The following is a 54,872-nucleotide window of genomic DNA, read 5'->3' as shown; positions in this document are numbered from 1 at the left end:
CGCCTGGTAGGCCAGAGCCTGATGGACATCGGCAAGTCGTTGACCGAAAGCGCCTGCGCCTGGATCTGGCCGGCCCAGCGTTCCATCGACCTGGTGCGTGAAGTCGAAGGCCTGGAAGTGCTGCACGAAGCCCTGGCCTCGGGCAAAGGCGTGGTAGGCATCACCAGTCACCTGGGCAACTGGGAAGTGTTGAACCACTTCTATTGCAGCCAGTGCAAACCGATCATTTTCTACCGTCCGCCCAAGCTCAAGGCGGTGGATGACTTGCTGCGCAAACAGCGGGTGCAGTTGGGTAACCGAGTCGCCGCATCCACCAAGGAAGGCATCCTCAGTGTGATCAAGGAAGTGCGCAAAGGTGGCCAGGTGGGCATTCCCGCTGACCCGGAGCCGGCGGAATCGGCCGGGATCTTCGTGCCGTTCTTTGCGACCCAGGCGCTGACCAGCAAGTTCGTGCCGAACATGTTGGCAGGCGGCAAGGCCGTGGGCGTGTTCCTGCATGCACTGCGGCTGCCGGACGGTTCGGGCTACAAGGTGATTCTGGAAGCGGCACCGGAAGACATGTACAGCACTGACACCGCCACTTCATGCGCGGCGATGAGCAAGGTGGTGGAGCGGTATGTGGGGGCGTACCCGAGCCAGTACATGTGGAGCATGAAGCGCTTCAAGAAGCGCCCGCCGGGTGAGGCGCGGTGGTACTGATCTACGCCGATCCAGTGTGAGAGCTGGCTTGCCTGCGATTGCATCACCTCGGTGTGGCTGAAAGACCGAGTTGCCTGCATCGCAGGCAAGCCAGCTCCCACAGGGGATCACTTCAGGCTTGGCGATCGAGTTTCTTCAGGAATACCGCCATCTCTTTTTCTGCCTGCTTGTCACCATGGGCCTGGGCTGCTGCAATCCCCTGCTCCCACGCCAACCGCGCCGCAGCCTGATCCCCCAACCCCAGCTGTGCCTTGCCCAACAGCTTCCAGGCTACCGAATACTTCGGATCGAACTCGACGCATTTCTGCAAATGCTCGGCCGCCTTGGCGCTATCTTTCAGATCCAGATAGCCCTTGCCCAAACCAAACCGCAGCAATGAGTTATCCACACCCTTGGCGAGCATTTTTTCCAGGGATTCGAGCATGTTGTGAACTCCGTATAGACCTGTAGCCGCAGCCTGCGGCAGCGGCTACAAGATCAGAAAAAACTCAGCCCCACGTGGAACAGCTTCTCCACGTCGCGGATATGTTTTTTATCCACAAGGAACAGAATCACATGGTCGCCGGTGGCGATTACCGTGTCGTCGTGGGCGATGATCACTTCTTCATCCCGAATGATCGCGCCAATGGTTGTCCCTGGTGGCAAGCCAATGTCACGAATCGCCTTGCCAATCACTTTGCTCGACTTCGAGTCACCGTGGGCGATTGCCTCGATGGCTTCCGCCGCGCCCCGACGCAATGAGTGCACGCTGACGATATCGCCGCGCCGCACGTGGGCGAGCAAGGTGCCGATGGTCGCCAGTTGCGGGCTGATGGCGATGTCGATATCGCCGCCCTGGATCAGGTCGACATAGGCCGGATTGTTGATGATGGTCATCACCTTCTTCGCCCCCAGCCGCTTGGCTAGCAACGACGACATGATGTTGGCTTCGTCGTCGTTGGTCAGGGCCAGGAAGATATCGGCGTCGGCGATATTTTCTTCCAGCAGCAGGTCACGGTCCGAGGCACTGCCTTGCAGTACGACGGTGCTGTCGAGGGTGTCGGACAAATACCGGCAGCGCGCGGGGTTCATCTCGATGATCTTCACCTGGTAGCGGCTTTCGATGGCCTCGGCCAGGCGTTCGCCGATCTGCCCGCCACCGGCGATGACAATGCGTTTGTAGTTCTCTTCGAGGCGACGCATTTCGCTCATGACTGCACGAATATTCGCTTTGGCGGCGATGAAGAAAACCTCGTCGTCAGCCTCGATCACGGTATCGCCCTGGGGCAGGATCGGCCGGTCGCGACGGAAGATCGCAGCTACCCGCGTCTCGACATTCGGCATGTGCTCACGCAGCTGCCGCAGTTGCTGACCCACCAACGGCCCGCCGTAGTAGGCCTTGACCGCCACCAGTTGCGCCTTGCCTTCGGCAAAGTCGATCACCTGCAAGGCGCCGGGAATTTCGATCAGGCGCTTGATGTAGTGGGTGACCACCTGCTCCGGGCTGATCAGCACGTCCACCGGAATCGCGTCGTTGTCGAACAGGCCGGCGCGGGTCAGGTAGGCCGCCTCACGCACCCGGGCGATTTTGGTCGGGGTGTGGAACAGTGTGTGGGCGACCTGGCAGGCGACCATATTGGTTTCGTCGCTGTTGGTCACCGCCACCAGCATGTCGGCGTCATCCGCGCCGGCCTGGCGCAGTACCGTGGGGAACGAGGCACGGCCTTGCACGGTGCGGATGTCCAGGCGGTCGCCGAGGTCTCGCAGGCGCTCGGCGTCGGTGTCGACCACGGTGATGTCGTTGGCTTCGCTGGCCAAATGCTCGGCCAGCGTACCGCCGACCTGCCCTGCGCCGAGGATGATGATTTTCATCCGGTCACTCCCTTAAACCATTGCGCCGCGTGCGGCGGCAATCTTGATCAGCTTGGCGTAATAGAACCCGTCGTGGCCGCCTTCCTGGGCCAGCAACTGGCGTCCATGAGGCTGCTTGATCCCGGCCTGGATGTCGAGGTCCAACTCCCGCGCGCCACTGGTGCGGGCGAGGAACGCTTCGATCACTTCGGTGTTTTCGGTGGGCAGCGTCGAGCAGGTGGCGTAAAGCAGGATGCCGCCGACTTCGAGGGTGGGCCACAACGCATCCAGCAGCTCGCCTTGCAACACGGCCAGGGCGGCGATGTCGTCGGGTTGGCGGGTCAGCTTGATGTCCGGGTGGCGACGAATCACCCCGGTGGCGGAACACGGTGCGTCCAGCAGGATGCGCTGGAACAGCTTGCCGTCCCACCAGCCGGCGGTGTCGCGGCCGTCGGCGGCGATTAACTCGGCGCTCAGGCCCAGGCGTGCGAGGTTTTCTCGCACGCGCACCAGGCGCTTGGCTTCCAGGTCCACGGCTACCACACCGGCGAGGCCAGGCTCGACCTCCATGATGTGGCAGGTCTTGCCGCCGGGTGCACAGCAGGCGTCCAGCACCCGTTGGCCGGGGGCCAGGTCCAGCAGGTCGGCGGCCAGTTGGGCGGCTTCGTCCTGCACGCTGATCCAGCCTTCGGCAAAGCCAGGCAGGCTACGCACGTCACCAGGTTCTGTAAGAACGATACCGTCCTGGCTGTAGACACAGGCACTGGCCGCTACACCGGCGTCGCTCAGCAATGTGAGATAGGCATCGCGTGTCTGGTGGCGGCGATTGACCCGCAAGATCATCGGCGGATGCGCATTGTTGGCCGCGCAGATGGCTTCCCATTGCTCAGGCCAGAAGGCTTTCAGGGACTTTTGCAGCCAGCGCGGGTGAGCGGTGCGCACCACCGGGTCGTGTTCCAGCTCGGCCAGCAGGGCTTCGCTCTCGCGCTGGGCGCGGCGCAGTACGGCGTTGAGCAAGGCCTTGGCCCAGGGCTTTTTCAGCTTGTCGGCGCAACCGACGGTTTCACCGATGGCGGCGTGGGCCGGCACGCGGGTGTAGAGCAGTTGGTAGAGGCCCACCAGCAGCAGCGCTTCGACATCGGCATCTGCGGCTTTGAACGGCTTTTGCAGCAGCTTGGCCGCCAGCGCCGACAAACGCGGCTGCCAGCGGGCGGTGCCAAAGGCCAGGTCCTGGGTGAAGCCGCGGTCACGGTCTTCGACTTTATCCAGTTGGGTCGGCAACGAACTGTTGAGGGAAGCCTTGCCGTTGAGCACGGCGGCCAAGGCCCTGGCGGCGGCCAGACGTGGGTTCATTGGGCTTCCACCGCTTGGCCCAGGATGATCCCGACGGCAAATTTCTCACGGCGGCTGTTGAACAAATCGCTGAAGTTCAGCGCCTTGCCGCCGGGCAATTGCAGACGGGTCAGACACAATGCTTGTTCACCGCAGGCGACCAACAGGCCGTCCTTGCTGGCGCCGATGATCTCGCCTGGTGCGCCTTTGCCTTCGGCCAAACTGGCGGCCAGTACTTTCAAGGCTTCACCGCTGAGGGTGCTATGGCAGATCGGCCATGGGTTGAAGGCACGTACCAGGCGCTCCAGTTCTACGGCCGGGCGGCTCCAGTCGATGCGCGCTTCGTCCTTGTTCAATTTGTGGGCGTAGGTGGCGAGGTTGTCATCCTGAACTTCGCCTTCCAGCGTGCCTGCGGCCAAACCGGCGATGGCCTGGACCACCGCTGGCGGGCCCATTTCGGCGAGGCGATCATGCAGGGTGCCGCCCGTGTCTTCGCCAGTGATCGGTGTGGTGACTTTCAGCAGCATCGGGCCGGTATCCAGGCCTGCTTCCATGCGCATCACGGTCACACCACTCATCGCGTCGCCGGCTTCGACGGCACGTTGGATCGGTGCCGCACCGCGCCAGCGTGGCAACAAGGATGCGTGGCTGTTGATGCAGCCCAGGCGTGGGATATCCAGCACCGCCTGGGGCAGGATCAGGCCGTAGGCCACCACCACCAGCAGGTCGGGTTTCAGCGCGGCGAGCTCGGCTTGGGCGTCGACGTTACGCAGGGTCGGCGGTTGCAGCACGACAATGTTGTGCTCCAAGGCCAACTGCTTGACCGGGCTGGGCATCAGTTTTTGCCCACGACCGGCCGGACGGTCCGGCTGGGTATAGACCGCCACGATCTCGTAGGGGCTATCGAGCAGGGCCTTGAGGTGTTCGGCGGCAAACTCTGGGGTGCCGGCAAAAACGATGCGCAGTGGCTCGGTCATGGGAAACGTCTCACAAAAGAAAAAGGCTTGCCGGAGCAAGCCTTTGAAAGAAAGGAATCAAGCTTGCTGGCGATGTTTCTTTTCCAGCTTCTTCTTGATCCGGTCGCGTTTAAGCGTGGACAGGTAATCGACGAACAACTTGCCATTGAGGTGATCGCATTCATGCTGGATGCACACCGCCAACAGGCCTTCGGCAATCAGCTCAAACGGCTTGCCGTCACGGTCCAGGGCCTTGATCTTGACCTGCTGCGGACGGTCTACGTTCTCGTAGAAGTCCGGCACCGACAGGCAGCCTTCCTGGTACTGACCCATCTCGTCGGTCAGGGTCTCGAACTCAGGGTTGATAAACACCAGGGGCTCGCTGCGATCTTCGGACAGGTCCATGACCACGACGCGCTGATGCACGTCGACCTGGGTCGCGGCTAGGCCGATACCCGGGGCTTCATACATTGTTTCAAACATGTCATCGACCAACTGACGAACCTTGGCGTCCACTACGGCCACTGGCTTGGCGATAGTGCGCAGGCGTGAGTCCGGAAATTCGAGGATGTTCAAAATAGCCATAAGCGTAATTGCTGCACATGTGAGGTAAAGGCAAGTCGGCATCGGGGATGGACCCCGTGAGTGCCGGTGGAAAACGTCCGAAAGCCGCTAAGGCCAAGGCGTTTCACGCGAACGTACATAATAAAGGAGATTCACCCCATGAGGAAATCGCTACTCGTCTTGCTGCTGTGGGCCATGGCTGCCGAGGCCCATGTACCGGCGCTATCCAACGATACTTATCCACAGCCCCCGCAGGCGCTGGACAGCCAGACCCGAAAGGCTATCCAGCGCTTTTTGCTGCACAACCGAATACTCGACACCCCGCACATTCTGGACACCGCGCCTTACATTATTGCCGCAGAGGCTGGACGGGTGTTGGGTGCCAATGGTGAGCGAGTCCACGCTCGGGGCGCTCTGGACCCTGCACAACTTACCTATGGAATTTTCCGCCGGGGCAAGGTTTACATCGACCCTGACAGCCAGGAACTCTTGGGAATCAACGCCGACGATATCGGTACCGCCCGTTTTGTGATGGCGGGCGATGTGACGACCTTGGCCATGGAACGCGTGACCCAGGAGGTACGACCGGGGGATCGTTTGCTCGCCGCACAGCCCGCCGCTCCCCTGTCGAACCTGCTGGCCCAAGTGCCTGCGCAGCGCATTACAGGGCGAATCATCGACGTGCCCCGGGGCGTGACGCAGATTGGTGTGCTCGATGCGGTAACCCTGAACAAGGGGCGCCGCGACGGCTTGATGGAAGGCCATTTGCTGTCGGTGAAAAAAACCGGGGAAACCGTACGCGACCGGATCACGGACGCTGTGGTGAAGATTCCTGATGAACGTGCCGGTACCCTTTTGGTGTTTCGCACCTATGAAAAACTCAGTTACGGACTGGTCCTTGGCGCCTCACGCTCGCTGGCGGTGATGGACCGTTTCGAGAGTCCTGAACAAACACAATAATTAGCCAGCTAAATAAGTTACCAACAGAGTTATCCACAGCTTGTTCAGATCAAGGATGATCAGATGTCGTCGACCGATACCCGTACCCTTTCTCCTGCAGAACTGGAAGCACGCTTGCGTTTGCACCGGCTGCCGGAGCTTGGGCCAAAACGTTTCAAAAAATTGATCGAGGCGTTTGGCTCGGCCTCGAAAGCCATTAGTGCACCAGCCAGCGCGTGGCGTTCTCTGGGTTTACCGCTGGCTTGCAGCGAGGCCCGACGCAGCCAGGAAGTTCGCGACGGCGCCAGTGCTGCATTGGCCTGGCTTGAGCGCCCGGCCCAGCATTTGCTGATGTGGGACCAGTCGGAATACCCCGCGTTACTGTCAGAAATTGCAGATGCACCGCCGCTGTTATTTGTCGCCGGCGACCCGACTATCCTGGAAAAGCCGCAACTGGCCATGGTGGGCAGCCGTCGCGCATCCAGGCCGGGAATGGACACTGCCGCAGCGTTTTCCCGCAGCCTGGCAGGTGCCGGTTTTGTCATCACCAGTGGCCTGGCGCTTGGAATCGACGGCGCGGCGCACCAAGCGGCATTGGATGTCGGTGGACAGACAATCGGCGTGTTGGGCACTGGCCTGGAAAACTTTTATCCACAGCGCCACCGACGTCTGGCTGCGGCGATGATTGCCCAGGGCAGCGCGGTGGTTTCCGAGTTCCCTTTGGACGCGGTTCCTCAGGCCGGTAACTTCCCACGGCGTAATCGCATCATCAGTGGCTTGTCCTTAGGGGTGCTGGTGGTGGAGGCCAGTGTCGCCAGTGGTTCGCTGATCACCGCCCGGCTGGCGGCGGAGCAGGGGCGCGAGGTATATGCGATCCCCGGCTCCATCCATCATCCGGGCGCCAAGGGTTGCCATCAGTTGATACGCGATGGCGCAATGCTGGTGGAGACCATCGAACACATTCTTGAGGGCCTGCGGGGCTGGCAGGCGTTGTCCCGCCCGGCGCCGATCGCGGTGACTCATCCATTGGTGGCGCTGCTGCATGCCGCTCCCCACACCAGCGAATCCTTGGCGGTTGCCAGTGGCCAAGCGCTGTCCCACGTGCTGGCAACCCTCACGGAATTGGAACTGGAGGGCCGGGTTGTCTGTGAAAGCGGTCGCTGGCTTGCGCGCAGCTAGGTTTTGTAACGAAGATCGGTAAACTGCGCAGAGCTTTAGTCCGGAGAGTGAGCAATGGTCAACAGGTGGCGTGTGCGAGAAGCCGCACGAGAAATTCGCGCAGGCGCGGTGATTGCCTATCCAACCGAGGCGGTCTGGGGCCTGGGCTGCGACCCTTGGAATGAAGAAGCAGTGGATCGCTTGCTGGCGATCAAGGGCCGTTCAGTGGATAAGGGCCTGATCTTGATTGCCGATAACATCCGCCAGTTCGATTTTCTCTTCGAAGACTTCCCTGACCTGTGGATAGATCGCATGGCCAGCACCTGGCCGGGGCCTAACACTTGGCTGGTGCCTCATCAGGACTTGCTGCCTGAATGGATCACCGGGGTGCATGACACGGTGGCGTTGCGGGTCAGTGATCATCCGCTGGTGCGGGATTTGTGTTCACTGGTGGGGCCGCTGATCTCCACCTCGGCCAACCCGCAGGGCCGTCCGGCGGCGCGCACGCGGATTCGCGTGGAGCAGTATTTCCGTGGGCAAGTGGATCTGGTGTTGGGTGGGAATCTGGGTGGGCGCAAGAACCCGAGTCTGATTCGGGATCTGGCGAGTGGTGAGGTTGTGCGGCCGTCTTGAGACCGGGTCGCGGCCTTCGCGAGCAAGCCCGCTCCCACTTTTAACCGAGTTCCCCCTTTGGAGTGCGGTCGAATGTGGGAGCGGGCTTGCTCGCGAAGAGGCCCTCAGAGCTACTGCAAATTCAAAGTCTTATGGCAACAGAATGGTCGACCCCGTAGTCCGCCGTCCCGACAACTCAGTCTGCGCCTTCGCCGCATCCGCCAGCGAATACCGCTGGTTGATATCAATGCGCACCTTGCCACTTTTGATCATCGAAAACAGATCATCCGCCATCGCCTGCAGGTTTTCCGGGTTGTTGGCATAGGTCGCCAACGTCGGGCGAGTGACATACAGCGAGCCCTTGGCCGCCAGAATCCCCAGATTGACCCCGTCTACCGCCCCCGATGCATTACCAAAACTCACCACCAGCCCACGCGGTGCCACGCTGTCCAGCGATGTCAGCCAGGTGTCTTTGCCCACGCCGTCGTACACCACCGGGCATTTCTTGCCATCAGTCAGTTCCAGTACACGCTGTGCGACGTTTTCCTTGCTGTAGTCGATGGTTTCCCAGGCACCGAGGGATTTGGCCAACGCGGCTTTTTCCGGCGAGCTGACGGTACCGATCAGCTTCACGCCCAACGCTTTGGCCCACTGGCAAGCCAGAGAGCCGACGCCACCGGCAGCGGCGTGGAACAAGATGGTTTCGCCGCCTTTCAACTCATAGGTCTGACGCAGCAGGTACTGCACGGTCAGGCCCTTGAGCATGGCGCCTGCGGCCTGTTCGAAGCTGATGTCGTCCGGCAGGTGCACCAGGTTGGCAGCCGGCAGCACATGCAGTTCGCTGTAGGCGCCCAGTGGGCCGCTGCCATAGGCCACGCGGTCGCCGACCTTGAACTGAGTCACTTCACTGCCCACCGCCTCCACCACCCCGGCGCCTTCCGCGCCCAGGCCTGATGGCAACGCCGGTGGCGCGTACAGACCACTGCGAAAATACGTGTCGATGAAGTTCAGGCCAATGGCCTTGTTGCTCACGCGCACCTGCAGCGGGCCCGGTTCTGCCGGCGTGTAGTCGACGTACTCAAGCACTTCGGGGCCGCCATGGGCACGGAACTGGATACGTTTGGCCATCTGCACTCTCCTCAAGTCAATGTCGCGAAGGGCTCCTATCGGACTCCTAAGCGTGATCTTCGTCAACTGCGGCGCAACCCGGTGCGGTGGTATCCTGTGCGCCCATTTGCCGCCGACGCCCAACGGCCTCGCGTAGCTTTGCCCGATTCAAGGTGATGCCATGACTACTCGCACCGAGGCTGTTAAAGCCTACCTGCTCGACCTGCAAGACCGCATTTGCAGCGCCCTGGAAACCTTCGAGACGGACACTCGCTTTATCGAAGACGCCTGGACCCGGCCTGCCGGCGGCGGCGGTCGTACCCGTGTAATCGAAAACGGTTCGGTGATCGAGAAAGGCGGCGTCAACTTTTCCCACGTCTTCGGCAGCGGCCTGCCGCCGTCCGCCAGCGCCCATCGCCCGGAACTCGCCGGTCGTGGTTTTGAGGCCCTCGGCGTGTCGTTGGTGATTCACCCCCACAACCCTCATGTGCCGACTTCCCACGCCAACGTGCGCTTTTTCATTGCTGAAAAAGAAGGTGAAGAGTCGGTGTGGTGGTTCGGTGGCGGCTTTGACCTGACGCCCTACTACGGCAACGAAGAGGATTGCATTCACTGGCACCGCGTGGCTGAGCAGGCCTGTGCGCCATTCGGCCCGGATGTCTATTCACGCTACAAGGCCTGGTGCGACAGCTACTTCCACATCAAGCACCGCAACGAACCCCGGGGCATCGGCGGCCTGTTTTTCGATGATTTGAACGAGTGGGACTTCGACACCAGCTTTGCGTTCATGCGCGCCATTGGCGATGCCTACATCGACGCCTACCTGCCGATCGTCCAGCGCCGTCAGGCCATGGCCTACACCGAGAAACAGCGTGAATTCCAGGAATTCCGCCGTGGCCGCTACGTCGAATTCAACCTGGTCTACGACCGTGGCACGCTGTTTGGCCTGCAATCAGGTGGCCGCACCGAGTCGATCCTGATGTCCCTGCCGCCGCAAGTGCGCTGGAGCTATGATTGGAAAGCAGAGGCCGGCAGCGAAGAAGCACGCCTGACTGACTACTTCCTGCAAGACCGCGACTGGCTGGGTGTCGTTGCGCCCAAGGCAGTGGTCTGATGGATCGTTATGTCGTCTTCGGTAACCCTATCGGGCACAGCAAGTCGCCGCTGATTCATCGCCTGTTCGCTGAGCAGACCGGCGAACAGCTGGACTACAGCACCTTGCTGGCGCCGCTGGAGGATTTTACTGGCTGCGCCCGTGAGTTTTTCCTGCAAGGCCGTGGTGCCAACGTCACCGTGCCGTTCAAGGAAGAAGCCTATCGTCTGGCCAACACCCTGACTGAGCGTGCCCAGCGCGCCGGTGCGGTAAACACCCTGAGCAAACTCGCGGATGGCAGCCTGTTGGGCGACAACACCGACGGTGCCGGGCTGGTGCGGGACCTGACGGTCAACGCAGGCTTGAGCCTGCAAGGCAAACGCATTTTGCTGCTGGGCGCGGGCGGCGCGGTGCGCGGTGCATTGGAGCCGTTGCTGGCGCAGCAACCCGCTTCATTGATTATTGCCAACCGCACCGTCGAAAAGGCCGAATTGCTGGCCGCGTTGTTCGTTGATCTTGGTCCCGTATCTGCCAGTGGTTTTGACTGGTTGCGCGAGCCAGTGGACGTGATCATCAACGCTACCTCGGCCAGCCTGTCGGGTGATGTTCCGCCGATTGCCGGCAGCCTGATCGAGCCAGGCAAGACCTTTTGCTACGACATGATGTACGCCAAGGAGCCTACGGTGTTCTGTCGTTGGGCCAGTGAGCAGGGCGCAGCGCAGGCAATGGATGGCTTGGGGATGCTGGTGGAACAGGCCGCGGAAGCGTTCTTCCTGTGGCGCGGCGTACGGCCGAAGTCGGCGCCGGTGCTGGCTGAGCTGCGGCGGCAGTTGGCCTGACACAAATCTAAATGTGGGAGCGAGCAAGCCCGCTCCCACATTTTTGACCGCGTTCAGTCTTCAAAGTGGAGGGGACATTTATCGGCCCCTTCCAGCTTCTTCAACTCTTCCACCACCTGCGGCCTGGCCCGGCGCAACGTCAGGCTGCGCCCCAGCCCCTTCAATCTCCGCGCTTCCTGGTGCAGCATTTCCACCCCGGAATAGTCGATAAAGTTGATCTGTTGCGCCTCGATTACCACCCGCTGGCCCTGCAAGCTTTGCAGGCGCACTTGCAGGTAATGGCTGGCGCCAAAAAAGATCGAGCCTCCCACCCGCAGCACATCTTCCTCACCGTCGCGCCATTGCTGGACCCGTGGCTGTGACGTGCGCTTGAGGTAGAAAAATAACGAGGCCAACACCCCGGCGTAGATCGCCGTCTGCAATTCCAGCAGCAACGTGGCGACGCAGGTCAGGCTCATCACCACGAACTCGGCGCGGCTGACCCGGAACAGTGCGCGAATACCCCGATGGTCCACCAGCCCCCAACAAATCAGCAGAATGCTGGCGGCCATGCTCGGGATCGGAATATGCGCGATCAACGCGGCGCCGAATAGCGCAAACACTGCGACCCATAGCGCAGAAAATACGCCGGCCAAGGGTGAGCAGGCGCCCGCCTCATAACTCAGGCCTGAACGGGTGAAGGAACCGGCCGACAGGTACCCGGAGAAAAATCCGCCAACGATGTTCGACAGTCCCTGGGCGCGGACTTCCTGATTGGCGTCGAGCAATTGTTGGGAGCGTGCCGACAACGAGCGAGCAATCGACAGGCTGGTCACCAGCCCCAGCATGCCCACCGCCACGGCACTGGGCAGGAGGCGCAGGACCATATCCAGATCCATCGGCAGCGGGCTCAATGGCGGCAGTTTGCCGACAAAGGCGCTGACCAGCGCAACATGCCCGAACATTGCCGGCCACAGCCAGGCCACCAGGCTGCCCAGGGCGAGGGCAATCAACAAGGTCGGCCAGCGCGGCACCACTAACTTGAGCAATACACCCACGGCCAAGGTGCCCAGCCCGAGCACGAGTGAAGGACGATCCCACTCCCCTGCGTGGTTGATCAGCGCCAGCAGGCTGTTGATCGCCGTGGCCTCGCTCGGCAGGTCCAGCCCCAACAGATTGGGCAACTGCCCCAAGGCAATCACCACCGCCGCACCGAGGGTGAAACCGAGCACCACGGAGTGCGAGACGAAATTCACCAGGGCACCGAAGCGCAGCATGCCCAACAACCACTGGAACAGCCCGGCGAGGAAAGTCAGCAGCAGGATCAGGGTGATGTAGTCCTGGGACCCGGGCACCGCCAGCGGGCTGATGCTGGCGTAGAGCACGATGGAAATCGCCGCCGTCGGGCCGCAGATCAAATGCCAGGATGAGCCCCAGAGGCAGGCAATCAGCACCGGGATGATGGCGGCGTAGAGGCCATATTCCGGTGGGAGACCGGCGATTAGTGCGTAAGCAATGGATTGCGGCAGCGCCAGGATTGCGCCACTGAGCCCGACGATGGCGTCCCGCCCGACGCTGGCGCGGGTTTGGCGCGGGAGCCAGCTCAGGAAGGGGAAGAGGGTCTGGCGGTTGGGCCGGGGCATTGGGCGCTCGGTTGAAAAGGTTTGAATCAGGGTATCACCGGACTGTGGGAGCTGGGCTTGTCGGGTCGCCGCATCGCCGCGATGCAGGCGCCTTGGGTTGCCTGTTAAAACGCGTTGATGCTATCGCAGGCAAGCCAGCTCCCACAGGGATCGGTGTCGGATGTCAGAGTTTGGCTTTTACCGCCACCAACGCATCCTGCCCATCCACGGTTTTAACGCCATCCAACCACTTGTCCAGCACTGCCGGATTCGCCTTGATCCACGCCTTCGCCGCCTCAGCATTGCTGACTTTCTTATTCACCACCTCGGCCATGATGCTGTTCTCCATCTCCTGGGTAAAACTCAGGTTGGTCAGCAGTTTCCCCACGTTGGGGCAAGCCTGCGCATAGCCCTTGCGCGTCAACGTATACACGCTGCCGGTGTCACCGAAGTACTTCTCCCCACCTTTGAGGTAATGCATCTTCAACTGCACGTTCATCGGGTGCGGCGTCCAGCCTAGGAAGGTCACGAAGCGCTGCTTCTTCACCGCGCGGGACACTTCGGCGAGCATCGCCTGTTCACTGGACTCGATCAGTTTCCACTGGCCGAGGTCGAAGTCGTTCTTCTTGATGATCTCCTGCAACGAGATATTCGCCGGCGCGCCCGAACCGATGCCGTAGATCTTCTTGTCGAACTTGTCGGCAAACTTGTTGAGGTCGGCAAAGTCATGCACCCCGGCGTCCCATACATAGTCCGGCACCGCGAGGGTGAACTCGGTGCCGTCGAGGTTTTTCGCCAGTTGCACCACATCGCCATTGGCCACGAACTTGTCGTAGAAGCCTTGCTGGGCCGGCATCCAGTTACCCAGGAACACATCCACCTGGCCGTCCTTGAGCCCACCAAACGTGATGGGTACCGCGAGGGTATCGACCTTGGCCTTGTAGCCCATGCCACTCAATAGAAAACCGGTAATGGCATTGGTCGCGGCGATGTCGCTCCAGCCCGGATCGGCCATCTTCACCGTCTCGCAACTTTGCTCCGCGTAAGCGTTGGCGCTGCTTAATGCCAGCAGTCCGACGCCCAGTGCTGTGGATAACTTCATCATGGCCTTCCCCTTGGTTTTATTGGTTTTGGCAGGGTTGTGGGTAACGTGCTTTACGCTCCAGATCGTCAAGGTCGATATGGTTGCGCATGTACTGCTGACTGGCGTCCACCAGCGGCTGGTGGTCCCAGCTCTTCAGCTTGCCTTGGGTCAGCGCCTGGCTGACCAGGCGACGGCGGCGTTGGCTGGCGAGCACCTGCTGGTGGATCGCCGGGATGTCCCATTTGGCCCGCGCTTCGTTAAGGAATGCATCGAACAGCGCGCGGTGTTCCGGTGATTGGCTGAGTTCTTCCTGCTCACGCGGGTCGTTGTGCACATCGAACAATAGACACGGATCGTCTTCGCTGTAGATGAACTTGTAGGCGCCCCGGCGGATCATCATCAGCGGCCCGATGGTGCCCTCGGCCATGTATTCGCCGAACACTTCGTCATGCCCGCCCTGCCCTTGCAAGTGCGGGACCAGTGAGCGGCCATCCAGCGGCAAGTTCGCTTCCAGCTCGCCGCCGGCCAGCTCCACCAGCGTCGGCAGCAAGTCGGCAGTGGAGACCGCCGCCGTCACGCGGCCTGCCTTGAATTGCCCCGGCGCACTGATCAGCAGCGGCACCCGGGCGGCCATTTCAAACCAGTGCATTTTGTACCAGAGCCCACGTTCGCCGAGCATGTCGCCGTGGTCGCCGGAGAAGATGATGACGGTGTCATCTGCCAAGCCGGTGTCTTCCAGGGTTTTCAGCAGCTTGCCGACGTTGCTGTCGATGTAGCTGCAGGCGCCGAAGTACGCACGGCGGGCATCGCGGATCTTGTCCACAGGCAGCGGTTTGTCCCACAGGTCGTAGACCTTGAGCAGGCGTTGGGAATGTGGGTCGAGATCGGCCTGTGGCGGGGTTGCAGGCAGCGGGATGTCGTTGTCGTCGTACAGGTCCCAGAACGGTTTGGGAATGGTGTACGGATCGTGTGGGTGGGTCATGGACACGGTCAGGCAGAACGGCTGGTCGCCATCCTCACGAATATGGTCGAACAGGTACTGCTGGGCCTTGAACACCACCTCTTCGTCGAAATCCAGCTGGTTGGTGCGCACGCACGGCCCGGCCTGCAGCACCGACGACATGTTGTGATACCAGGTGGGGCGCACGTCCGGTTCATCCCAGTTCACCGCCCAGCCATAGTCGGCCGGGTAGATGTCGCTGGTCAGGCGTTCTTCATAGCCATGAAGCTGGTCAGGGCCACAAAAATGCATTTTGCCCGAGAGCGCGGTGCGGTAGCCGAGGCGGCGCAGGTAGTGGGCATAGGTCGGTACGTCGGCAGGGAAATCCGCCGCGTTGTCGTAGGCGCCGATCTTGCTTGGCAGTTGCCCGCTCACCAGAGTAAAGCGCGACGGTGCGCACAGTGGGCTGTTGCAATAAGCGGCATCGAACACCACGCCTTCGGCGGCGAGGCGGCTCAGGTTCGGCAGTTTGATCGGCGAAGGACCGTAGAACGGAAGCATCGGCGCAGCCATTTGATCGGCCATGATGAAAAGAATGTTCTTGCGCTTCATGGTTTCGCGGCATTCCATAGTCGATGTTTATGCGATTGAGCATGCAGGCCATGGAAAACGTGGTAAAGCCCATGAAAAGCAATGTCTAGGATAAGCACCGCTTATGTATGAATCCCTCGGCGACCTGTCATTGGATCTGCTGCGTGCCTTTGAAGCAGCAGCGCGGCAACGCAGCTTTACCGCTGCGGCAATGGAGCTGGGCACGACCCAGCCCGCCATCAGCCAGCAGATCAAGCGGCTGGAAGAGCAATTGGCGGTGCGCCTGTTTGATCGCATCTACCGTGGCATTGAACTGACGGAGGCTGGCGCCCTGTTGTTCGAACACGTCCAGGCTGGCTTGCAGAACATCAACCTTGGCTTGAGCACCATCACCCAACAGGACCAGCACGAAGTGCTGCAAGTGGCGACCGACTTTGCCTTCGCCGCCTACTGGCTGATGCCGCGCCTGCATCGCTTCCATGAAGCCAATCCGCAGGTGGATGTCAGCCTGGTCACCAGCGAGCGCAATCACGCGACGTTGCGCAGCGATATCGATGTAGCCGTGCTGTTTGGCGATGGCCGTTTCAAACAGGGAGAGAGCCTGTGGTTGTTCAACGAAGAAGTGTTCCCGGTGTGCAGCCCGCAGTTGCTCAAGGACCGCACGACCCCGTTGTCGATACAGAGCCTGCAGGAGTGCCCGTTGCTGCACCTGCGCCAGGAAAATAACAGCCAGTGGTTCGACTGGAGCGGCGTGTTCCGCGAACTGGGCATCACCGCTGCGCCAACGCCTGGCCAACTGCGCTTCGATAACTACACGCTGTTGATCCAGGCGGCGATTGCCGGGCAAGGCGTGGCCATCGGCTGGCGGCACCTGGTGGATAATTTGTTGGAGCAAAAGTGGCTGTGCCGACCGATTGGCGACACGGTGATCTCACGTTTTGGTTATTACGTGGTACTGCCCCAGCGCAAACGTCGAGGGCAGTTGATCGAACGCTTTGTCGACTGGCTGGTGGCGGAACAAGCCCGCAGCGCACAATCCCTGACCGGCCTGGCCCTGCCGTCCATTGCGGTCTAGGATTTGCCGATCATTGAATCCGGAGCCTGTCATGCCACGTATCAAGGGCTACCACGCCCATATCTACTTCGACGCCAGCACCATTGACCAGGCGCGCAAGCTCTGCGAAGAGGCCGCGCAATTGTTCCCGCTGCGCATGGGCCGAGTGCATGAGCGCCCGGTAGGTCCGCACCCGGACTGGAGTTGTCAGCTAGCGTTCGAGCCGGAATACATCGGTGTGGTCTTGCCGTGGCTGGCGCTCAATCGCAACGGTCTGGTGGTGTTTCTGCATCCCGATACCGGCGATGACTTGAAGGACCATACCGAGCATGCGATCTGGATGGGTGCCATGCGGACATTGGACTTGTCGATATTCTAGTGATTTGCATTCCCTATATATGGGACTGATATTTATATATTGAGACTTTGCCGGTCTTGGGTTTATATTCGCCTCATCCGCTCAGAACACTTCAGGTGAAGCGATGCAGGCGCAATTGATCGCGCTCGATTGGGGAACCAGTTCCCTTCGTGCTTATAAGCTCGGCCCCGCAGGCGTCGTCCTCGAACGACGCGCATTGGCGTCGGGGATCATGCACCTGCCCACCGAGGCGCGGGTTATCGCCGGCGTTCTCTGTTGCGATGGCTTTGAGTTGGCGTTTGACGCCGCCTGCGGTGATTGGCTGGATGAGCAGCCCACGCTCCCTGTCATCGCCTGCGGCATGGTCGGCAGTGCGCAGGGCTGGAGTGAAGCGGTTTATCGCGACACCCCGGCCGATGTCGCCACCCTCGGCCAGGCATTGCACGTTGTGCGCAGTCTGCGGGGCGTGGATGTGCATATCGTGCCCGGTGTGATCCAGCGCGGCGGCTTGCCTAACGTGATGCGCGGCGAGGAAACCCAAGTCCTCGGTGTGTTGCAAAGTCTGCCGCTGGACCTGACCCACCGACGGTTGATTGGCCTGCCGGGCAGCCATTCAAAATGGGTCGAGGTGGTGGAAGGCTGTATCACCCATTTCGACACCTTCATGACCGGCGAGCTGTTCGCCGTGCTCAGCCAGCACAGCATTCTGGGACGTACCCAGCAACCGTCCGCGCAGTTCCAGGCCGAGGCATTTGATCGGGGCGTGCAGGTCGCGTTGTCGACGGACGGCCAACGCGGGCCGCTATCGACGTTGTTCAGCGCCCGCACGCTGGGGCTGACCGGTGAGCTGGCGGGCGATGAGCAAGCGGACTATTTGTCCGGATTGCTCATCGGTCATGAACTGTTGGCACTCAATAGCGACCCGCAGCCCGACATCGTTCTAGTGGGCAACACTCAACTGTGCACCCGCTACCAACGTGCGCTGGCACTCTGCGGCTTCTCCCACGTGACTCTCGCACAAGAGGCCACCGAGCGCGGTTTGTGGCAGCTGGCGGCGGCCGCCGGGCTGGTTCCTGCATCCGTTCAACCTGACTAGAGGCCCGACATGCTCAAGCAAGCACTGACACACAACGGTTTGATTGCGATCCTGCGGGGCGTGCGTCCTGAAGAGGCAGCGGGCATCGGCCAGGTGCTGTACCAGGCTGGTTTTCGGGTGATCGAAGTGCCACTTAACTCACCGGATCCGTACACCAGCATTCGCACCCTGCGCGATACCTTGCCGGCCGATTGCCTGATCGGTGCCGGCACCGTGCTGACACCCGAACAGGTGACGCAGGTGAAAGCCGCCGGCGGCCAAGTGATCGTCATGCCCCACAGCGATGCCAAGGTGTTGCGGGCGGCCAAAGCGGCGGGCCTGTACCTCTCGCCCGGAGTCGCCACGCCCACTGAAGCCTTCGCTGCGTTGGCCGAAGGCGCCGATGTGTTGAAGCTGTTCCCCGCCGAGCAAATGGGCCCGGCGGTGGTCAAGGCCTGGCTCGCGGTATTGCCGGCCGGCACGGTGTTGCTGCCGGTGGGCGGGATTACGCCAGAGAACATGCAGGTGTTTTTCGACGCGGGCGTCAAAGGTTTTGGCCTGGGCTCCGGGTTATTCAAGCCGGGCATGACCGAAGATCAAGTGGCGAGCCGCGCCCAAGCCTACATCGCGGCCTGGAACGCCTTGGGCTGATTACCTTTCTCCCTCTACAAGAGCGATAAGAAGATGAAAATCACCAAACTGACGACCTTCATCGTCCCGCCGCGCTGGTGCTTCCTCAAGGTCGAAACCGACCAGGGCGTGACCGGTTGGGGCGAACCCGTGGTCGAGGGCCGCGCCCATACCGTGGCCGCCGCTGTGGAAGAGCTTTCCGACTACTTGATCGGCAAAGACCCACGCAACATCGAAGACATCTGGACCGTGCTCTATCGCGGTGGCTTCTACCGTGGCGGCGCGATTCACATGAGTGCGTTGGCCGGCATCGACCAGGCGCTGTGGGATATCAAGGGCAAGGCCCTCGGTGTGTCGGTCAGTGACTTGCTGGGTGGTCAGGTGCGGGACAAGATCCGCGTCTATTCCTGGATCGGCGGCGACCGTCCGGCAGACACCGCTCGTGCCGCTAAAGAAGCTGTCGCCCGCGGTTTTACTGCCGTGAAAATGAACGGCACCGAAGAGCTGCAATTTCTCGACAGTTTCGAAAAAGTCGACCTGGCTCTGGCCAACGTGGCCGCCGTACGCGATGCGGTGGGCCCGAACGTCGGTATCGGTGTGGACTTCCATGGCCGGGTGCACAAGCCCATGGCCAAGGTGCTGATGAAGGAGCTGGACCCTTACAAATTGATGTTTATCGAAGAGCCGGTGCTCAGCGAAAACTACGAAGCGCTGAAAGAACTGGCGCCCTTGACCAGCACCCCGATTGCCCTCGGCGAACGGCTGTTCTCCCGCTGGGATTTCAAGCGTGTGCTCAGCGAAGGCTATGTCGACATCATCCAGCCCGACGCGTCCCACGCCGGTGGTATCACTGAAACCCGCAAGATTGCCAACATGGCCGAAGCCTACGATGTGGCCCTGGCGTTGCACTGTCCGCTGGGCCCGATTGCCCTGGCGGCGTGCCTGCAACTGGACGCGGTTTGCTACAACGCGTTCATCCAGGAGCAGAGCCTGGGCATCCATTACAACGAGAGCAACGACCTGCTGGACTACGTTCGCGATCCGGGGGTTTTCGATTACGACCAAGGCTTCGTGAAAATTCCCAACGGGCCGGGCCTGGGCATTGAGATCAACGAGGAGTACGTGATCGAGCGTGCTGCCATCGGCCACCGCTGGCGCAACCCGATCTGGCGCCATGCCGATGGGAGTTTTGCGGAGTGGTAAGAACACCACTGACTCTCTGAATAAACGCGGTCAGTGTGGGAGCTGGCTTGCCTGCGATAGCGGTGGCACATGCAGCATCAGCCTTGGTTGGACCACCGCCATCACAGGCAAGCCAGCTCCCACCTTTGATCCGGTTTCTTCAGTAAGACCTGTCCTCAATAACCATAAGAAGAGGCACTCCCCATGCAACCTGAATCCTTCACAGGGCAGGCGAAGCTGGTCACGCCCAGCCGAAAGCGCTATTTCATCATGGTCCTGCTGTTCATCACCGTGGTGATCAACTACCTGGACCGCAGCAACCTGTCGATTGCCGCCCCGGCCCTGACCAGCGATCTGGGCATCGACCCAGTGCATGTGGGCTTGATCTTCTCTGCCTTCGGCTGGACCTACGCCGCCATGCAAATCCCCGGTGGCTGGCTGGTGGACCGGGTGCCGCCGCGCATTCTCTACACCGCTGCCTTGCTGCTGTGGTCGGTGGCGACGGTGATGCTCGGTTTTGCCGCCAGCTTCATCGCGTTGTTCGTCCTACGCATGGCCGTTGGAGCCCTGGAGGCTCCGGCGTATCCCATCAACAGTCGCGTAGTCACTACCTGGTTTCCCGAGCGTGAACGGGCCACGGCCATTGGTTTCTACACCTCCGGGCAGTTCGTTGGCCTGGCGTTTCTGACACCGGTGCTGGCCTGGCTGCAACATCACTATGGCTGGCACATGGTGTTTATCAGCACCGGTGCTGTTGGCATCCTCTGGGCGGTGATCTGGTATGCCGTCTACCGCGAGCCCCGGGACTTCAAGGGCGTCAACGCTGCGGAAATCGAACTGATTCGTGCGGGCGGCGGGTTGGTGGACCTGTCTTCGCAAACGGCCAAGCGCAAGGAACCGTTCAGTTGGGTCGACCTGGGCATCGTGCTGAGCAAGCGCAAACTCTGGGGAATCTATTTGGGGCAGTTCTGCCTGAACTCGACGTTGTGGTTCTTCCTGACATGGTTCCCCACCTACCTGGTGAAATATCGTGGCATGGACTTCATCAAGTCCGGCCTGTTGGCGTCCCTGCCCTTCCTGGCAGCGTTTATCGGTGTGCTGTGTTCCGGGCTGTTTTCCGATTGGTTGATTCGTCGGGGCGCTTCCGTGGGATTTGCCCGAAAACTGCCGATCATTGGTGGGTTACTGATTTCCACAGCGATCATCGGCGCCAACTATGTTGATTCAACGGCCTGGGTGATTGCCTTCCTCGCAGTAGCATTCTTTGGCAATGGCCTGGCGTCGATTACCTGGTCGCTGGTGTCGACACTGGCGCCCGCGCGGTTGTTGGGGCTGACGGGGGGCGTGTTCAATTTCATCGGCAATCTGTCGGCGATCACCACGCCGATTGTGATTGGCTTTCTGGCCACAGGGGATTCGTTTGCGCCGGCGATCACGTATATCGCAGTGCTGGCGTTGCTCGGGGCATTGTCCTACGTGTTGCTGGTGGGCAAGGTCGAGCGTATCGAACTGTAGGAGCGAGCTTGCTCGCTCCTACAGGGAGTGGCTAGTACAGCGCGCCGTCCAGAATCTGATAGACGATGCTGGTGCCAATCGCGATCAACACGATATCCCCACCTGAGCGGCGCCATTCGTAGCCAGGGTATTGCGGCAGATGCGCCAGGGCACGATTGTCCAGGCGCTCACCGTAGTAGTTACGGGGCAGTGGTTGGCCTCTGACCAAGCGGATACCGGGCGGCGGTGGCGCGCCACGGCGGAAGTCATTGTGGTTGTCACGGATGACTTGACGCACCGGGCCGAAGTCTTGAGGTGGACCACCCCGGCGATTGTCTTGGGGGCCGCGATTATCATTGCCCCGTTGTTGAGATTGGCCTTGGGGGCCTCCGCGATCAGGTCCGCCGCGCTGGTCAGGTGGTGCTGCTTGCACCAGGGCGCAGGCACCGAGCATCAGCACGCCTACACCGGCAATCAAACGTTTGGGCATCTTCATCGTGGGGCTTCCTCACGGTACGAATAAAAAAGGGATTTCGAACGAGGTTCGAAATCCCTTGGTCTTGCTGGTTAGGCCGTGATTCAGCGGCATGATTCCTCTGTATCAGGAACTTTACCTCTTGCTACAAGCCGCTTACTTGCGAGCACTGCGGACACCTTCCGACAGCGCGGCACACAGGCTCAAGACGCCATCGATTGCCTGCTGATCGTTACTGGCATTGGCGATGTGATCGATCAACGCCGAGCCCACCACCACACCGTCCGCCAGGCGCGCGATGGCTGCGGCCTGCTCCGGGGTGCGGATACCAAAACCGATGCTGATGGGCAGGTCGGTATGGCGGCGCAAACGAGCGACGGCTTCTTCAACGTGCTCCAGGGTAGCGGCGCCAGCACCGGTCACACCGGCAACCGACACGTAGTACACAAAGCCGGAGCTGCCATTGAGTACGGTCGGCAGACGCACATCGTCGGTGGTGGGTGTCGTCAGGCGGATAAAGTCGATACCGGCGGCCTGGGCCGGGTCGCACAGCTCGCCGTTATGTTCGGGTGGCATATCGACCACGATCAGGCCGTCAACGCCTGCTTCCTTGGCATCGCTGATGAAACGCGGCACGCCGTACATGTGAATCGGGTTGAAGTAGCCCATCAGCACCAGCGGTGTGTCGCTGTTGTCCTTGCGGAACTCACGGACCATCTGCAGGGTTTTCGCCAGGTTCTGCTTAGCGGTCAGCGCACGGATGTTGGCCAGTTGAATGGCCGGGCCGTCGGCCATCGGGTCGGTGAAGGGCATGCCCAACTCGATCACGTCGGCACCGGCCGCCGGCAGGCCCTTGAGGATCGCCAGCGAGGTGTCATAACCCGGGTCGCCGGCGGTGACGAAGGTCACCAGGGCGGCGCGGTTTTGTTCTTTCAGTTGCGCAAAACGCGTTTGCAGGCGGCTCATTAGTGTTTCTCCTGCGCAGACGGCTCTTGTTGAGACTGTTCCATGTGGTGCATCACGGTTTGCATGTCTTTGTCGCCACGGCCGGACAGGTTGACCACCATCAGGTGATCCTTGGGCAGGGTCGGGGCGCGCTTGAAGACTTCGGCCAGGGCGTGGGCGCTTTCCAGTGCCGGAATAATCCCTTCCAGGCGGCAGCATTTGTGAAAGGCGTCGAGGGCCTCGTTGTCAGTCACCGAGGTGTACTGAACGCGGCCGATGTCATGCAACCAGGCGTGTTCAGGGCCGATGCCGGGGTAGTCGAGGCCGGCGGAAATCGAGTGGGCGTCGATGATCTGGCCGTCTTCATCCTGCAACAGGAAGGTGCGGTTGCCGTGGAGCACGCCCGGTACGCCGCCGTTGAGGCTGGCAGCGTGTTTGCCGGTTTCGATGCCATGACCGGCCGCTTCGACGCCGATGATTTCCACACGGGTGTCATTCAGGAACGGGTGGAACAGGCCCATGGCGTTGGAGCCGCCACCGATGCACGCCACCAGGCTGTCGGGCAGCCGGCCTTCCTGGGCTTGCAACTGGTCACGGGTTTCCTTGCCGATCACCGCCTGGAAGTCGCGGACCATGGCGGGATACGGGTGTGGACCGGCCACGGTACCGATCAGGTAGAAGGTGCTGTCGACGTTGGTTACCCAGTCACGCAGGGCCTCGTTCATTGCATCTTTGAGGGTGCCGGTGCCGGCCACCACAGGGATTACTTCGGCGCCCAGCAGCTTCATGCGGAACACGTTGGCCTGTTGGCGCTCGATGTCGGTGGTGCCCATGTAGATCACGCATTGCAGGCCAAAGCGCGCGGCGACGGTGGCAGTGGCCACGCCGTGCATGCCGGCGCCGGTCTCGGCGATGATGCGCTTCTTGCCCATGCGCCGCGCCAGCAGAATCTGGCCGATGCAGTTATTGATCTTGTGAGCGCCGGTGTGGTTCAGCTCTTCGCGCTTGAGGTAGATCTTGGCACCGCCGCAGAACTCGGTCAGGCGTTCGGCGAAGTACAGCGGGCTTGGGCGTCCGACGTAGTCGCGCTGGAAGTAGGCCAGTTCTTCGTTGAAGGCCGGATCGATCTTCGCCGCTTCATATTCGCGGGCCAGGTCGAGGATCAACGGCATCAGGGTTTCCGCCACATAGCGGCCGCCGAACGCGCCAAACAGGCCGTTGGCGTCAGGGCCGTTGCGTAGATCGGTCTGGGTCTGAGTCATGGGACGCTCCAGGGCTGCTAAAAGAGGAATATGCAAACAATGACGGCCACTCTACCCCTGACGCTTTGCGGTGAAAACCGATAAGATCGCCGTAACCTGTCAGGAAAACTCACAGATGAATCGAGACCTTCCGCCCCTCAATGCCCTGCGCGCGTTCGAGGCCACTGCCCGACTTAATAGCGTAAGCCAGGCTGCTGAGCAGTTACATGTGACCCATGGTGCAGTCAGTCGACAGTTGAAAGTGCTGGAAGAACACTTGGGTGTCAGTCTGTTCGTCAAGGATGGGCGCGGCCTTAAACTCACAGATGCGGGCATCAGGTTGCGGGACGCCAGTTTTGAGGCGTTTGAGCGCTTGAGGGATGTCTGCGCAGAACTCACGCAAAGCAGTGCGGATGCGCCGTTTGTACTGGGTTGTTCAGGAAGTTTGCTGGCCCGGTGGTTCATACCCCGATTGGGGCGTTTGAACGCCGAGTTGCCGGACTTGCGCCTGCACCTCTCGGCGGGTGAAGGCGATCTTGACCCCCGACGCCCTGGGCTGGACGCGCTGCTGGTGTTTGCCGAACCGCCATGGCCCGCTGACATGCAGGTCTACGAATTGGCCAGTGAGCGTATCGGTCCGGTAATGAGCCCGCGCTTTGTTCATTACGAGCGTCTGCGCCAGGCTTCTGCCGAGGTGCTGCTGGGCGAATCCCTGTTGCACACCACCTCGCGTCCGCAAGCCTGGCCCAGTTGGGCGCACCACCACGGGATCGATTCCGGCGCGTTGAGATATGGGCAGGGTTTCGAGCATTTGTATTATTTGCTGGAAGCCGCCGTGGCCGGCCTGGGGGTGGCGATTGCCCCTGAGCCGCTGGTGGCGGAAGACTTGCGGGCGGGGCGCCTGGTTGCGCCGTGGGGGTTCAGTGAAACCCCGGCGCAACTGGCGTTGTGGCTACCCAAGCGCGCCGCAGATGGGCGCGCTCGGCAACTGGCGCACTGGCTCAAGGCTGAACTGGCGCGCCAGGACGTTTAGTCGCCGCGTTTGCACAGCAGGTAAGCGGCCAGCAGGCCCAGCGCGCCGATGGCGACACCGGCAGTAGTCCATGGGTGTTCCTGGGCGTAGTCCCGAGTGGCAGCACCGGTTTCACGGATTTTGACTTTGCTTTCTTCGTAGGCGTCGCTGATCAGGTGACGTGAATGCTTGAGGGCATTCTCGGCGTTGCTTTTCAGGGCCTTCAAGGTTTTGCGCGACTCGTCCGACGCATCGTCCTTGAGGCTCTCAAGGGATTTGAGCAGGCTCGAAATCTCGGCTTCCATGCTTTCCAATGACGCTTTACGCAACGAGGTGTTGGCCATGTGGGCTCTCCTGGAGTGATTGAGTGGCGTGTGTTGATTCCGACTCCGGCGGTTTCAGAAAGTGCAGTAAATCTGAACTTTCGAGTGGGAAGGGCCGCCAGAAGCAGTACGAAGAATCACTGCTAGGCTTGATTAACGACTAAAGGAGAAACGGCCATGTCTGATCATCACACCTACAAGAAAGTCGAATTGGTGGGCTCGTCCCCTACCAGCATCGAAGACGCCATCAACAATGCCCTGGCCGAAGCCAGCAAGAGCATCAAGCATCTTGAGTGGTTTGAGGTGACCGAAACCCGTGGGCATATCAAGGATGGCAAGGCGGCGCATTTCCAGGTCACCCTCAAGGTGGGCTTCCGTATTGCCAATAGTTGATTGCGTGGGTTGAACTTGCGCGCTGGCCGATTGCCATAAGCTGCGCTACAACCTTAGGGGGACCGACGCGCCATGTGTCGGTGCGCTCTTTTCAACCAGCGCAAGGAAAGTAACGGATGAAAAACTTCTTTTTGGTAACAGGTTTGGCGGTAGGTTTGTTGGGGGCGGGCACAGCCCTGGCGGCCAAGCCGTGTGAAGAGCTGAAAAGCGAAATTGCAGCGAAAATCGATGCCAAAGGCGTTCCGCATTATTCGCTAGAAATTGTCGACAAAGGCGCTTCTGCTGGCGGCACGGTAGTCGGTCGCTGCGACGGTGGCACCAAGGAAATCGTCTACAAGCGCGGGTGATCCCGTGTTTCAGACGTAAAAACCGACGCAAGTGCGTCGGTTTTTTATGCCTCGCGTTTAACCCTTCATCACCTGCGATAGCAGCTCGTAGGAGTGAATCCGATCAGCGTGCTCGTACAAGTCGCAGGTGAAGATCAGTTCATCGGCGCCGGTTTGCTCCACCAACACTTCCAGCTTGGCGCGAATCTTCGCCGGGCTACCGACCATCGCCAGTCCGAGGAAGCTGCCTACGGCGTCTTTCTCATGGGGCAGCCACAGGCCATCCATGGTTTTCACCGGTGGACGCTGTACCAGGCTTTGCCCACGCATCAAGGCGAGGATTCGCTGGTAAACCGAGGTGGCCAGGTAGTCGGCCTGTTCATCAGTGTCGGCGGCTACCAGCGGGATGCCGAGCATCACGTAAGGTTTGTACAGCACCGCCGAAGGTTTGAAGTGGTTGCGGTAGACGCGAATCGCCTCGTGCATCAGGCGCGGTGCGAAATGCGAGGCGAAGGCGTAAGGCAAGCCGCGTTCCCCTGCCAGTTGCGCGCTGAACAGGCTCGAACCCAATAGCCACACGGGCACGTTGGTGCCGGTGCCCGGTACGGCGATCACCCGTTGGTCCGGGGTGCGTGGGCCCAGGTAGGCCATCAGTTCGGCTACATCTTCCGGGAAGTCATCGGCGCTGCCGGAGCGTTCGCGGCGCAGGGCGCGGGCGGTCATCTGGTCGGAGCCGGGCGCGCGGCCCAGGCCCAGGTCGATTCGGCCCGGGTAGAGACTTTCCAGGGTGCCGAACTGTTCGGCGATCACCAGTGGCGCGTGGTTGGGCAGCATCACCCCCCCGGAGCCGACCCGAATGGTCGAGGTACCGCCGGCCAGGTAGCCCAACAACACCGAGGTCGCCGAGCTGGCGATACCGTCCATGTTGTGGTGTTCGGCTACCCAGAAACGGTTGTAGCCGAACTTTTCCACATGTTGGGCCAGGTCCAGGGAATTGCGCAGTGATTGCGCTGGACTGCCGTTGGCCCGCACGGGCACCAGGTCGAGGGTCGAGAACTTCACGTCGGACAGCGGTTTCATAAGCCTGCTTCTCCAAGGGTGCGCAGGCTTTTTGACGAACCAAAACCTGCCGCTTCATGTGCATGTTCTATGCAATGAGGGCATATACCCGAGATTCAATAGCGGGCCACGAAATTGCCTACGCGGTGGATGGCTTTGTCCTATAGGGTGAACTTTGCCAGAGCTTCTATCCTCAGAATCCTTATAGACGCAAAACCACAGTTGAGGAGACAGCTATGAGTATCAAGAAAAAAGCATCGGCTCATTGGGAAGGTGATCTGAAAACCGGCATCGGTTCGATTTCCACGGAAACCGGTGTGCTGCGCGACGCGCCCTACGGCTTCAAGGCCCGTTTCGAAGGCGGCAAGGGCACCAACCCCGAAGAGCTGATCGGCGCTGCCCATGCGGGGTGTTTCTCCATGGCCTTTTCCATGATTCTTGGGGATGCCGGGCTCAAGGCTGACAGCATCGACACCCAGGCCGAAGTCACCCTGGACCAGGTGGATGGCGGTTTTGCGATCACCGCCGTGCACCTGACCCTCAAGGCGAAAATCCCCGGCGCCAGCCAGGCGCAGTTCGATGAGCTGAGCAAGAAGGCCAAGGAAGGATGCCCGGTGTCCAAGGTGTTGAATGCCAGGATCACGTTGGATGGCACCCTGGTTAGTTGATCCAAGCCCCTTGCAGGAGCGAGCAGGCTCGCTCCTGCCTGTGCAAATGTGGTCGAATAGATGACTGCAGCGTGAGCGCACACTCGTGCGCGATGCATTTAGGGAGCTTCACTCATGAAACGTTTTGCCTTGGCGATTATCTGCGGTGCACTGGCGACTTCGGCCCTGGCCGCGCCAAAAGACTGTGAAGAGCTCCGTAAGGAGATCGAAGTCAAGATTCAGGCCAATGCCGTTCCGTCCTACACCCTGGAAGTCGTCAGCAAGGAAGAAGCCGACAAGCACGATAGCGCTATGGTCGTCGGCACCTGTGAAAATGGCACCAAGGCCATTGTTTATCAGAAGAACAACGACTGATCAGAGGCAGTTGACGCTGCGTTCTTCGGCCAGCAACTGGCGCGCTGCGTTGTACAGCCGGATGTTCGGGGTATAGGCCAATGACCGCCCTTCCAGGCGGTACCGCTGGCCGGCTTCGAAATGGTCGTATTGCACGGTGATGAAGCAGGTCCGTTCATCCGTTTGCCCCAGCCCGCCGAAGCTGCCGCCGGTAGGCACTTCGAAATCAAAACGCACCATCAATTCGTGGCTACCGGGCGGGACCTGGAAGAAGCGCCCGTCGGTCAGGTTTTTTCCATCCAGGCGTTGAGCCATTACCAACTTGGCCCCGGGTGTCGGGGTGGCAAAGTCGATCCAGGCTTGTTGTGGATCGACTGGCGGGATGGGTGTCGACGTGCAGGCGCTTAGAAAAATCGCGGCAATCGGAAACAAAAGCGGACGCATGTTAAGCACTCGACGCTAGGAATAGCCCCAGCATAGCGCCGATCAACTCTGTTGGCAGCCTGCGGGTTTGGCTTGGCTGATGACCTTGTGATCCTGGTCATACAGTTTGGCCCAGGCCCTGAAACCAGTGCTACCAGCCTGTACCTGGTAACGCTCGCCGGCGCTGAAGTCCTTGAACGTCAGGTTGAGCCGGCAATCGCGCCACAGGCGCTGCGCATCGGGGCCGATGTTGGTGGCCTCGACGGGGAATTGATAGCGCACGGTCAGCTCATGGCGACCCGGCGGCACTTCGAAATAACGTTTATCGGTGGTGGTCTTGTCATCGACTTTCAGCGCGTGCAGCGCCGCTTCTTGACCGTTGTCGAGGTCAATCCAGGCCTGGGCCGGATCGGGGTCCGGTAACCCGACGCAACCCGTCAGGATCAGCACACTACCGGTCAGCATGAACATGCGCATGGCAAAACTCCGTGCAAGCGAGATAGTCTGGCGGGCAGACTCTCCGAGGTGGTGGTAATGGTTGGGCGTTGGTGTTTACGTCATGGGTTACTTGATCGTCATTTCCGGTTTTTGTTTCCGGTTCTCGTGCTTTGGCTGCTCAACGGTTGTTCGAGCGTGGGTTACTACGGCCAGTTGGCGAGCGGCCAGTGGCAACTGCTGCGTGCCCGGGAACCGGTAGCCCAGGTGATCGCAGACCCTTCGCGGCCACAGGTACTGCGCGATCACCTGGCCCAATCGCAGAAGGCCCGCATCTTCGCCAGTCAGCACCTGCACTTGCCGGACAACCGAAGCTACCGCCTGTATGCCGATATTGGCCGGCCCTTTGTCGTCTGGAATGTCTTTGCTACGTCCGAATTTTCGTTGTCGCCACAGACTCACTGCTTTCCGATTGCCGGCTGCGTGGCCTACCGGGGCTATTACAGCCAGGGCGCGGCCCGTGGTGAGGCAGCGTTGTTGCAGCAGCAAGGCATGGACGTGTCGATAGGTGGCGTCGAAGCCTATTCCACACTGGGTTGGTTCAATGACCCGATCATGAGTTCGATGATGAGCTGGGGCGATGAGCGCCTGGCCACCCTGATCTTTCATGAGCTGGCGCATCAGCGGTTTTATGTGAAGGACGACACCGAGTTCAACGAGTCGTTTGCCACCTTTGTCGAGCAGGAAGGCACTCGCCAGTGGCGTGCGGCTCGGGGGTTGCCACCGGCCAGTGTGTCGGCGGTGAAGCAGCGGGATCAGTTTATCCAGCTGATTCTCGACACTCGTGAGCGCCTGGAGCGTTTGTATGTGCAGCCACTGTCGGCAGACAACATGCGTTTCGCCAAAGCCGCTGAGTTTGAGCGCTTTCGCAGCGACTACCGGCAGATGCGCGATGCTCAATGGAGCGGTGATAAGCGCTACGACACTTGGGTCAATGCGCCGATGAACAATGCGCGGCTGTTGCCGTTTGGCTTGTATGACCGGTGGGTGCCGGCGTTTGCAGCGTTGTTCCGGCAGTCGGGCGGGGATTGGCTGAAATTTTATACGGCGGTGGAGAAGCTGGGCGGGTTGCCGGGGGATGAGCGCAAGCAGGCGTTGAGCCGGTTGGAAGGACCTGATCCTGTAGTTGGCACATAGGGCCTCATCGCGGGCAAGCCCGGCTCCCACATTTTGATCTGTGTACCCAGGTCAAATGTGGGAGCGGGCTTGCCCGCGATAGCAATCTCAAGCCCGCTGCAAAAACGCCTGATGCAGTTCATCCAGCGTTTCAAAATGCCAGGCCGGCGACTCTGCATTCAACTCCTCACGGCTGCCAAACCCGTACCCCACGGCCGCCGCATCCAGCCCGTTGCGGTGGGCACCGATCAGGTCATGCTTACGGTCGCCGATCATCAGCGTACTGGCCGGGTCCAGGCCCTCTTCGGCCATCAGGTGGGCGATCAGCTCGACCTTGTTGGTCCGGGTGCCATCCAGTTCGCTGCCGTAGATCACCTTGAAGTGCTTGGCGAAATCAAAATGCCGGGCGATTTCACGGGCAAACTCCCAAGGTTTGGAGGTAGCGACATACAGCTGCCGGCCTTGGCCGTTCAGCTCCTCAAGTAGCGGCATGACACCGTCGAACACACGATTTTCATACAGTCCGGTGACCTTGAAACGCTCACGGTAAAAATTCACTGCCTCCCAGGCCTTGGCCTCATCGAAGCCGTAAAACTGCATGAACGCTTGCAGCAGCGGCGGGCCGATGAAGTGTTCCAGCTTGGTCAGGTCCGGCTCATCGATCCCCAGCTTGGCGAGGGCGTACTGGATTGAGCGGGTGATGCCTTCCCGAGGGTCGGTCAGGGTGCCATCCAGGTCGAACAAAACGGTTTGGTAATGCATGGGAGTCCTTAACATGGGTCGAAGCCTTCGGCCAGGTGCAGGTCTTTGAGCTTCACGTAGTTCGCGGCGCTGTAGGTGAAAAAGGCACGTTCCTTGTCAGTCAACGGCCGAATCTGTTTCACCGGGCTGCCGACATACAAAAAGCCGCTCTCGAGTTTCTTGCCCGGCGGTACCAGACTGCCGGCACCGATGATCACATCGTCCTCCACCACCGCACCGTCCATCACGATGCTGCCCATGCCGATCAGGATCCGGTTGCCCACCGTGCAGCCATGCAGCATGACTTTGTGGGCGATGGTCACGTCGTCGCCGATCAGCAGCGGGAAACCGTCAGGATTGAAGGGGCCGGCGTGGGTAATGTGCAGCACGCAGCCGTCCTGGACACTGGTGCGCGCGCCGATGCGGATGCGGTGCATGTCGCCGCGAATCACCGTCAGCGGCCAGACCGAGCTGTCGGCGCCGATTTCGACGTCGCCGATCACCACCGCTGATGCATCGACAAAAGCCCCGGCAAGCAAGGCCGGCGTGTGGTTCTGGTAGGTGCGAAGGGTCACGATAGGCTCTCTCTCTTCTGCTGATAGCTGCGGTGGACGTTGATTGTAATTAAGATGGCCCCATCTTTGTTCTTACATGTTTCTTCAGCCAAGGTGCCCACCGTGAGCGCGAACAACCCTCTTCTGCAGTCCTACGACCTGCCGCCGTTCTCGGCGATCCGTGCCGAGCACGTGCAACCGGCCATCGAACAGATCCTGGCCGACAACCGTGTCGCCATCGAAGGCATCCTGCAAAGCCAGGGTAAAAATCCGACCTGGGCCGGGCTGGTCCTGGCCATGGACGAGCTCAATGATCGCCTGGGCGCTGCCTGGAGCCCGGTCAGCCACCTGAATGCCGTGTGCAACAGTGCCGAGTTGCGCGAAGCCTATGAGGCTTGCCTGCCGGCGTTGAGCGCCTACTCCACCGAGATGGGCCAGAACCGCGAGCTGTTCCAGGCCTTCGACGCCTTGGCCAACAGCCCGCAAGCGACCGATTTCGATGTGGCGCAAAAAACCATTCTGGAGCACTCGCTGCGGGACTTCCGCCTGTCGGGTATCGACCTGCCTGAAGCTCAGCAAAAGCGTTACGCCGAAGTGCAGAGCAAGCTGTCGGAGTTGGGCAGTCGCTTCTCCAATCAATTGCTGGACGCCACCCAGGCCTGGACCAAGCACGTTACTGACGAAGCGACCCTCGCCGGCCTGACCGACTCGGCCAAGGCACAAATGGCCGCCGCCGCCCAGGCCAAGAGCCTTGATGGTTGGCTGATCACCCTGGAATTCCCCAGCTACTACGCGGTGATGACCTACGCCCATGACCGCGCCCTGCGCGAAGAAGTCTATGCGGCCTACTGCACCCGTGCGTCGGACCAAGGCCCGAATGCCGGTCAGAACGATAACGGTCCGGTGATGGAACAGATCCTCGACCTGCGCCAGGAACTGGCTCAACTGCTGGGTTTCGCATCCTTCTCCGAACTGAGCCTGGCCACCAAAATGGCTGAGTCCAGCGACCAGGTGTTGAGCTTCCTGCGAGACCTGGCCAAGCGTAGCAAGCCGTTCGCTACCCTGGATCTGCAACAGCTCAAGGCCTACGCCGCCGAACAAGGCTGCCCGGACCTGCAAAGCTGGGACAGCGGTTTCTACGGTGAAAAGCTGCGTGAACAGCGTTACAGCGTTTCCCAGGAAGCCCTGCGCGCCTACTTCCCCATCGACAAAGTACTGGGCGGCCTGTTTGCCATCGTCCAGCGTCTGTACGGCATTGAAATCGCCGAGCAGAAAGGTTTCGACACCTGGCACCCGGATGTTCGTTTGTTCGAAATCAAGGAAAACGGCCAGCACGTTGGTCGCTTCTTCTTCGACCTGTATGCCCGCGCCAACAAGCGCGGCGGCGCCTGGATGGACGGTGCCCGCGATCGCCGTCGCACGATCGATGGCGTATTGCAAAGCCCGGTGGCCAACCTGGTGTGCAACTTCACCCCGGCCGACAGCGGCAAGCCTGCCCTGCTGACTCACGATGAAGTGACGACGCTGTTCCACGAGTTCGGCCACGGCCTGCATCACCTGTTGACCCGTGTTGAACACGCCGGCGTCTCCGGCATCAACGGCGTGGCCTGGGATGCAGTGGAGTTGCCAAGCCAGTTCATGGAGAACTGGTGCTGGGAGCCGGAAGGCCTGGCGCTGATTTCTGGCCACTATGAAACCGGCGAACCGCTGCCTCAGGACCTGCTGGAAAAAATGCTCGCGGCGAAGAATTTCCAGTCCGGCCTGATGATGGTTCGCCAGTTGGAGTTCTCCCTGTTCGACTTCGAGCTGCACGCCACCCACGGCGATGGCCGCAGCGTGCTGCAAGTGCTCGAAGGCGTACGTGACGAAGTCTCGGTGATGCGTCCGCCGGCCTACAACCGCTTCCCTAACAGCTTTGCCCATATCTTCGCTGGCGGCTATGCCGCGGGTTACTACAGCTACAAATGGGCGGAAGTGCTGTCGGCGGATGCGTTCTCCAAGTTTGAAGAAGACGGTGTACTCAACGCCGAAACCGGCCGTGCCTTCCGCGAAGCGATCCTGGCCCGTGGAGGTTCACAGGAGCCGATGGTGCTGTTCGTCGATTTTCGCGGACGTGCGCCGTCGATTGACGCACTCTTGCGCCACAGCGGCCTGACTGAGGACGCGGCAGCATGAGTGAAGGGCCTGTGAAAACCAAAAAACGCTTTATCGCCGGAGCGGTCTGCCCGGCGTGCAGCGAGCCGGACAAGTTGATGATGTGGAGCGAGGACGATGTGCCGCACCGCGAATGCGTGGCCTGCGGTTATTCCGACACGCTCAATGAGCAAGGTCTTTCGGTGCCCAAGGAATTGGGCACGCGGGTCAATACGTCGGCGTTGAAGGCACCGGATCCCAAGGTGCAGGCCGTGCAGTTTTTCCCCAATCCGAAGTTGAAAAAAGACTGACTCTCTCGTCAGGAGCGAGCATGCTCGCTCCTGTTACGAACCCGAACTCGCGGTATTAATCCAACTCTTCATCGAGCACAGTGCAAACGCGCTGGTGCTGCAATCACCATTGGCCAGCGCTGTGCGCAGTTTGTCGATATCGGCCTTCATCATGTAGCGAACGCCATCCTTGAAGTGGGAGCTGTCACCGAAGCCACCCAAGGTCATTTCGTTCAGCGCGTCTTCTTTGCTCCAGCCCTGTACCACCACACGGTACATCGCCGAAATCAATCCTGTGCGGTCCGAGCCATGCTTGCAGTGCATCAAGACCGGGCCGTTGGCCTCAGCGGTCTGGATAGCACGCAGGGCCGCCAGGATGTCGGCATCGTCGACATGGTTGGTGCGATAAGGCAACTGCACCTGTTTGATATCAGGCTTTTTCAGCCAGGCGTCGTCAGATTCGGGCAGGAAGTTGATCACCGTGCCGATCTTGAGGTTTTCCAATACGGGAATGGCCGTGCTGTCGGGCAACGCACTGCGATAGAGCGTGGGCGACATTTGGTACAGGTTGTATTGCTTTGCCACAGGCTGAGCCCATTCCGCGGGGCGAGTGGGTGTGGCGTCGTCGGCCTGGGCGTGAACGGCCGCAAACAGTGTCATGAACGACAGGCAAAGTGCAGGAAGTAAATGATTCTTGAACATGCGCGGCGTAACCGAATAGGGAAATGGCTGATGGCGTTCAGAATCGCCTATGCGGGGTCAACGTCGTGTGAGGTGCTCGTCAAAGAATCGTGAATATCCGTCCTGATGCTAATGTTTTTGCAGTGGATCGGTAATATTTCCGGGCTGAATCGATTCTTCTTAATCCTTAGGCTGCTATCATTTGTAACTATTGATTGCTGCAGTGTTCTATTTTTCGGGGATCGGTTGGATCCCACGTGCTGCCAAAAAGACAAGTCGCTCCTTGAAGCGGCTGATAAACCCGTGACCACATGATGAGGTGCCACCATGTCTGATCAAGATCGAGACAACCCCCGGCGTGAGTTTTTGCGCAAATCCTTGACCTTGATCCCTGTGGTCACCGTCGCCAGTACGGGCCTGGGTGGCTCGGTGCTGATGGCGTCTTCCGAACCCGCTCAAGCCAGCGAACCCAAGGCGCCTGTCAGCAGCAAAGCCTATGAGCCGAGCTATTTCACGGCTGAAGAATGGGCGTTTATCAATGCGGCTGTCGCCCGCCTGATCCCGGCGGACGCCCAAGGCCCAGGTGCTCTTGAAGCCGGTGCGCCGGAATACATCGACCGCCAGATGAACACGCCTTATGCCAGCGGCGCGCTGTGGTTCATGCAGGGGCCGTTCAACGCTGATGCGGCGCCGGAGATGGGTTGGCAGAGCAAATTGGTGCCCAAGGAGATCTATCGTCTGGGTATTGCCGCAACGGATAAGTGGTCGAAGGCGTTCAACGGTAAAGTATTTGCTGGGCAAGACAGCGCTACCCAGGACGATATGCTCAAGCGTCTGGAGGCTGGCGGCGCTGAAATGGCCGCGCATTTCGACGCGGTGCCGCCAAAGATTTTCTTCAACTTGTTGCTGCAAAATACCAAGGAAGGGTTCTTCTGCGACCCGATCCACGGTGGCAACAAAGGCATGGTCGGCTGGACCATGATCGGCTTCCCCGGCGCGCGCGCCGATTTCATGGATTGGGTTGAACGCAACGAGCAATACCCCTTCCCGGCTGTTTCTATCCGTGGCGAGAGGGCGTAAGGCATGGCAACCATCATGAAGAAAGTGGATGCGGTCATCGTGGGTTTCGGCTGGACGGGCGCAATCATGGCCAAAGAGTTGACCGAGGCGGGTTTGCACGTCGTAGCGCTTGAGCGCGGGCCGATGCAGGACACCTACCCGGACGGCAACTATCCCCAGGTCATTGACGAACTGACCTACAGCGTTCGCAAAAAGCTCTTTCAGGACATCTCCAAAGAAACCGTGACCATTCGCCATAGTGTGAATGACGTTGCGCTGCCTAATCGTCAGTTGGGCGCCTTTCTGCCGGGTAACGGTGTTGGTGGTGCCGGTTTGCACTGGTCTGGCGTGCACTTTCGTGTCGACCCTATCGAATTGCGCATGCGTAGCCATTACGAAGAGCGCTACGGGAAAAGCTTCATTCCCAAGGACATGACCATCCAGGACTTCGGCGTCAGCTATGAAGAGCTGGAGCCGTTTTTTGACTATGCCGAAAAGGTTTTCGGGACCTCCGGCCAGGCCTGGACGGTGAAGGGGCAATTAGTGGGCGAAGGTAAGGGCGGCAACCCTTATGCACCTGATCGTTCGAATGCGTTCCCACTGCAATCGCAGAAAAATACCTACTCGGCGCAACTGTTCCAACAGGCCGCCAACGCCGTGGGTTACAAACCGTACAACCTGCCGTCCGCCAATACTTCGGGGCCTTACACCAACCCTTACGGCGCGCAGATGGGGCCGTGTAACTTCTGCGGCTTCTGCAGTGGCTATGTCTGCTACATGTATTCCAAGGCCTCGCCGAACGTGAACATCCTGCCGGCCTTGAAGCAGGTGCCGAACTTCGAATTGCGGCCTAATTCCCACGTGTTGAAGGTCAATCTCGACAGCACCAAGAGCAAGGCCACCGGCGTGACCTACATCGACGCCCAGGGGCGTGAGATCGAGCAGCCGGCGGACTTGGTGATCCTCGGTGCCTTCCAGTTTCATAACGTGCGATTGATGCTGCTGTCGGGCATCGGTAAACCCTACGATCCGATTTCCGGTGAGGGTGTGGTGGGCAAGAACTTCGCCTACCAGAACATGGCCACCATCAAGGCCTTCTTCGACAAGGATGTGCACACCAACAACTTCATCGGCGCCGGTGGCAACGGCGTGGCGGTGGATGACTTCAACGCCGACAACTTTGACCACGGCCCCCACGGCTTCGTCGGAGGTTCACCGATGTGGGTCAACCAAGCGGGCAGCCGGCCGATTGCCGGTACCTCCAACCCGCCGGGCACGCCGGCCTGGGGCAGTGCCTGGAAGCGCGCCACAGCCGATTACTACACCCACCAAGTGTCGATGGACGCCCATGGTGCCCATCAGTCCTACAGGGGCAACTACCTCGATCTGGACCCGGTTTACCGCGATGCCTACGGCCTGCCGCTACTGCGCATGACCTTCGACTGGCAGGAAAACGACATCAAGATGAACCGCTTCATGGTCGAGAAAATGAGCAAGATCGCCGAAGCGATGAACCCCAAGGCGATTGCCCTGCTGGGTAAACAGGTCGGTGAGCATTTCAATACTGCGTCTTATCAGACCACCCACCTCAACGGTGGCGCGATCATGGGCACCGACCCGAAAACCAGTGCCTTGAACCGCTACTTGCAGTGCTGGGATGTGCATAACGTGTTTGTTCCCGGTGCATCTGCATTCCCACAAGGCTTGGGCTACAACCCTACAGGCCTGGTGGCTGCGCTGACCTACTGGTCGGCGCGGGCGATTCGCGAACAGTACCTGAAAAACCCCGGCCCACTGGTTCAGGCATAAGGAGCGATGACCATGAAAGCATTCGTTATCGCCTCCGTGGCGTTGCTCAGCAGCTATTCGGTGAGCGCGGCTGAAACCGACTTGATCAAACAGGGCGAGTACCTGGCCCGCGCCGGTGACTGCGTGGCTTGCCACACTGCCAAGGGTGGCAAGCCCTTTGCCGGTGGCCTGCCGATGGAGACTCCGATCGGTGTGATCTACTCCACCAATATCACCCCGGACAAAACCGGCCTGGGGGACTACAGCTTCGAAGACTTCGACAAGGCCGTGCGCCATGGCGTCGCCAAAAGCGGTAGTACCCTTTACCCGGCTATGCCCTACCCGTCTTATGCGCGGGTCAGTGAAAGCGACATGCAGGCGTTGTATGCGTACTTCATGAAGGGCGTTGAACCGGTCGCGCAAGAGAACAAGGACAGCGATATTCCCTGGCCCTTGAGCATGCGCTGGCCTTTGGCGGCCTGGCGCTGGATGTTTGCGCCCGCGGTCTCTGAGGCTCAGGCCCAGGCCGCTGCCGACCCGGTGATCAGCCGTGGTGCATACCTTGTCGAAGGCCTTGGCCACTGCGGCGCGTGTCATACGCCACGGGCCCTGACCATGCAGGAAAAAGCCTTGAGCGCTTCTGAAGGCAGTGCCTTTCTCTCCGGTAGCGCGCCATTGGAAGGCTGGATCGCCAAAAGCTTGCGTGGCGATCACAAGGATGGCCTGGGCAGTTGGAGCGAAGAACAACTGGTGCAATTCCTCAAGACCGGCCGCAGTGACCGTAGCGCGGTATTTGGCGGCATGAGCGACGTTGTGGTCCACAGCATGCAGTACATGTCGGAAGAAGACCTGACGGCTATCGCCCGTTACCTCAAGAGCTTGCCGGCAGTTGATCCTCAGGATCAGCCGCATCAGTACGACAAGCAAATCGCAGACGCGCTGTGGAAGGGTGATGACAGCAAGCCTGGAGCGTCGGTCTATATCGACAACTGCGCGGCGTGTCACCGCACGGATGGCCATGGCTACAGCCGGGTATTCCCGGCGCTGGCAGGCAATCCAGTGCTGCAGACGGCGGATGCGACCTCGTTGATCAACATCGTGTTGAATGGCGGCACATTGCCGGCGACTCACACGGCGCCTTCGACCTTCACCATGCCGGCATTTGCCTGGCGGTTGTCGGATCAGGAAGTGGCGGACGTGGTCAGTTTCATTCGCGGCAGTTGGGGCAACAAAGGCGCGCCGGTAAAAGCCAGCGAAGTGGCGGGCCTGCGCAAGAACGACATGCAGACCACGTCGGGTGATGATTTGGGTCAGGTGACGCAGAAGTACTGATTCAACCCTTGCCGCCCAACGGCGCTGGTCAGAAGCATCGCGCCTCTATACTGTATATAAAAACAGTATAGAGGCGTTTTCATGTCCACTCCGTTGCCACCCCGCGGGCGCGGCACCGCCACCAACCTGCACAATCGCTTTGCGCCTACCGTCAGCGTGGCTGAGGACGATGGCTGGTTTCAGGAAGTGCCGCAGACCCAGGGCACCGAAGTCCGCATCGAGACGGCAAAAACCATCATTACCCGCAACAACTCGCCAGATTTGCCGTTTGATCGGTCCATCAATCCATACCGAGGCTGCGAGCATGGCTGTATCTACTGCTATGCCCGGCCCAGTCACGCGTACTGGGACCTCTCACCGGGGTTGGATTTCGAAACCAAGCTGATCGCCAAAACCAACGCCGCCGATGTGCTGGAACAGCAACTGTCGAAACCCGGCTATACCTGCGCGCCGATCAACCTGGGGTCCAACACCGACCCGTACCAGCCCATCGAGCGCGAATACAGGATCACCCGGCAAACCCTTGAAGTGCTGCTGCGCTATCGCCACCCGGTGACGATCATCACCAAGGGGTCGCTGATTCTGCGGGATCTCGACCTGTTGACCGAGCTGGCCCGCCAGCGGTTGGTGGCAGTGATGATCAGCCTCACCAGCCTGGATGACGAGCTCAAGCGCATCCTTGAGCCGCGCACGGCGGCGCCCAAGGCCAGGTTGCGCGCGATCAGGGTGATGCGTGAGGCGGGGATTCCGGTGGGCGTGCTGTGTTCACCGATGATCCCGATGATCAATGACAGTGAACTGGAAAGCCTGTTGGCCGAAGCCCATGCTGCCGGGGCGCAAAGTGCGGCCTACATGATGCTGCGTCTGCCACTGGAGGTGGCGTCGCTGTTTGAGGAGTGGTTGGCGGCCCATTACCCTCAGCGGGCGGCCCATGTGATGAGCCTGGTGCGGCAGGTGCGAGGCGGCGAAGTCTATGACAGTCGCTTCGGCGTACGGATGCGTGGTGAAGGGCCGTTTGCCGACTTGTTGGCGCAACGTTTTGCCAAGGCGATCAAACGTTTGGGGCTCAATCGCCGGGAAGGGTTTAATCTGGATTGCACGGCGTTTTGTCCTCCGGGCAGGCAGATGGCATTGTTGTAAACTGCCAGGTGAAAGTGAACTTTCGCGTAGGAATAGTCGCGTTTTGATATCACTGAAACCCGCGATCTAGAGCGGTTCATTCAGTTTGAGTTAAGTTTCGGCGGGTACGGTGTTGATCGAGTGACTAATGAGTTGGCGCTGCGGGTTTGGCGCCGAATCGCACCGGAAAACTCCCCTGCTCCAACCACGAGGATGAATCATGAGTGACAAGGATAAACAGCCGTTGGCTGCGTCGGCTTCAGCCCCTTACGAGGCGGAGTCCGCCGATGCAGCGCTGCAGCACATTGTTGAAGGTTTTTTGCATTTCCATCACGAGATCTTTCCCCAGCAGGAAGAACTCTTCAAGAAGCTCGCCACGGCCCAGAGCCCACGGGCGATGTTCATTACCTGCGCCGATTCGCGCATCGTTCCGGAGCTGATTACCCAAAGCTCCCCGGGTGATCTGTTCGTGACCCGTAATGTCGGCAACGTCGTGCCGCCCTATGGGCAGATGAACGGCGGTGTTTCCACGGCCATCGAGTACGCGGTACTGGCCCTTGGCGTGCAGCACATCATCATCTGCGGCCATTCCGATTGCGGTGCCATGCGCGCGGTACTCAACCCCCAAAGCCTGGAAAAAATGCCTACGGTCAAAGCCTGGCTGCGGCATGCCGAGGTCGCCAAGACCATGGTCCAGGACAACTGTGATTGCGCCAACGAAAACGAAAGCATGCATGTGCTGACCGAAGAAAATGTCATTGCACAGTTGCAGCACCTGCGCACACATCCGTCGGTGGCCTCGCGCATGGCCAACGGCCATTTGTTTATCCATGGCTGGGTCTACGACATCGAGACCAGTGAAATCAAAGCCTACGATGCGGATCAAGCGGCGTTCCTCCCGTTGAACGGTACTCAACCGATCCCTTCGGCGACGCCTAAAGCGCGCTTCTAAAACATTCCCCTGCCGGGTAACGCGATGGCTGCCATTTGTGCAGCCAGGCCTTGCCACGCCCGGCGAATGCCTCGGGAGAGTCATCATGCGTGCTGCTCAACTAAAAGCTGTGCTGCCACGGGAGCTGCTGGCGTCCGTGGTTGTGTTTCTGGTCGCCCTGCCCTTGTGCATGGGGATCGCCATCGCTTCCGGTATGCCACCGGCCAAAGGCTTGATCACCGGGATCATCGGTGGCCTGGTGGTCGGCTGGTTGGCGGGTTCGCCATTGCAAGTCAGTGGCCCGGCAGCCGGATTGGCGGTGTTGGTATTCGAGCTGGTGCGCCAGCATGGCATGGCCATGCTCGGGCCTATCCTGTTGCTGGCGGGGTTCCTGCAACTGGTGGCCGGGCGTCTGCGCCTGGGTTGCTGGTTCCGTGTGACCGCCCCGGCGGTGGTGTACGGGATGCTGGCCGGGATCGGAGTACTGATCGTTCTTTCACAAGTCCATGTGATGCTCGACGGCGTGCCTAAACCGTCGGGCCTGGATAACCTTGCGGGCTTCCCGGCGGCGTTGGTGCAGGCTATTCCTGCCTTGGGCGGTGGGCTTGGTTGGCAGGCCGGTTTGCTCGGGTTGTCGACGATGCTGGTGATGTGGCTGTGGGATAAATTCCGCCCGCAGAAGCTGCGTTTTGTGCCAGGTGCTCTTCTGGGCGTAGGTTTGGCAACGGTGACCAGTTTGGTACTGGCGTTGCAGGTCAAGCGTGTGGAGGTGCCGGAAAACCTGGCGGACGCCATCGATTGGCTACGGCCCAGCGACCTGCTGAACCTGGCGGATCCCAGCCTGTTGATCGCCGCCTTCGCCGTGGCGTTTATCGCCAGCGCCGAAACCCTGCTCTCGGCGGCGGCTGTCGATCGCATGCATAACGGTCAGCGTTCTGATTTTGATAAGGAACTGTCAGCACAAGGCGTAGGCAATATGCTTTGCGGCCTGGTGGGCGCGTTGCCCATGACCGGGGTGATCGTACGCAGTTCAGCCAACGTCCAGGCGGGTGCCACCACGCGGTTGTCGGCGATGTTTCACGGTGTGTGGTTGCTGGCCTTTGTGTTGCTGCTGTCCAGTGTGCTGCAAAGCATTCCGGTGGCGAGCCTGGCGGGTGTGCTGGTGTACACCGGGATCAAACTGGTAGACATCAAGGCTTTTCGTGGCTTGGGCCGCTATGGTCGGATGCCGATGTTCACCTACGCAGCCACGGCCCTGGCGATCATCTTCACCGACCTGCTGACGGGTGTGTTGGTGGGTTTCGGGTTGACCCTGGTCAAGCTGGCGTGGAAGGCTTCACGGCTGAAGATCAGCCTGATTGACCTGCCCCAGGACGGGGAAATGGAATTGCGGCTGACTGGCGCGGCGACTTTTCTCAAGGTGCCGGCGCTGACCCAGGTGCTATCGACGATACCGGCGGGAACCACCGTGCATGTGCCGCTCAATAACCTGAGTTATATCGATCATTCCTGCCTTGAGCTGCTGGAGGAATGGGGGCGTGCCAATGCGGCCAAGGGTTCGAAGCTGGTGATCGAGGCGCGAGGGTTGAAGCGTCGATTGGAAGGGAGGGTACGCACGACGACAGGAATAGGGTCGGCGGCTGCCTGAATAAGTTGAGCCCTGTGGGCGCCGGGCAAACCCGGCTCCCACATTCAATCTTTGCCAGTCGTAAACTTACGCCGGCTGATCCAGCTCCAACCCCACACCCAACTGCCGCGACAGGGACGGCCAGCGCTTCCAGGCCGCTTCGGTGTCCGGGCTCTTGAGCTTGTCGCGGTAGGCTTCGACAGACTCGAGGGCGAAGCTCTCTTCATTGAGCATCTCATCCACCGCATGGTGCACCGCTTCATCCAGTTGATTGGCGAACGTTTCACCGATCAATTGGTGGGCAATCAGGTTGGCCACGGTGGTATCCAGCGGAATCAGCGGCTGGCCGAAATGCTTGATGTACAGATCGTTGACCTCTTCCACCAGGCGATGAGCCAGGTACGCCTCGTCCAGCAGGCCGTCCAGGCCTTCATGGCCGGCCAGGATCGCCAACGGTTGAAGGAAGAACTGCTCGGCGATTTTCAGCACCGGTTTGATCTGGCTTTCAATACCGGCTTCGCGGGCCACGTCGTTGGCTGCATCCAGCAACTCCGGGACCTGGTCGATATAGGCGGTGACGAAACGCGTCATCACACCCTTGGCGTCGACATCGGGCAGGGAAATCGCCGGGTGCAGGTGGGGTAACTGGACCTCCAGCTGTTGAGCAAGCTGGCCAGTGCTGGCTTCGTGTTGATGGGCACGGGAAATCTGCTCGCGCAATGCGGCGGTGTTCATGAACGCTCCGAGAATACAGGGGTAGGAAAAGGGAGAAGATAAGGTAGCTCGTTTGTACGAGCGGCTAAGACGCATTTGGCATAATTATTTCACGGTTATGCGCCGGTGTTATATCGAAATGCCATCGTTCGTCGGATAACCCCCGTCGTCTGCCGGTTTGCCGGCTCCGTTCGTCCATTTTCGTTCATTTGCTCCCTCACATTGCGGGGTGGCGGTCGCTGTCTATACTCGGGTTTGTACGCAATTAGCTGATGACGCCAGACTGCATGAGCAGGCAAGGCTTGGCGGTGTGTTTGCAATTTGGAAGCCGCTCCCTTGGCCGCAGGTGCAAACCGGCGGGATAACAAGAACGATAAGGGGAACCCGCAATGACGCGACATCCACACGTTTGGATGGGCCTACTCTTGTGGTCAGTATTCAGCCAGGCGCAGGCCGCCTGGACGACGAATATGACGCCAGGGGCCACCGAAGTCAGTCACGCCGTGTTCGACCTGCACATGACCATTTTCTGGATCTGTGTGGTGATCGGCATCGTCGTGTTTGGCGCGATGTTCTGGTCGATGATGGTTCATCGACGCTCAACCGGCCAGGTGGCGGCCAAGTTCCACGAGAGCACCACGGTCGAGATTCTCTGGACGGTGGTGCCCTTGCTGATCCTGGTGGCGATGGCTATTCCAGCCACCAAGACCCTGATCAACATCTACGACAGCAGTGAGTCGGATATCGACATCCAGGTCACCGGCTATCAGTGGAAGTGGCATTACAAGTACCTGGGCCAGGACGTCGAGTTCTTCAGCAACCTGGCCACTCCTGCCGAGCAGATTCATAACCAGGCCGTCAAAGGCGAGCATTATCTGCTGGAGGTTGACCAGCCGCTGGTGCTGCCGGTGGGTGCCAAAGTGCGCTTTCTGGTGACCGCCGCCGACGTGATCCATTCGTGGTGGGTGCCGGCCTTTGCGGTCAAGCGCGACGCCATCCCCGGTTTCGTCAACGAGGCTTGGACACGGATCGAGAAGCCCGGCATCTACCGTGGCCAGTGTGCCGAGCTGTGCGGCAAGGACCACGGCTTCATGCCCATTGTGGTCGACGTCAAGTCCAAGGCCGACTACGAAACGTGGCTCGGCGAGCGCAAAGCCGAAGCCGTTCAACTCAAAGAGCTGACCTCCAAGGAATGGACCCTTGAAGAGTTGGTGGCCCGTGGCGACAAGGTCTACCACACCACCTGCGTGGCCTGTCACCAGGCCGAAGGCCAGGGCCTACCGCCGATGTTCCCGGCGCTCAAGGGCTCGCCGATTGCCACCGGCGCCAAAGAGGATCACCTGCATCGCGTGTACTTCGGCAAGCCCGGCACCGCCATGGCCGCTTTCGGCAAGCAGCTCTCGGAAGTTGATATCGCGGCGGTCGTGACCTACGAACGCAACGCGTGGGGCAACAACAAGGGCGACATGGTCACCCCCAAAGACGTGCTGGCTCTGAAACAGGGGGAAAGCAAATGACCTCATTCATTGCGTATTCCCTGAACCGTCCCGCTCACTCGTTTGCAGGAGAAAGGCCATGAGCGCTGTGATCGATGACCACGGTCATGCCGGTGACCACGCTCACGGCCCCGCCAAAGGCCTGATGCGCTGGGTGCTGACCACCAACCACAAAGACATCGGGACCATGTACCTGTGGTTCAGCTTCGCCATGTTCCTGCTTGGCGGCTCGTTCGCCATGGTGATCCGGGCCGAGCTGTTCCAGCCGGGCTTGCAGATCGTGGAGCCGGCGTTCTTCAACCAGATGACCACCATGCACGGCCTGGTGATGGTCTTCGGTGCGGTGATGCCGGCGTTTGTCGGTCTCGCCAACTGGATGATCCCATTGATGATCGGCGCGCCGGACATGGCCCTGCCACGGATGAACAACTTCAGCTTCTGGCTGTTGCCGGCCGCGTTCTTGCTGCTGGTCTCGACCCTGTTCATGCCGGGCGGCGGGCCGAACTTCGGCTGGACCTTCTACGCCCCGCTTTCCACCACCTATGCGCCGGAAAGCGTGACTTTCTTCATCTTCGCCATCCACTTGATGGGTATCAGTTCGATCATGGGCGCGATCAACGTGATCGCCACCATCCTCAACCTGCGCGCACCCGGCATGACCCTGATGAAGATGCCATTGTTCGTCTGGACCTGGCTGATCACGGCATTCCTGCTGATCGCGGTGATGCCGGTGTTGGCAGGTTGCGTGACGATGATGCTGATGGATATCCATTTCGGCACCAGCTTCTTCAGTGCTGCCGGCGGCGGTGACCCGGTGTTGTTCCAGCATGTGTTCTGGTTCTTCGGCCACCCCGAGGTGTACATCATGATCCTGCCGGCCTTCGGTGCCGTCAGCTCGATCATCCCGACCTTCTCGCGCAAGCCGTTGTTCGGTTACACCTCGATGGTCTACGCCACGGCGAGCATCGCCTTCCTGTCGTTTATCGTGTGGGCGCACCACATGTTCGTGGTGGGCATTCCGCTGGTGGGCGAGCTGTTCTTCATGTACGCCACGCTGCTGATCGCGGTGCCCACCGGGGTGAAGGTGTTCAACTGGGTCAGCACCATGTGGCAAGGCTCGCTGACCTTCGAGACGCCGATGCTGTTTGCCGTGGCCTTCGTGATCCTGTTCACCATTGGCGGCTTCTCCGGGCTGATGCTGGCGATTGCCCCGGCGGACTTCCAGTACCACGACACCTACTTTGTGGTGGCGCACTTCCATTACGTACTGGTGCCTGGCGCGATCTTCGGGATCTTCGCCTCGGCCTACTACTGGCTGCCGAAATGGACCGGTCACATGTACGACGAAACCCTGGGCAAGCTGCATTTCTGGCTGTCGTTCGTGGGGATGAACATGGCGTTCTTCCCGATGCACTTCGTCGGGCTGGCGGGCATGCCGCGCCGGGTGCCGGACTACAACCTGCAGTTCGCCGACTTCAACATGGTCTCGTCCATTGGTGCTTTCACCTTTGGTGCGACGCAGATCTTCTTCCTGTTCATCGTCATCAAGTGCATCCGTGGCGGCAAACCCGCGCCGGCCAAGCCCTGGGATGGTGCCGAAGGGCTTGAGTGGAGCATTCCTTCGCCGGCGCCGTATCACACCTTCACCACCCCGCCGGAGGTCAAATGAACAGGCTTTATGTGGGAGCTGGCTTGCCTGCGACAGCATCACCCCGATGCACATGGCACACCGCAGTGCCTGAATCGCAGGCAAGCCAGCTCCCACACAAGCAAGGGCAAGGAGGTGACCATGTCTGAGTCAGTGCCTATCAAGCGCCTGGTCACCCGCCTGCTGATTCTGGTGATGGCGATGTTCGCCTTCGGCTTTGCCCTGGTGCCGATCTACGACGTGATGTGCAAGGCGTTCGGCATCAACGGCAAGACAGCCGGGCAGTACGAAGGTGAGCAGATCGTCGACCCATCACGGCAGGTCAGGGTGCAGTTTCTCTCCACCAATGCCATCGACATGGTCTGGGAGTTCCACTCCAAGGCCGACGAAATCGTGGTCAACCCGGGTGCGGTCAACGAGATGTTGTTCGTGGCCTACAACCCCACCGACAAGCCAATGACGGCCCAGGCGATCCCGAGCATTTCGCCCGCAGAGGCGGCGATGTACTTCCACAAGACCGAATGTTTTTGCTTCACCCAGCAAGTGCTGCAGCCAGGTCAGCGTATCGAGATGCCCGTGCGCTTCATTGTCGACCGCGACATGCCCAAGGATGTGAAGCATTTGACCCTGGCGTACACGCTGTTCGATATCACCGCGCGCCAACCGCCCGTGGCTGTCCATACCGGCGGCTAGGCGTGCCTGCGGGCTCGATTAGGAGAACGAATACATGTCAACTCATGATACGTACTACGTACCGGCGCAAAGCAAATGGCCAATAATTGCCACCTTGGGCATGCTGATCACGGTGTTCGGGTTGGGCACTTGGTTCAATGATCTGAAGGCTGCGCGCCCGGAATCCCACGGCCCGCTGATCTTTTTCGTTGGCGGCTTGCTGTTGGCCTACATGATGTTTGGCTGGTTCGGCGCGGTGATCAAAGAGAGTCGCGCCGGCTTGTACAGCTCGCAGATGGACCGCTCCTTTCGCTGGGGTATGAGCTGGTTCATTTTTTCCGAGGTGATGTTCTTTATCGCGTTCTTCGGGGCGCTGTTTTATGTGCGTCATTTGTCCGGCCCGTGGCTGGGAGGGGAAGGTCATAAAGGCGTGGCGCACATGCTCTGGCCGAATTTCGAATTCACCTGGCCGTTGCTCAATAACCCTGATCCGAAACTGTTTCCGGCGCCCAAAGGCACCATCAGCCCGTGGGGCTTGCCGCTGATCAACACCATTTTGCTGGTCAGCTCCAGCGTGACTATCACCATCGCCCACCATGCTTTGCGCAAAGGCCATCGCGGTGCGCTGAAGATCTGGCTGGCGATCACCGTGTTGTTGGGCTGGGCATTCCTTGGCTTCCAGGCCGAGGAATACATCCACGCCTACAAGGAGCTGGGCCTGACCCTGGGTTCGGGCGTGTACGGCGCGACCTTCTTCATGCTCACGGGCTTTCACGGCGCCCACGTGACCATCGGCACCATCATTCTGTTCGTGATGCTGATGCGCATCCTGAAGGGGCATTTCAATGCCGAGCACCAGTTCGGATTCGAGGCGGCCAGCTGGTATTGGCACTTTGTGGACGTGGTGTGGATCGGGCTGTTTTTCTTCGTTTACGTACTGTGAGGCGCCTTACCACGGCGCATGAGAGACCAACTGGCCGCTAAAGAAACCCCAGGCGATCAACGCCACGGTGATCACGGCCAGTACGACGCGCACGGTCAAGGCAGTGACGAGGCGGTTGGAGTTGCCCTCGTCCTTGACCAGGAAAAACAAGCCACTGAACAGGCTCACAACGGTAGCGATCAGCATCAGGGCAATGGCTGCTTTGAGCATGGTTTGGCTCCGGGGCTCTTTTTTTTGGAGGGGCGAGCAATGAGATTCAGTATAGCCAGCGCAGCACCGACCTCTACGGTCGCGCCATGAAACGCTTTCGTCCCGGGATTGCGCCGACACTGGTGGTTCTGGTGCTGCTACCGCTGCTGGTGTTTCTCGGTTTTTGGCAGTTGTCCCGTGGCCAGGAAAAACAAGCGCTGCTGGACAGCTACGCCGAGCGTCGCGCTGCCGAGCCCATGAGCAGCGAGCAATTGCGTACTACGGCCGATCCCGCCTTTCGCCGAGTGCACCTGCGTGGGCAGTTGGATGCCGAGCATAGCGTGCTGCTGGATAACCGCTTTCGCGACGGCAAGGTTGGCGTTGAGTTGCTGCAACCCTTTCATGATCAGGCCAGCGGTTTATGGCTGCTGCTCAATCGTGGCTGGCTGCCTTGGCCTGACCGACGCTCGCCGCCGGTGTTCACCACCCCGGAACAGCTGCTCAATATCGACGCCTGGGTCTACGTAGCGCCCGGCGCCACGTTCCAATTGCATGCCGACCCGGCTGGCGCGCCATGGCCACGCCTGCTGACAGCACTGCACCCCGACACGCTGTGGACGGAGCTTGCGCGCAGCGGGTTTGGCTACGAGCTGCGAGCCGAAGCCGGTCCCGGCACCTACGAAACCAATTGGCCGGTGGTGGCCATGGGGCCGGAAAAACACCTCGGATATGCCGTGCAGTGGTTCGCCATGGCGCTAGCCCTGTTCGGTCTTTACCTCTACCTCGGATGGCACAACGCAAAGGAGAAGCACGATGGGAGCGGCCATGAATCCACTCAACATGTCTGACGCGCCTGCAGCGCCCGACCGGCGCAAGGGGCGCTGGCAACTGATCCTGATCCTGCTGATGGTGATCGGTCCGATGGTGTTGGCCACCTTCATGTACAAGCTGCAGTTCTGGGTGCCGGAAAGCCGCAGTTACCACGGCGAGATGATCGGCAATGGCCAGACCCGCGCCGATATCGGCGTGCAGGCTGAAGAGGATCGCTGGCAGTTGCTGGTCACTGCGCCTGCGGCCTGCGCTGCCGATTGCCGACAACTGGTGTACCTGGCGCGCCAGCTACAGATTGGCCTGGGCCGTGATGCGTCCCGCGCCAGCCATGCCTTGGCCAGTGCGCAACCGGTCGGCACCGACTATGACGCCAAGCTCAAGGCCGAATACCCGCAATTGCAGCGTTACTCCCTGGACCTGTCGACCTTCAACAAAGACGCCGCAGCCCAGGGTAGTGGTGATGCACAGCTGTGGATCGTCGACCCACACGGCAATCTGGTGCTGCGCTATGACGCTCAGGTCAAGGGCAAGGATTTGCTGAACGACCTGCGCCTGCTGCTGAAACTGTCAAATATCGGATAAGGGCATCGTCATGGCCAAACTTGGATTTCGCCTCGCGCTGTTTGCCACCTTGCTGGCGCTGATTGTGGTGCTGCTTGGGGCCTATACCCGGCTGACTCACGCAGGCCTCGGTTGCCCGGATTGGCCGGGCTGCTATGGCTTCATCAGTGTGCCGCAAAGCGAAGCCCAGTTGGCCCATGCCGAACTGCACTTCCCGGACACGCCGGTGGAGGCTGACAAGGGCTGGAGCGAGATGGTCCACCGCTACTTTGCCGGTACCCTCGGCCTGTTGATCGTACTGTTGGCTGCGCGCGCCTGGACCCATCGGCATCACCCGGGCCAGCCGCTGAAGTTGCCTTTGTTTTTGTTGGCCGTGGTGTTTGCCCAGGCCGCGTTTGGCATGTGGACGGTGACGCTCAAGCTCTGGCCTCAGGTGGTAACCGGGCATTTGCTCGGTGGGTTTGCGACCTTGAGCCTATTGTTTCTGCTGACCTTGCGATTATCCGGCGTGTTGCCGGCGCTGATCGTGCCCAAGCGTTTGCAGTATTGGGCGACGGCCGGGCTGGTGGTGGTGATTGGTCAGATTGCCCTGGGCGGCTGGGTCAGCTCCAACTATGCGGCGGTGGCCTGTATCGACTTGCCGACTTGTCACGGCCAGTGGTGGCCGGCGGCGGATTTCGCCAATGGGTTTCACCTGACCCAGCATATCGGTCCCAACTATTTGGGCGGCCAACTCGACAGTGATGCGCGTACTGCGATTCATCTCACCCACCGGATTGGCGCTTTGGCCGTGACTGTCGTGCTGTTGGGGTTGGCCTGGCAGCTCAAGGTCGTCGGTATGACACGTTTGGCTGGCCTCCTGCTGATCGCCCTCGCGGCGCAAATCAGCCTGGGCCTGAGCAACGTGTATTTCCATCTTCCGCTGCCTGTAGCGGTCGCTCATAACGCCGGTGGCGCAGCGCTATTGCTCACCCTGGTGCTGATCAATTACCACGCCCGAACCAGCCTGGTCCGGGTTCGCCATCACTTGCCGCTGGGCTGGCGCTTCAGCCCTCGCAGGCAGGTGTCGGGCCTCATAACGATAAAAGGAGAGATGCCATGGCGACCTTGATCGGCGCGGCTCACAGCCAAGCGATCTGGCGTGACTACCTGGAGCTGACCAAGCCCAAAGTGGTGGTGCTGATGCTCATCACCTCGCTGGTAGGCATGTTCCTTGCGACCCGCGCTGGCGTGCCTTGGGCGGTGTTGATTTTTGGCAACCTGGGGATTGCCCTGTGTGCCGGTGGCGCGGCGGCGGTGAATCATGTGGTGGACCGGCGCATCGATGCGGTGATGGCTCGCACCCACAAACGTCCGCTGGCGCAAGGTCGTGTTTCGCCGGCCGCTGCCCTGACCTTCGCCCTGACGCTGGCCGTGGCCGGGCTGGCCTTGCTGCTGGCGTTTACCAATCCGCTGGCGGCCTGGCTGACCCTGGCCTCGCTGCTGGGCTACGCGGTGATCTACACCGGCTTCCTCAAGCGTGCCACACCGCAGAATATCGTCATTGGCGGCCTTGCTGGCGCCGCTCCCCCCTTGCTCGGTTGGGTGGCGGTTACCGGTCACGTCAGTGCCGAGCCCTTGCTGCTGGTGCTGATCATCTTCGCCTGGACCCCGCCACACTTCTGGGCCCTGGCCATTCATCGCAAAGAGGAATATGCCAAGGCCGATATCCCGATGCTGCCGGTGACTCACGGCGAGCACTACACCAAGGTGCATATCTTGCTGTACACCTTTGCCCTGTTGGCGGTCAGCCTGATGCCCTATGTCATCCACATGAGTGGCCTGTTGTACCTGGGATGTGCATTGGTTCTGGGCGGGCGCTTTCTGCAATGGGCCTGGGTGCTGTACCGTGGCAGTCGGCCGCACGCGGCGATCAACACCTTCAAGTACTCTATCTGGTACCTGTTTTTACTGTTTATCGCCCTGCTCGTAGACCACTACCTATTGTTGAACCTATGACTCGAACTCAAAAAACTGTCTTTATTCTGGTGGCCGTGGTCGCGTTGATCATGGGCCTGACTGTCAACAAAGTGCTGTCCGGCAAGGGCCAGGGCGATCCGACGGCGTTGATCGACGCGGGGATTATCCTGCTGCCGCAAAGCCGGCAACTGCCGCCTGTGACCATGACCAATCAGGATGGCCAGCCGGTGGTGGTCAATGAGTTGAAGGGCAAATGGAGCATGCTGTTCTTCGGCTACACCTTCTGCCCGGACATCTGCCCGACCACCCTCGCGCAACTGCGGCAGATCAAGAGCGAGTTGCCCAAGGAGGTGGTGGACAAGCTGCAAGTCATCCTGGTCAGCGTTGACCCCAATCGCGATAACCCGGCGCAGCTCAAGCAGTACCTGGGTTACTTCGATCCGCAATTTGAAGGCCTGACCGGCGCTTCGGTGGATGACGTGCAGAAAGTCTCCAATGCCGTGAGCATTCCGTTCATTCCGGCGGATACCAGCAAGCCGAACTACACCGTCGACCACAGTGGCAACCTGGCGTTGATCGGGCCGGATGGTACTCAGCGTGGGTTTATCCGCGCGCCGTTGAACAACCAGAAGTTGGTGGCACAGTTGCCAGGGTTGTTGCAGCGTAAATAACCCTGGCGTTACCCGATGGGGCTGCGCAAAAAAATGTGGGAGCTGGCTTGCCTGCGATGGCATCACTGCGGTGCATCTTCAGCACCGCGGCGTCTGCATCGCAGGCAAGCCAGCTCCCACAGTCGATCTCCAGTTTTCTGGAGATCGGGGTTTTTCAGGTTGGATCAGAACGCCGGCAAGATTGCGCCTTTGTACTTCTCAAGAATGAACGCTTTCACTTCCGGAGTGTGCAGGGCTGCAACCAGCTTCTTCACGGCGTCGGAATCCTTGTTGTCCTCACGGGTCACCAGGATGTTCACGTAAGGCGAGTCTTTGCCTTCGATGACCAGAGCGTCTTTGGAAGGGTCCAGTTTGGCTTCCAGCGCGTAGTTGGTGTTGATCAGCGCCAGATCAACCTGGGTCAGCACGCGCGGCAGGGTGGCGGCTTCCAGTTCGCGGAACTTCAGACCCTTCGGGTTACCGGTGATGTCCTTGATCGTCGAGAGGATGTTGGTCGGGTCCTTCAGGGTGATCAGGCCGTTGTTGGCCAACAGCAACAGCGCGCGGCCGCCGTTGGTGGCGTCGTTCGGGATCACCACGTTGGCGCCATCAGGCAGGTCGGCGAGCTTCTTGTACTTGCTGGAGTAGGCGCCCAGAGGCTCCAGGTGTACACCGGCAACACTCACCAGCTTTGTACCTTTGGCCTTGTTGAATTCATCCAGGTACGGCTGGTGCTGGAAGAAGTTGGCGTCCAGGCGCTTTTCGGCCACCTGTACGTTCGGCTGAACGTAGTCGGTGAAGACCTTCACCTTCAGATCAACCCCTTCCTTGGCCAGTGCCGGTTTCACGAACTCGAGGATTTCCGCATGCGGTACCGGCGAAGCGGCGACCGTCAGGGTCTCGGCGGCGTGGGCGGAAAACGCGGCAACGGCGGCGAAAGCAACCAGTAGTTTTTTCATCCAGCAAGCTCCTTGTTCGGGCATTGGCCGGCTTCGCGCCGGCAACGGCCGTTATTTTCGAGAAAAGTGCACCACCAGCTTATCGCCAACGGTTTGCAGAATTTGCACCAGGATCAGCAGCAACACCACGGTGACCACCATCACATCGGTCTGGAAGCGTTGATAACCAAAGCGGATAGCCAGGTCACCGAGGCCGCCGGCACCCACCACACCGGCCATGGCCGTGTAGGACACCAGTGTAATTGCCGTCACCGTAATCGCTGCGAAAATGCCGGGACGAGCCTCGGGCAGCAGTGCATTGGTGATGATCTGGCGAGTACTGGCGCCCATGGCCTGGGTCGCCTCGATAATGCCGCGATCCACTTCGCGCAGGGCGGTCTCCACCAGGCGTGCAAAGAACGGTGTGGCGCCGACCACCAGCGGCGGAATTGCCCCCGCAACGCCAAGGGAGGTGCCGGTGATCAGTACCGTGAACGGAATCATCACGATCAGCAAAATGATGAACGGCAGCGAGCGCAGGATGTTCACGATCAACGATAGCAGGGCGTACAGGCCTTTCTGTTCGAACAGTTGCCGCGGGCTGCACAGGAACAGCAACACGCCCAGCGGCAGGCCCAGCAACACGGTGAACAGCAGCGAACCGAAGAGCATGAGCATGGTGTCGCCGGTGGCGAGCCAGATTTCATACCAGTCGATGTTGGCGAAAAAACTCAACAGGGTCTCCATTAGCGCAGCACCTCCATGTGGACGTCTGCCGCGGTGAAGCGGGCGAACGCCGCCTCCATGTCGCCGCCGGTGACGGCGAGGGTCAGTTGCCCGTAGGGGATGTCTTTGATGCGGTCGATACGACCGGCGAGGATGCTGTAGTCCACGCCCGTTTCACGTGCGACGGTACCCAGCAACGGTGCGTAGGTCGCTTCGCCCTGGAACGTCAGGCGCACGATGCGACCCGGAACGTGGGCGAAGTCATCGCGCTGCTCGCTTTCGTCGACCTGATCGGCTTCTTGTACGAAGCGCTTGGTAGTCGGGTGCTTGGGGTGCAGGAATACATCGGCCACCGAGCCTTGCTCGACGATCACGCCGGCGTCCATCACGGCCACCTGGTCGCAGACCCGGCGGATCACGTCCATTTCATGGGTGATCAGCACGATGGTCAGTTTCAGCTCGCGGTTGATCTCGGCCAACAGTTGCAGGACCGAGGCGGTGGTCTGCGGGTCGAGGGCGCTGGTGGCTTCATCGCACAGCAGGATTTTCGGCTTGGTGGCCAGGGCGCGGGCGATGCCGACGCGCTGCTTCTGGCCGCCAGACAACTGCGCCGGGTACTTCTTGGCGTGGTCCGACAGGCCGACCCGCTCCAGCAGTTCAGCCACACGCTGGTCAATCTCGCGGCGCGATAACTCGCCCGCCAGGGTCAGTGGCAGCGCCACGTTGTCGGCGACGGTCTTGGACGCCAGCAGGTTGAAGTGCTGGAAGATCATCCCGACCTGTTGTCGGAAACGCCGCAGGCCGTTGGCATCCAGAGCGGTGACTTCTTCGTCATCTACCTTGATCTGGCCACCGCTGGGTTGCTCCAGGCGGTTGATCAGGCGCAGCAGGGTACTTTTTCCCGCACCGGAGTGGCCAATCAGACCGAACACCTGGCCGTTTTCGACGCGCAGGCTGGTGGGGTGCAGTGCGGGGATATCCTTACCGGCGACCCGGTAGGTTTTATGGACGTTATGAAACTCGATCACGTAGCGAACCTTGTGGGGCGCATTGAAAAGGGATCAGCGGTTAGCCGGGCGCGCATTTTAGCCTGTCCGTATAGAGGTTCTTAGCATTTATTTCGCATTCAACCAGCGATTTGGCGATAACGCGATCAAAGGTCATAAAAAGGGACGGTGCAAGTTTTGCGGCGATTGCCCAGCGTCGGGTCTGGGATCGTGGGCCGAAGGCCAAGGCGGTTCCGGCTTAAAGCATCCGTTGTTTGTTGGACCGCTATCGCAGGCAGGCCAGCTCCCACATTTGATTGGGGTCCTTCAAAAAACAAGCTGCGGGCAGAAACAGAA

Annotated in this window: 59 protein-coding genes (1 of these 59 running past the window's edge); 35 read left to right on the top strand and 24 right to left on the bottom strand. The window is 60.2% G+C overall.

What is annotated here, in order from left to right; all coding sequences use genetic code 11:
* On the top strand, window positions 1–699 hold the 3' portion of the coding sequence (locus GNF76_RS06190) for a lysophospholipid acyltransferase (RefSeq protein ID WP_169357161.1). It extends 189 nt beyond the left edge of the window; 699 of the gene's 888 nt are visible here — the last part of the coding sequence; the start codon falls outside the window, past its left edge; its stop codon occupies window positions 697–699.
* Window positions 700–811: 112 nt separating this feature from the next.
* Here the strand turns inward: GNF76_RS06190 and GNF76_RS06185 are convergent, their stop codons facing one another.
* Genes GNF76_RS06185 through def form a run of 5 tightly spaced genes read right to left on the bottom strand, consistent with a single transcriptional unit; the run spans window position 812 to window position 5,402 of the window.
* The gene (locus GNF76_RS06185) at window positions 812–1,123 is read right to left on the bottom strand and encodes a tetratricopeptide repeat protein (protein ID WP_155582308.1); all 312 of its coding nucleotides are present in this window, start codon (window positions 1,121–1,123) and stop codon (window positions 812–814) included.
* Between the two features lie 53 nt (window positions 1,124–1,176).
* Window positions 1,177–2,550 (bottom strand): Trk system potassium transporter TrkA, encoded by a 1,374-nt coding sequence (trkA, locus tag GNF76_RS06180; protein WP_155582307.1) that lies wholly within the window; start codon window positions 2,548–2,550, stop codon window positions 1,177–1,179.
* 12 nt (window positions 2,551–2,562) lie between these two features.
* Window positions 2,563–3,882 carry a 16S rRNA (cytosine(967)-C(5))-methyltransferase RsmB gene (gene rsmB / locus GNF76_RS06175; RefSeq protein ID WP_155582306.1) on the bottom strand — a complete coding sequence of 440 codons (1,320 nt, stop codon included), beginning with the start codon at window positions 3,880–3,882 and terminating at the stop codon, window positions 2,563–2,565.
* Window positions 3,879–4,838: a methionyl-tRNA formyltransferase gene (gene fmt, locus GNF76_RS06170; protein ID WP_155582305.1), complete on the bottom strand. Its 960-nt coding sequence runs from the start codon at window positions 4,836–4,838 to the stop codon at window positions 3,879–3,881. The genes rsmB and fmt overlap by 4 nt, the downstream gene beginning before the upstream one ends.
* A gap of 57 nt (window positions 4,839–4,895) precedes the next feature.
* Window positions 4,896–5,402 (bottom strand): peptide deformylase, encoded by a 507-nt coding sequence (gene def / locus GNF76_RS06165; protein ID WP_155582304.1) that lies wholly within the window; start codon window positions 5,400–5,402, stop codon window positions 4,896–4,898.
* 138 nt (window positions 5,403–5,540) lie between these two features.
* On the opposite strand from def, the gene GNF76_RS06160 reads away from it, so the two are divergent.
* From GNF76_RS06160 to tsaC, 3 genes are all read left to right on the top strand, one after another.
* On the top strand, window positions 5,541–6,341 hold the full coding sequence (locus GNF76_RS06160; RefSeq protein ID WP_155582303.1) for a peptidoglycan-binding protein: 801 nt from the start codon (window positions 5,541–5,543) through the stop codon (window positions 6,339–6,341).
* Between the two features lie 63 nt (window positions 6,342–6,404).
* Entirely contained in the window at window positions 6,405–7,499 is a 1,095-nt protein-coding gene (gene dprA, locus GNF76_RS06155; protein WP_155582302.1) for a DNA-processing protein DprA, read from the top strand.
* A gap of 54 nt (window positions 7,500–7,553) precedes the next feature.
* Window positions 7,554–8,111 carry an L-threonylcarbamoyladenylate synthase type 1 TsaC gene (gene tsaC, locus GNF76_RS06150; RefSeq protein WP_155582301.1) on the top strand — a complete coding sequence of 186 codons (558 nt, stop codon included), beginning with the start codon at window positions 7,554–7,556 and terminating at the stop codon, window positions 8,109–8,111.
* Window positions 8,112–8,240: 129 nt separating this feature from the next.
* On the opposite strand, the gene GNF76_RS06145 is transcribed toward tsaC, so the two are convergent.
* Window positions 8,241–9,218, bottom strand: a complete 978-nt coding sequence (locus GNF76_RS06145) for a quinone oxidoreductase family protein (RefSeq protein WP_155582300.1) — start codon at window positions 9,216–9,218, stop codon at window positions 8,241–8,243.
* Window positions 9,219–9,378: 160 nt separating this feature from the next.
* Here GNF76_RS06145 and hemF point away from each other — a divergent pair, with 160 nt between their 5' ends.
* The gene (gene hemF / locus GNF76_RS06140; RefSeq protein WP_155582299.1) at window positions 9,379–10,311 is read left to right on the top strand and encodes an oxygen-dependent coproporphyrinogen oxidase; all 933 of its coding nucleotides are present in this window, start codon (window positions 9,379–9,381) and stop codon (window positions 10,309–10,311) included.
* Complete coding sequence (gene aroE / locus GNF76_RS06135; RefSeq protein ID WP_155582298.1) at window positions 10,311–11,129, top strand: shikimate dehydrogenase; 819 nt, start codon at window positions 10,311–10,313, stop codon at window positions 11,127–11,129. The genes hemF and aroE overlap by 1 nt, the downstream gene beginning before the upstream one ends.
* A gap of 53 nt (window positions 11,130–11,182) precedes the next feature.
* On the opposite strand, the gene GNF76_RS06130 is transcribed toward aroE, so the two are convergent.
* The 3 genes from GNF76_RS06130 to betC form a co-directional block, all read right to left on the bottom strand.
* Window positions 11,183–12,751, bottom strand: a complete 1,569-nt coding sequence (locus GNF76_RS06130) for a SulP family inorganic anion transporter (protein ID WP_155582297.1) — start codon at window positions 12,749–12,751, stop codon at window positions 11,183–11,185.
* A 163-nt stretch (window positions 12,752–12,914) separates the two neighbouring features.
* A complete protein-coding gene (gene choX / locus GNF76_RS06125) occupies window positions 12,915–13,835 on the bottom strand; it encodes a choline ABC transporter substrate-binding protein (protein ID WP_155582296.1) in 921 nt (306 codons plus the stop codon).
* A 16-nt stretch (window positions 13,836–13,851) separates the two neighbouring features.
* Window positions 13,852–15,366, bottom strand: coding sequence for a choline-sulfatase (gene betC / locus GNF76_RS06120; protein WP_155582295.1), 1,515 nt, complete (start codon window positions 15,364–15,366; stop codon window positions 13,852–13,854).
* Between the two features lie 103 nt (window positions 15,367–15,469).
* On the opposite strand from betC, the gene GNF76_RS06115 reads away from it, so the two are divergent.
* From GNF76_RS06115 to GNF76_RS06090, 6 genes are all read left to right on the top strand, one after another.
* Window positions 15,470–16,420, top strand: coding sequence for a choline sulfate utilization transcriptional regulator (locus GNF76_RS06115; RefSeq protein ID WP_155582294.1), 951 nt, complete (start codon window positions 15,470–15,472; stop codon window positions 16,418–16,420).
* 31 nt (window positions 16,421–16,451) lie between these two features.
* Window positions 16,452–16,778, top strand: coding sequence for a DOPA 4,5-dioxygenase family protein (locus GNF76_RS06110; protein WP_155582293.1), 327 nt, complete (start codon window positions 16,452–16,454; stop codon window positions 16,776–16,778).
* A gap of 103 nt (window positions 16,779–16,881) precedes the next feature.
* Entirely contained in the window at window positions 16,882–17,853 is a 972-nt protein-coding gene (locus GNF76_RS06105; RefSeq protein ID WP_155582292.1) for a 2-dehydro-3-deoxygalactonokinase, read from the top strand.
* Between the two features lie 9 nt (window positions 17,854–17,862).
* Window positions 17,863–18,483, top strand: coding sequence for a 2-dehydro-3-deoxy-6-phosphogalactonate aldolase (locus tag GNF76_RS06100; protein WP_155582291.1), 621 nt, complete (start codon window positions 17,863–17,865; stop codon window positions 18,481–18,483).
* 33 nt (window positions 18,484–18,516) lie between these two features.
* A complete protein-coding gene (gene dgoD / locus GNF76_RS06095; protein WP_149412796.1) occupies window positions 18,517–19,665 on the top strand; it encodes a galactonate dehydratase in 1,149 nt (382 codons plus the stop codon).
* A 183-nt stretch (window positions 19,666–19,848) separates the two neighbouring features.
* Window positions 19,849–21,159: an MFS transporter gene (locus GNF76_RS06090; protein ID WP_155582290.1), complete on the top strand. Its 1,311-nt coding sequence runs from the start codon at window positions 19,849–19,851 to the stop codon at window positions 21,157–21,159.
* A gap of 31 nt (window positions 21,160–21,190) precedes the next feature.
* On the opposite strand, the gene GNF76_RS06085 is transcribed toward GNF76_RS06090, so the two are convergent.
* The 3 genes from GNF76_RS06085 to trpB all read right to left on the bottom strand — a co-directional run bounded on the left by GNF76_RS06085 (window position 21,191) and on the right by trpB (window position 23,820).
* Entirely contained in the window at window positions 21,191–21,634 is a 444-nt protein-coding gene (locus GNF76_RS06085) for an anti-virulence regulator CigR family protein (RefSeq protein WP_155582289.1), read from the bottom strand.
* 135 nt (window positions 21,635–21,769) lie between these two features.
* The gene (gene trpA, locus GNF76_RS06080) at window positions 21,770–22,579 is read right to left on the bottom strand and encodes a tryptophan synthase subunit alpha (protein ID WP_155582288.1); all 810 of its coding nucleotides are present in this window, start codon (window positions 22,577–22,579) and stop codon (window positions 21,770–21,772) included.
* Window positions 22,579–23,820: a tryptophan synthase subunit beta gene (gene trpB / locus GNF76_RS06075; RefSeq protein WP_155582287.1), complete on the bottom strand. Its 1,242-nt coding sequence runs from the start codon at window positions 23,818–23,820 to the stop codon at window positions 22,579–22,581. Before trpB ends, trpA begins: the two co-directional genes overlap by 1 nt.
* Before the next feature lie 115 nt (window positions 23,821–23,935).
* Between trpB and GNF76_RS06070 the strand changes: the two genes are divergently transcribed.
* A complete protein-coding gene (locus tag GNF76_RS06070; protein WP_155582286.1) occupies window positions 23,936–24,832 on the top strand; it encodes a LysR family transcriptional regulator in 897 nt (298 codons plus the stop codon).
* Here GNF76_RS06070 and GNF76_RS06065 read toward each other — a convergent pair.
* Complete coding sequence (locus tag GNF76_RS06065) at window positions 24,829–25,155, bottom strand: ElaB/YgaM/YqjD family protein (protein WP_155582285.1); 327 nt, start codon at window positions 25,153–25,155, stop codon at window positions 24,829–24,831. The genes GNF76_RS06070 and GNF76_RS06065 overlap by 4 nt on opposite strands.
* A gap of 156 nt (window positions 25,156–25,311) precedes the next feature.
* Between GNF76_RS06065 and GNF76_RS06060 the strand changes: the two genes are divergently transcribed.
* Window positions 25,312–25,527: a dodecin gene (locus GNF76_RS06060; protein ID WP_032857113.1), complete on the top strand. Its 216-nt coding sequence runs from the start codon at window positions 25,312–25,314 to the stop codon at window positions 25,525–25,527.
* Window positions 25,528–25,643: 116 nt separating this feature from the next.
* Entirely contained in the window at window positions 25,644–25,874 is a 231-nt protein-coding gene (locus GNF76_RS06055) for a DUF1161 domain-containing protein (RefSeq protein ID WP_155582284.1), read from the top strand.
* Window positions 25,875–25,931: 57 nt separating this feature from the next.
* Here the strand turns inward: GNF76_RS06055 and GNF76_RS06050 are convergent, their stop codons facing one another.
* Window positions 25,932–26,933, bottom strand: coding sequence for an LLM class flavin-dependent oxidoreductase (locus tag GNF76_RS06050; RefSeq protein WP_155582283.1), 1,002 nt, complete (start codon window positions 26,931–26,933; stop codon window positions 25,932–25,934).
* 215 nt (window positions 26,934–27,148) lie between these two features.
* Between GNF76_RS06050 and GNF76_RS06045 the strand changes: the two genes are divergently transcribed.
* Together GNF76_RS06045 and GNF76_RS06040 are read left to right on the top strand one after the other, a co-directional pair.
* Window positions 27,149–27,580, top strand: a complete 432-nt coding sequence (locus GNF76_RS06045; protein ID WP_155582282.1) for an OsmC family protein — start codon at window positions 27,149–27,151, stop codon at window positions 27,578–27,580.
* 114 nt (window positions 27,581–27,694) lie between these two features.
* A complete protein-coding gene (locus GNF76_RS06040) occupies window positions 27,695–27,934 on the top strand; it encodes a DUF1161 domain-containing protein (RefSeq protein ID WP_155582281.1) in 240 nt (79 codons plus the stop codon).
* On the opposite strand, the gene GNF76_RS06035 is transcribed toward GNF76_RS06040, so the two are convergent.
* Entirely contained in the window at window positions 27,935–28,357 is a 423-nt protein-coding gene (locus GNF76_RS06035) for a PA0061/PA0062 family lipoprotein (protein ID WP_155582280.1), read from the bottom strand.
* A gap of 42 nt (window positions 28,358–28,399) precedes the next feature.
* Complete coding sequence (locus GNF76_RS06030; RefSeq protein WP_155582279.1) at window positions 28,400–28,813, bottom strand: PA0061/PA0062 family lipoprotein; 414 nt, start codon at window positions 28,811–28,813, stop codon at window positions 28,400–28,402.
* Window positions 28,814–28,870: 57 nt separating this feature from the next.
* On the opposite strand from GNF76_RS06030, the gene GNF76_RS06025 reads away from it, so the two are divergent.
* Entirely contained in the window at window positions 28,871–29,968 is a 1,098-nt protein-coding gene (locus GNF76_RS06025; protein WP_155582278.1) for an aminopeptidase, read from the top strand.
* An 87-nt stretch (window positions 29,969–30,055) separates the two neighbouring features.
* Here the strand turns inward: GNF76_RS06025 and GNF76_RS06020 are convergent, their stop codons facing one another.
* Together GNF76_RS06020 and GNF76_RS06015 are read right to left on the bottom strand one after the other, a co-directional pair.
* Window positions 30,056–30,709 carry an HAD family hydrolase gene (locus GNF76_RS06020; RefSeq protein ID WP_155582277.1) on the bottom strand — a complete coding sequence of 218 codons (654 nt, stop codon included), beginning with the start codon at window positions 30,707–30,709 and terminating at the stop codon, window positions 30,056–30,058.
* 8 nt (window positions 30,710–30,717) lie between these two features.
* Complete coding sequence (locus GNF76_RS06015) at window positions 30,718–31,263, bottom strand: gamma carbonic anhydrase family protein (protein WP_178123201.1); 546 nt, start codon at window positions 31,261–31,263, stop codon at window positions 30,718–30,720.
* A 102-nt stretch (window positions 31,264–31,365) separates the two neighbouring features.
* On the opposite strand from GNF76_RS06015, the gene prlC reads away from it, so the two are divergent.
* Together prlC and GNF76_RS06005 are read left to right on the top strand one after the other, a co-directional pair.
* Complete coding sequence (gene prlC, locus GNF76_RS06010) at window positions 31,366–33,417, top strand: oligopeptidase A (RefSeq protein WP_343037808.1); 2,052 nt, start codon at window positions 31,366–31,368, stop codon at window positions 33,415–33,417.
* Window positions 33,414–33,686: a YheV family putative zinc ribbon protein gene (locus GNF76_RS06005; protein WP_155582275.1), complete on the top strand. Its 273-nt coding sequence runs from the start codon at window positions 33,414–33,416 to the stop codon at window positions 33,684–33,686. The genes prlC and GNF76_RS06005 overlap by 4 nt, the downstream gene beginning before the upstream one ends.
* 33 nt (window positions 33,687–33,719) lie before the next feature.
* Here GNF76_RS06005 and GNF76_RS06000 read toward each other — a convergent pair whose 3' ends face one another.
* On the bottom strand, window positions 33,720–34,367 hold the full coding sequence (locus GNF76_RS06000) for a dual specificity protein phosphatase family protein (protein ID WP_155582274.1): 648 nt from the start codon (window positions 34,365–34,367) through the stop codon (window positions 33,720–33,722).
* A gap of 306 nt (window positions 34,368–34,673) precedes the next feature.
* On the opposite strand from GNF76_RS06000, the gene GNF76_RS05995 reads away from it, so the two are divergent.
* The 6 genes from GNF76_RS05995 (at window position 34,674) to GNF76_RS05970 (ending at window position 42,223) form a co-directional block, all read left to right on the top strand.
* Window positions 34,674–35,426, top strand: a complete 753-nt coding sequence (locus GNF76_RS05995; protein WP_155582273.1) for a gluconate 2-dehydrogenase subunit 3 family protein — start codon at window positions 34,674–34,676, stop codon at window positions 35,424–35,426.
* 3 nt (window positions 35,427–35,429) lie between these two features.
* On the top strand, window positions 35,430–37,214 hold the full coding sequence (locus GNF76_RS05990; RefSeq protein ID WP_155582272.1) for a GMC family oxidoreductase: 1,785 nt from the start codon (window positions 35,430–35,432) through the stop codon (window positions 37,212–37,214).
* A 12-nt stretch (window positions 37,215–37,226) separates the two neighbouring features.
* On the top strand, window positions 37,227–38,525 hold the full coding sequence (locus GNF76_RS05985) for a cytochrome c (protein ID WP_155582271.1): 1,299 nt from the start codon (window positions 37,227–37,229) through the stop codon (window positions 38,523–38,525).
* An 81-nt stretch (window positions 38,526–38,606) separates the two neighbouring features.
* Window positions 38,607–39,665: a PA0069 family radical SAM protein gene (locus GNF76_RS05980; protein WP_155582270.1), complete on the top strand. Its 1,059-nt coding sequence runs from the start codon at window positions 38,607–38,609 to the stop codon at window positions 39,663–39,665.
* 199 nt (window positions 39,666–39,864) lie between these two features.
* Window positions 39,865–40,596 (top strand): carbonic anhydrase, encoded by a 732-nt coding sequence (locus tag GNF76_RS05975; protein WP_155582269.1) that lies wholly within the window; start codon window positions 39,865–39,867, stop codon window positions 40,594–40,596.
* Window positions 40,597–40,681: 85 nt separating this feature from the next.
* Window positions 40,682–42,223 carry a SulP family inorganic anion transporter gene (locus GNF76_RS05970; protein WP_155582268.1) on the top strand — a complete coding sequence of 514 codons (1,542 nt, stop codon included), beginning with the start codon at window positions 40,682–40,684 and terminating at the stop codon, window positions 42,221–42,223.
* A 66-nt stretch (window positions 42,224–42,289) separates the two neighbouring features.
* Here the strand turns inward: GNF76_RS05970 and GNF76_RS05965 are convergent, their stop codons facing one another.
* Window positions 42,290–42,937 (bottom strand): hypothetical protein, encoded by a 648-nt coding sequence (locus GNF76_RS05965; RefSeq protein ID WP_155582267.1) that lies wholly within the window; start codon window positions 42,935–42,937, stop codon window positions 42,290–42,292.
* A 368-nt stretch (window positions 42,938–43,305) separates the two neighbouring features.
* On the opposite strand from GNF76_RS05965, the gene coxB reads away from it, so the two are divergent.
* From coxB to GNF76_RS05945, 4 genes are all read left to right on the top strand, one after another.
* Window positions 43,306–44,433, top strand: coding sequence for a cytochrome c oxidase subunit II (gene coxB, locus GNF76_RS05960; RefSeq protein ID WP_155582266.1), 1,128 nt, complete (start codon window positions 43,306–43,308; stop codon window positions 44,431–44,433).
* Window positions 44,434–44,491: 58 nt separating this feature from the next.
* Window positions 44,492–46,081 (top strand): cytochrome c oxidase subunit I, encoded by a 1,590-nt coding sequence (gene ctaD / locus GNF76_RS05955; protein ID WP_155582265.1) that lies wholly within the window; start codon window positions 44,492–44,494, stop codon window positions 46,079–46,081.
* Window positions 46,082–46,201: 120 nt separating this feature from the next.
* The gene (locus GNF76_RS05950) at window positions 46,202–46,753 is read left to right on the top strand and encodes a cytochrome c oxidase assembly protein (protein WP_155582264.1); all 552 of its coding nucleotides are present in this window, start codon (window positions 46,202–46,204) and stop codon (window positions 46,751–46,753) included.
* A gap of 34 nt (window positions 46,754–46,787) precedes the next feature.
* Window positions 46,788–47,675, top strand: coding sequence for a cytochrome c oxidase subunit 3 (locus GNF76_RS05945; protein ID WP_155582263.1), 888 nt, complete (start codon window positions 46,788–46,790; stop codon window positions 47,673–47,675).
* Between the two features lie 6 nt (window positions 47,676–47,681).
* Here GNF76_RS05945 and GNF76_RS05940 read toward each other — a convergent pair whose 3' ends face one another.
* Entirely contained in the window at window positions 47,682–47,885 is a 204-nt protein-coding gene (locus GNF76_RS05940; protein WP_016978774.1) for a twin transmembrane helix small protein, read from the bottom strand.
* Window positions 47,886–47,971: 86 nt separating this feature from the next.
* Between GNF76_RS05940 and GNF76_RS05935 the strand changes: the two genes are divergently transcribed.
* Genes GNF76_RS05935 through GNF76_RS05915 form a run of 5 tightly spaced genes read left to right on the top strand, consistent with a single transcriptional unit; the run spans window position 47,972 to window position 51,886 of the window.
* The gene (locus tag GNF76_RS05935) at window positions 47,972–48,712 is read left to right on the top strand and encodes an SURF1 family protein (RefSeq protein ID WP_155582262.1); all 741 of its coding nucleotides are present in this window, start codon (window positions 47,972–47,974) and stop codon (window positions 48,710–48,712) included.
* Window positions 48,678–49,277, top strand: a complete 600-nt coding sequence (locus GNF76_RS05930; protein ID WP_155582261.1) for a hypothetical protein — start codon at window positions 48,678–48,680, stop codon at window positions 49,275–49,277. Before GNF76_RS05935 ends, GNF76_RS05930 begins: the two co-directional genes overlap by 35 nt.
* A gap of 10 nt (window positions 49,278–49,287) precedes the next feature.
* A complete protein-coding gene (locus GNF76_RS05925; protein ID WP_155582260.1) occupies window positions 49,288–50,367 on the top strand; it encodes a COX15/CtaA family protein in 1,080 nt (359 codons plus the stop codon).
* Window positions 50,355–51,254, top strand: a complete 900-nt coding sequence (cyoE, locus tag GNF76_RS05920) for a heme o synthase (protein ID WP_155582259.1) — start codon at window positions 50,355–50,357, stop codon at window positions 51,252–51,254. Before GNF76_RS05925 ends, cyoE begins: the two co-directional genes overlap by 13 nt.
* Window positions 51,251–51,886 carry an SCO family protein gene (locus tag GNF76_RS05915; protein ID WP_155582258.1) on the top strand — a complete coding sequence of 212 codons (636 nt, stop codon included), beginning with the start codon at window positions 51,251–51,253 and terminating at the stop codon, window positions 51,884–51,886. Before cyoE ends, GNF76_RS05915 begins: the two co-directional genes overlap by 4 nt.
* 164 nt (window positions 51,887–52,050) lie before the next feature.
* Here GNF76_RS05915 and GNF76_RS05910 read toward each other — a convergent pair whose 3' ends face one another.
* The 3 genes from GNF76_RS05910 to GNF76_RS05900 are packed head-to-tail and all read right to left on the bottom strand — an operon-like array spanning window position 52,051 to window position 54,557.
* Window positions 52,051–52,824, bottom strand: coding sequence for a MetQ/NlpA family ABC transporter substrate-binding protein (locus GNF76_RS05910; protein ID WP_155582257.1), 774 nt, complete (start codon window positions 52,822–52,824; stop codon window positions 52,051–52,053).
* Between the two features lie 51 nt (window positions 52,825–52,875).
* A complete protein-coding gene (locus GNF76_RS05905; RefSeq protein WP_155582256.1) occupies window positions 52,876–53,550 on the bottom strand; it encodes a methionine ABC transporter permease in 675 nt (224 codons plus the stop codon).
* Complete coding sequence (locus GNF76_RS05900) at window positions 53,550–54,557, bottom strand: ATP-binding cassette domain-containing protein (RefSeq protein WP_178123200.1); 1,008 nt, start codon at window positions 54,555–54,557, stop codon at window positions 53,550–53,552. Before GNF76_RS05900 ends, GNF76_RS05905 begins: the two co-directional genes overlap by 1 nt.
* Window positions 54,558–54,872: the final 315 nt, after the last annotated feature.

The organism is Pseudomonas spelaei (genome assembly GCF_009724245.1).
In the GTDB taxonomy this organism is placed as follows: Bacteria; Pseudomonadota; Gammaproteobacteria; order Pseudomonadales; family Pseudomonadaceae; genus Aquipseudomonas; species Aquipseudomonas spelaei.
The sequence above is the reverse complement of the archived record's forward strand: the minus strand, read 5'-3'. Positions and strand labels throughout refer to the sequence as shown.

Coding starts and splice junctions, on each gene's coding strand:
- betC (WP_155582295.1), bottom strand. CDS start 15,366: ATGAAGCGCAAGAACATTCTTTTCATCATGGCCGATCAAATGGCTGCG.
- GNF76_RS05970 (WP_155582268.1), top strand. CDS start 40,682: ATGCGTGCTGCTCAACTAAAAGCTGTGCTGCCACGGGAGCTGCTGGCG.
- dprA (WP_155582302.1), top strand. CDS start 6,405: ATGTCGTCGACCGATACCCGTACCCTTTCTCCTGCAGAACTGGAAGCA.
- GNF76_RS06085 (WP_155582289.1), bottom strand. CDS start 21,634: ATGAAGATGCCCAAACGTTTGATTGCCGGTGTAGGCGTGCTGATGCTC.
- GNF76_RS06020 (WP_155582277.1), bottom strand. CDS start 30,709: ATGCATTACCAAACCGTTTTGTTCGACCTGGATGGCACCCTGACCGAC.
- GNF76_RS05935 (WP_155582262.1), top strand. CDS start 47,972: ATGAAACGCTTTCGTCCCGGGATTGCGCCGACACTGGTGGTTCTGGTG.
- GNF76_RS06160 (WP_155582303.1), top strand. CDS start 5,541: ATGAGGAAATCGCTACTCGTCTTGCTGCTGTGGGCCATGGCTGCCGAG.
- rsmB (WP_155582306.1), bottom strand. CDS start 3,882: ATGAACCCACGTCTGGCCGCCGCCAGGGCCTTGGCCGCCGTGCTCAAC.
- GNF76_RS05915 (WP_155582258.1), top strand. CDS start 51,251: ATGACTCGAACTCAAAAAACTGTCTTTATTCTGGTGGCCGTGGTCGCG.
- cyoE (WP_155582259.1), top strand. CDS start 50,355: ATGGCGACCTTGATCGGCGCGGCTCACAGCCAAGCGATCTGGCGTGAC.
- GNF76_RS06090 (WP_155582290.1), top strand. CDS start 19,849: ATGCAACCTGAATCCTTCACAGGGCAGGCGAAGCTGGTCACGCCCAGC.
- GNF76_RS06040 (WP_155582281.1), top strand. CDS start 27,695: ATGAAACGTTTTGCCTTGGCGATTATCTGCGGTGCACTGGCGACTTCG.
- GNF76_RS06070 (WP_155582286.1), top strand. CDS start 23,936: ATGAATCGAGACCTTCCGCCCCTCAATGCCCTGCGCGCGTTCGAGGCC.
- GNF76_RS05950 (WP_155582264.1), top strand. CDS start 46,202: ATGTCTGAGTCAGTGCCTATCAAGCGCCTGGTCACCCGCCTGCTGATT.
- GNF76_RS06025 (WP_155582278.1), top strand. CDS start 28,871: ATGGTTGGGCGTTGGTGTTTACGTCATGGGTTACTTGATCGTCATTTC.
- def (WP_155582304.1), bottom strand. CDS start 5,402: ATGGCTATTTTGAACATCCTCGAATTTCCGGACTCACGCCTGCGCACT.
- GNF76_RS06145 (WP_155582300.1), bottom strand. CDS start 9,218: ATGGCCAAACGTATCCAGTTCCGTGCCCATGGCGGCCCCGAAGTGCTT.
- trpA (WP_155582288.1), bottom strand. CDS start 22,579: ATGAGCCGCCTGCAAACGCGTTTTGCGCAACTGAAAGAACAAAACCGC.
- GNF76_RS05930 (WP_155582261.1), top strand. CDS start 48,678: ATGGGAGCGGCCATGAATCCACTCAACATGTCTGACGCGCCTGCAGCG.
- GNF76_RS06110 (WP_155582293.1), top strand. CDS start 16,452: ATGCCACGTATCAAGGGCTACCACGCCCATATCTACTTCGACGCCAGC.
- GNF76_RS06000 (WP_155582274.1), bottom strand. CDS start 34,367: ATGTTCAAGAATCATTTACTTCCTGCACTTTGCCTGTCGTTCATGACA.
- hemF (WP_155582299.1), top strand. CDS start 9,379: ATGACTACTCGCACCGAGGCTGTTAAAGCCTACCTGCTCGACCTGCAA.
- GNF76_RS06185 (WP_155582308.1), bottom strand. CDS start 1,123: ATGCTCGAATCCCTGGAAAAAATGCTCGCCAAGGGTGTGGATAACTCA.
- ctaD (WP_155582265.1), top strand. CDS start 44,492: ATGAGCGCTGTGATCGATGACCACGGTCATGCCGGTGACCACGCTCAC.
- GNF76_RS06060 (WP_032857113.1), top strand. CDS start 25,312: ATGTCTGATCATCACACCTACAAGAAAGTCGAATTGGTGGGCTCGTCC.
- GNF76_RS06105 (WP_155582292.1), top strand. CDS start 16,882: ATGCAGGCGCAATTGATCGCGCTCGATTGGGGAACCAGTTCCCTTCGT.
- GNF76_RS05990 (WP_155582272.1), top strand. CDS start 35,430: ATGGCAACCATCATGAAGAAAGTGGATGCGGTCATCGTGGGTTTCGGC.
- GNF76_RS06035 (WP_155582280.1), bottom strand. CDS start 28,357: ATGCGTCCGCTTTTGTTTCCGATTGCCGCGATTTTTCTAAGCGCCTGC.
- GNF76_RS05945 (WP_155582263.1), top strand. CDS start 46,788: ATGTCAACTCATGATACGTACTACGTACCGGCGCAAAGCAAATGGCCA.
- GNF76_RS05985 (WP_155582271.1), top strand. CDS start 37,227: ATGAAAGCATTCGTTATCGCCTCCGTGGCGTTGCTCAGCAGCTATTCG.
- tsaC (WP_155582301.1), top strand. CDS start 7,554: ATGGTCAACAGGTGGCGTGTGCGAGAAGCCGCACGAGAAATTCGCGCA.
- GNF76_RS06005 (WP_155582275.1), top strand. CDS start 33,414: ATGAGTGAAGGGCCTGTGAAAACCAAAAAACGCTTTATCGCCGGAGCG.
- GNF76_RS06130 (WP_155582297.1), bottom strand. CDS start 12,751: ATGCCCCGGCCCAACCGCCAGACCCTCTTCCCCTTCCTGAGCTGGCTC.
- GNF76_RS06050 (WP_155582283.1), bottom strand. CDS start 26,933: ATGAAACCGCTGTCCGACGTGAAGTTCTCGACCCTCGACCTGGTGCCC.
- GNF76_RS06065 (WP_155582285.1), bottom strand. CDS start 25,155: ATGGCCAACACCTCGTTGCGTAAAGCGTCATTGGAAAGCATGGAAGCC.
- fmt (WP_155582305.1), bottom strand. CDS start 4,838: ATGACCGAGCCACTGCGCATCGTTTTTGCCGGCACCCCAGAGTTTGCC.
- trpB (WP_155582287.1), bottom strand. CDS start 23,820: ATGACTCAGACCCAGACCGATCTACGCAACGGCCCTGACGCCAACGGC.
- trkA (WP_155582307.1), bottom strand. CDS start 2,550: ATGAAAATCATCATCCTCGGCGCAGGGCAGGTCGGCGGTACGCTGGCC.
- GNF76_RS05910 (WP_155582257.1), bottom strand. CDS start 52,824: ATGAAAAAACTACTGGTTGCTTTCGCCGCCGTTGCCGCGTTTTCCGCC.
- GNF76_RS05980 (WP_155582270.1), top strand. CDS start 38,607: ATGTCCACTCCGTTGCCACCCCGCGGGCGCGGCACCGCCACCAACCTG.
- GNF76_RS05940 (WP_016978774.1), bottom strand. CDS start 47,885: ATGCTCAAAGCAGCCATTGCCCTGATGCTGATCGCTACCGTTGTGAGC.
- GNF76_RS06100 (WP_155582291.1), top strand. CDS start 17,863: ATGCTCAAGCAAGCACTGACACACAACGGTTTGATTGCGATCCTGCGG.
- GNF76_RS06115 (WP_155582294.1), top strand. CDS start 15,470: ATGTATGAATCCCTCGGCGACCTGTCATTGGATCTGCTGCGTGCCTTT.
- GNF76_RS05965 (WP_155582267.1), bottom strand. CDS start 42,937: ATGAACACCGCCGCATTGCGCGAGCAGATTTCCCGTGCCCATCAACAC.
- dgoD (WP_149412796.1), top strand. CDS start 18,517: ATGAAAATCACCAAACTGACGACCTTCATCGTCCCGCCGCGCTGGTGC.
- aroE (WP_155582298.1), top strand. CDS start 10,311: ATGGATCGTTATGTCGTCTTCGGTAACCCTATCGGGCACAGCAAGTCG.
- GNF76_RS05975 (WP_155582269.1), top strand. CDS start 39,865: ATGAGTGACAAGGATAAACAGCCGTTGGCTGCGTCGGCTTCAGCCCCT.
- GNF76_RS06055 (WP_155582284.1), top strand. CDS start 25,644: ATGAAAAACTTCTTTTTGGTAACAGGTTTGGCGGTAGGTTTGTTGGGG.
- GNF76_RS06030 (WP_155582279.1), bottom strand. CDS start 28,813: ATGCGCATGTTCATGCTGACCGGTAGTGTGCTGATCCTGACGGGTTGC.
- coxB (WP_155582266.1), top strand. CDS start 43,306: ATGACGCGACATCCACACGTTTGGATGGGCCTACTCTTGTGGTCAGTA.
- GNF76_RS05925 (WP_155582260.1), top strand. CDS start 49,288: ATGGCCAAACTTGGATTTCGCCTCGCGCTGTTTGCCACCTTGCTGGCG.
- GNF76_RS06045 (WP_155582282.1), top strand. CDS start 27,149: ATGAGTATCAAGAAAAAAGCATCGGCTCATTGGGAAGGTGATCTGAAA.
- choX (WP_155582296.1), bottom strand. CDS start 13,835: ATGATGAAGTTATCCACAGCACTGGGCGTCGGACTGCTGGCATTAAGC.
- GNF76_RS05905 (WP_155582256.1), bottom strand. CDS start 53,550: ATGGAGACCCTGTTGAGTTTTTTCGCCAACATCGACTGGTATGAAATC.
- GNF76_RS05995 (WP_155582273.1), top strand. CDS start 34,674: ATGTCTGATCAAGATCGAGACAACCCCCGGCGTGAGTTTTTGCGCAAA.